Source organism: Halomonas sp. AOP5-B2-8 (assembly GCF_052376475.1).
Taxonomy (GTDB): Bacteria; Pseudomonadota; Gammaproteobacteria; order Pseudomonadales; family Halomonadaceae; genus Vreelandella; species Vreelandella casei.
Genome location: NZ_JBQSVS010000002.1, coordinates 403,701 through 460,689, shown reverse-complemented (window position 1 = coordinate 460,689; position 56,989 = coordinate 403,701). Strand labels below are relative to the sequence as shown.

Genomic DNA, 56,989 nt, shown 5'->3' with positions numbered 1-56,989 from the left:
TCGCGAAGCGGGTGATATCGACTTTTATGTAGTTCGCGAGAACACCGAAGGCGAGTACTCAAGCGTTGGCGGCAAGATGTTTGAAGGCACTGATCGTGAAGTCGTCATTCAAGAAACCATCATGACCCGCATCGGCGTCGATCGCGTGCTGAAATATGCGTTTGAGCTGGCCCAAACACGCCCACGCAAAAAGCTGACCTCGGCGACCAAGTCCAACGGTATCTCAATCACTATGCCCTATTGGGATGAGCGCGTAGTCGAAATGTCGAAAGGCTACCCAGAGATTGCCGTGGATAAATTTCATATCGATATTCTGACCGCTAACTTTGTACTTCATCCGGACTGGTTTGACGTGGTGGTGGGCAGCAACCTGTTTGGCGATATACTTTCTGACTTAGGTCCCGCCTGTACCGGCACTATCGGCATTGCACCGTCGGCCAACATTAACCCAGAAGGCAAATTCCCGAGCCTGTTCGAGCCAGTTCATGGCAGCGCACCTGATATCGCCGGCAAAGGTGTCGCCAATCCTATTGGCCAGATATGGTCAGGTGCCATGATGCTTGAACACTTAGGCTACAAGGAAGCCGCCGACGCTATAGTAACGGCGATTGAGGAAGTACTCAGCGAAGGCGATAGCCAAGTACTTACTCGCGACGTGGGCGGGCAAGGCACCACCGCAAGCCTGGGCCGGGCAATTGCCGATAAGCTTGCGGTCTAAAACTGAACGCGGCGCTCAGGCTTTAAATACTTATTTTTAAATACTTATATTGTAAATACTTTGCTTTAAATACATAGGTTTAAGATCTGAGCCTGAACGACTGAGCAATGACGCTAAGCGCGTGCGCCTAAAGGCCCACGCGCTATTTTAGGGTCGGGCCACCAAATGCTCAGGTGCAAGCTGGCCAATATCAGTCACCCCCATTAATGCCAAATCGCGGACAACCTCTTCACGCAACAAATTCAATGCATGCGTCACGCCCGCCTCACCTGCATAAGCTGCCGCGTAGTTAATCGGCCTGCCAATGAATACAAAGTGGGCACCTAACGCTAATGCTTTAATAATGTCCGTGCCGCGTCTAAAACCGCTATCGACCATCACCGGGATATGCTCCACAGCCTGGACAATATCAGGCAGCGCATCGAGTGCCGCAACACCACTATCGAGCTGCCGACCACCGTGATTGGACACAATGACAGCGTCGCCTCCCAGCGCCTCAACTCGCCGTGCGTCCTCAGGATGCAGAATCCCTTTGACGATCAACTTGCCTGGCCATAGCGCCCTCACCCGCTCAAGGTAGCTCCAGTCGAGATGAGTGCGGCCAGAGAAATCGCGAGTGACATTCTTGGAGATAACCGCAATGCCCCGCTGGGCATAGTTATTCTCAAAATGCGGTATGCCGTGATGATAGAGCGTGCGTAGAAAAGTACCGAAGAGCCAGCGTGGTCGAATAATGCCATCCCAGGCCAGCCGCAAACTCGGCCGAAGCGGCGATGAAAAACCGCTGCGGCGATTATTGTCACCATTAGGTGGCACGGCATAATCCACCGTAATCACTAAGTTGCGGTAGCCCGCCCGCTCGACGCGAGCAAGCAATGCTTCAATCTCATCAAGCGTGCCGGGCAAATAAGCCTGGAACCAGTCGGTGGGCCCATCCTTCTGAACAGTTTCAAGAGGGATAAGCGAGCTTCCGCTAAGTATCATCGGAAGCTTGGCTTTAGCCGCCGCGCGCGCCTGCACAAGATCACCGCGGTAAGCCGTTAAGGCGCTAATCCCCATGGGAGCAATGCCAAAGGGCGCGCTATAGCGCTGGCCTAAAAGCTCAGTTTCAATCGAGATTGCAGAAACATCAACTAGGGCTCTAGGCCGCAAGGCATAGCGATCAAACGCCTGCCGATTGGCTAACTGCGTTTTACCCTCTTCTGCACTGTTAGCCACATAGCCAAACAGCGGCCTAGGTAAGTGTTTATGAGCTACGCGTTCAAAGTCCTGCAGGTTGCCGATTTTTTTTAGTTGCTTCACACCATTTCCTATTGGGTCTTCGTCCACGCGTTGGGGTTTACCATATTAGGAGGGGGTTTACGCTTCAACGCAATCAACAAATTGTCGATAGCCAACTGCGCCACTTGTTCAAGAACCACGACGCCAGCGAGCGGCGTCACCTTGCACTTTACGCCATCCACCACTAGCTTTGTCATGCCAACCCCTGAAACGTTTCCAAGGAGCTAGGAATGACGATTTTTGAAGCCCTGCGCAAGGATCATGATATTCAGCGCGACCTGCTCGCCCAGTTAGTTGAGACTCACGGCGACAGTGAAGAGCGCGCTAACCTGTATCAGCAGGTGCGGGCTGAATTGCACTGCCATGCAGCGGCGGAAGAACGGGCGCTGTATATCCCCATGATGGCCATTGATCTCACCCAAGAAAAAGCGCGCCACAGCGTGGCTGAGCACCATGAAATTGACGAGCTATTAGAGCTGCTCGATGAGACTGAATATAGCGCGACTCACTGGCTGACCCATGCTAAACAGCTGCAGCATTTAGTGACCCATCACCTGGATGAAGAAGAGCAAGAAGTCTTCCAGTTGGCTGGGCGTGGGCTTGAAGACAAACAAAAAACCTCTCTCGCCAGCGAGTATCAGCAAGAGATGAAGCGCCAGCGTTCAGCCTAACCTGACATTCCTTCTGCAAAAAAAGCGCTCATGCCTAGCATGGGCGCTTTTTCATTGTTTCATGATTAAACTGGGCTTTTTCACGCGAACGACCTATGGGTTTGTCACACCCGCTCAACGTGCTAAACCTAGGCTCACGGTTATGCTGACAACCACACGGATGAAGGAACCAACAATGCTAGGCCACTGGCTCGATTGGTCGCTTGACGGGCAGCCCCCCGCCTCTCGCAGCGGCGCTTTTAGAAGCGGAACGTATTCTTTACACGCGCCTGGCATTATGGAGCTCACCCCTCATCAGCCAAGCGCTGATGCCCACGCTTGCATCTTTTCAGCAGCGATCCACGGCAACGAAACGGCGCCGGTTGAGCTGATCGGTGAGTGGCTAAGCGCTTTGGAAGCTGGCACCGCGACGCTGGGCGCGCCCGTGTTAGTCATTCTAGGCAATTTGCCTGCGCTTAAGACTCAGCAGCGCTTTCTCAGCACCAATTTAAACCGCCTGTTCAACCGCGAGCTAACAGTTGAAGGCCCAGAACCTGATCGCGCCCGTGAACTAATGGACGCGGTCGATCATTTTTATACCCGCCATACCGATCGCCCCAAGCTGCATTACGACCTTCATACCGCCATTCGAGGCAGTCGCTACCCACGCTTTGTCGTGGAGCCCTTTGCGCAATCAGCGACCGCCCCTTCGCAGTGGAGCTGGTTCGCCGCGGCTGACATGCAGGCAGTGCTGCATCAACATCAGCACAGCTGGACATTCTCTCACTACAGCAAGCATTATCACGCAGCCCAGGCGTTTACTATTGAGCTGGGGCGTGTCGCACCTTTTGGCCAAAACGACATGGCATCGCTGGCACCCATGCGTGCGCTGCTTACATCACTGAGTGAAGGTCATCAGCCAGCAGGTAAGCCAGCGTCACAGATGGTGTTTTTTCAAGTTCACCACGAACTCATGCGCCACTCTGACGATTTCCAGCTCTGTTTTGGCGACGACACGCTCAATTTCAGCCGCTTCGAACCCGGTACGCTTTTGTCGCAAGACGGCACTGCGGGTGATTTTCGAGTAGGCGATACGCCTCTTTGCGTGGTATTTCCTAACGCCAACGTTGAAGTGGGCGCTAGGGCAGCATTATTAGTAGCACCCATTTCAGCGCAATCTTAAATCAGTACAATTTTAAGAGCATCACGAAAGAACTGAGAAAAAATGGGCTTTAAAACCGTATGAAAGTAAGCGATGTTGACAATAATAATGGCGAGAAGATCACAGGCCATTAAGCAAAGCGACCAGCGTCGAATGCTTAATGTCATAATTAGGGCGCGCGCAGCGTACCCAGCCTGATAGAATCGCCCCCTTTTTCGCGCCAGCCGCACCAAACAACCTACTGTTGCTGCGGCAACTCTGTACTGGAGCCAATGTTATGGCCGCTACGCCTACGCCCCTTGAAGTGCGTAATATTAAAAAGCGCTTTGGCGATACGGAAGTCCTAAAAGGCCTTTCACTGCAAGCCCAAAAGGGCGATGTCATCACACTGATTGGCGCCTCTGGGTCAGGTAAAAGTACCTTTTTACGCTGCATGAACCTGCTTGAGCAGCCCGACGATGGCGAACTCATTGTTCACGGCGAGTCAATCCGCTTTAAGACAACTAAACACGGCCGCGAGCCGGAAGATTGGAAGCAGGTCGTGCAGATGCGGGCCAAGCTTTCGATGGTGTTCCAAAGTTTCAACCTGTGGGCACACATGACGCTGCTGGAAAATATTATAGAAGCGCCAATCCATGTGCTGAAAAAACCCAAAAAAGAAGCCCTAGAGCATGCCCACGCCTTGCTCGATCGGGTTGGCTTAACGGCACGTGCCAATGCTTACCCCGCACAAATGTCAGGTGGTCAGCAGCAACGTGGCGCGATTGCCCGTGCCCTGGCGATGGACCCAGAAGTCATGCTGTTTGACGAGCCCACCTCTGCACTTGACCCTGAGCTTGTCGGCGACGTACTCAAAGTCATGCACGGTTTGGCTGAAGAAGGCCGAACGATGGTCGTGGTGACACACGAGATGAGCTTTGCTCGCGATGTATCCAGTCAGGTTATTTATCTTCATCAGGGCTTAGTGGAAGAAGCGGGGCCACCGGATCAGGTGCTTGGCAATCCGCAGTCTGCGCGTCTGAAACAATTTTTAGCACCCAAATACTGATCTGCGAGGCTTACCATGCTTGATTTACAAGGTTATGGTCCCCGGCTGATCGAAGGGGCTGGCGTCACTATTCAGTTGGCGGTGCTATCGTTACTCCTGTCGATTATTTTGGGGCTGCTAACCGCCACCGCAAAGATGTCGCGTAATTGGTTTTTAAGGCGAACGGCTACTGTTTACACTACGTTAATTCGTGGCGTGCCTGATCTCGTGCTTATGATGCTGCTCTTTTTTGGCGGCCAAATTGGCGTGAATGCTATTAGCGACATGCTTTATTACAACTACGAGATCGATCTTTATATTAACTTCAATGCCTTCGCCGCCGGCGTGCTGACCATTGGCTTTATCTTTGGCGCCTATATGGGCGAGACCTTTCGCGGTGCCTTTATGGCGGTCGACAACGGCCAGATTGAAGCGGGTAAAGCCTACGGCATGAGTAGCAGCCTAGTATTTAGACGCATTCGTTTCCCGCAAATGATGCGCCATGCGCTGCCAGGGCTATCGAATAACTGGATGGTACTGCTGAAAACCACCGCGCTGGTGTCCGTTATTGGCCTAACCGATATGGTTCGCGTAGCCGCCGAAGCCTCCCGCGCCACTCACGAACCGTTTACCTTTTTGATTCCCGTCGCAGTGGTTTATCTGCTAATTGCCAGCGTATCCGAATGGATTTTTGCGCGCTTGCAGAAACGCTATGACATCGGCTTTGGAGGTCAGTGAGATGCTTGATATTTCTACTTGGTTTAATGACCTGCTCGCTGACAACACCATTTTTACCGCGAATACGCTGGGCTACTACTGGGAAGGCTTGGCCACCACCACACAACTGGTCTTTTTATCACTGATTGCGGGGCTGATTATTGCCGTGCCGCTGGCGATTATGCGCAGCTCAAAGCACAAATGGATTAGTTTGCCGATTTACCTATTTACCTACGTATTTCGCGGCACGCCGCTGCTGATTCAGCTTTACATCATTTATTACGGCGTGGTGTTTATCGACGGCATTCAAGAGTCTTTTTTATGGCCCATACTGCGCGGCGCTTTTTACCCTGCGTTGATTGCCTTCACACTGAACACTGCGGCATATACCACCGAGATTTTTCGCGGTGCGATCAAAGCGACGTCGCAAGGTGAAATTGAAGCCGCCCGCGCCTATGGCATGTCACAAAGCCTAATGATGCGGCGAATTATTTTGCCCAGCGCCTTTCGTCGTGCCCTACCTGCCTACGGCAACGAAGTTATCTTTATGCTGCATGCCAGTGCGATTGCCAGCGTAGTAACGCTGATGGATTTAACCGGTGCCGCTCGATTTGTGTACGCGCGTTTTTACGCGCCGTTCGATGCGTTTCTGTTTGTCGCCGCAATCTACCTGTGCTTAACGTTCGGAATTTTGTACTTTTTCCGTTTCTTAGAAAAACGCCTATTGGCGCACTTACAGCCGCAAACGCCGTAATCAATCAATGCTAGCCCCTGGGCCTGATAAGTTTGTGGCAGTAGCAAACCTAAATCTACCACCGTCAAACAAGCGTTGGTTTATAGCAGTAATTGCCTCTTTTCGTCTGCCACCAGCTGGGGTACGTTAAAGGGGATGATAATTAGTAAACCTGTTTTCTACGGAGTAGAAAAATGAAAAAACTAGTAACGGTTTCTCTTCTGGGCGTAGCCATCGCCGCAGCCTCCTCCGCCCAAGCACGTGATTACGATAACGTGCGTATTGGCGTAGACGTTCCCTATGAGCCAATGGAGTTTCGCACCGCTGAAGGCGAGCTTACCGGCTTTGATATCGACCTTGGCAACGAGCTGTGCGATCGCATGGGCGTTACCTGCGAATGGGTCGAGCAAGAGTGGGATGGCATTATTCCAGGCTTAATGTCACGCAACTATGACGCCATCATGTCGTCGATGACCATCAACGATGAGCGTCGTGAGCAGGTGCTGTTTTCTGACGCCTACATCACTATGCCGTCAGCCTGGTTCGCCGCCAGCGACCTGGACATCAGCGAAGCGAATGAAGAAACGCTGGAAGGCATGACCATCGGCGTTCAGCGCGGCACCTTGCAAGATAACTACGTCACGGACAACTTTAGCAGCGTCGCCGAAATCAGCCGCTACTCTACGGCTGACGACATGGTGCTGGACATGGAAGCCGAGCGTCTGGACATCGTTTTCCTCGACTTCCCGATTGGCAAAACAACGCTGCTTGAAAGCGACGACGCTGACTATGTGGTGATCGGTGAGCGCATTAGCGAACCCAAGGAATACTTCGGCGATGGCTTTGGTATCGCCTTCCGTCAGCGCGATGAAGCGCTAGCCGAGAAATTCAACGAAGCGCTGGCTGAAGTACAAGAAGACGGCACCTACGACGAAATCTTTACGCGCTACTTCGGCGAAGAGTAATCGCAGCACTCAGTGGGTAGTCTCCTGCTTAACGAGTAATAAGTGCTATCGTCACCCCGGCCTATGCCGGGGTGACGCGTTTTAAAGCAGTACAATGCCGGCACATTCTCGCTCAGCTACCGCCCATTCCCACTCCTTTCAAACGCAGCAAATTCAGTGAACTAGGTAGAACTGCCTGAGTCTGTGTATCATTGCAGTTGATCAACACGGAGGTTTTATGGCTCTTTCACCGGGTACTCACCCAGACACTCGCTCGCGCCCGTCATCCCATTGGACTGGCTGGGGGCAATGGTTAGCACTGTTCACAATGACCGTCGATCATCTAACGCGCTATGTATTGCCGGGTGATTGGGATTTAGGTTGGGCAGGTTCATCCATTGGCCGCATTGCTTTCCCACTCTTCGCTGCGATGGTGGCCTGGCACGGGCTGTTTAATACGCGTAACCCGCTGCGCTATTCACGCCGCATTTTAGTGATTGGCCTGGTTGCTCAGTTGCCCTATATGGTCATGCCCCGTGCATCCGACGCGTTTATCTTAAACGTCTGCTTTACCCTGGCCAGTGGCCTAGTGCTGGGTACGTTAGTCCGCCAAGGCTGGCAGCACTATCAGCAGCAAACGCTAGGGTTACCTTGGCTGTTAGCCGGTTCAGCGGTCGGTGTGACGGTTTGGTATTTACTCGGGTTTTGGGTGGAATACGGTCATAACGGGCTGCTGCTGATTCCGCTATTAATGTTTGCGATGCACGCATTACATCAGGCAGGCAACCATTTCCAAGCGCGCCTATGGGCGGGGCTAGCGGCCTTTCCAGTGCTCTGGATTGCAGGGCAAATGAATGCTTCGGATATGGCCAAATCATTCACCGTTGGCACCTGCGTCATCGTGCTGATTTTAGCCGCCGGTGCGGCCCGCTATATTCCCACCGTCATCGTGGAGATGCCGCGCCGTTTATGGCTAGCCTGGTACCCCGGTCACTTCGCATTAATTGCGCTGTGGGTGCTAATGAGTGGCCAGTTGAGCTAAATGCGTCAGTGATCAGCAGCGCTCAATCATTAGAGCTTAATCAGTAGTGCTCAATCGCCAGCACTAAAAAGCCGCCTGTTGCTAGCAGGCGGCTTTTTGCTATTACAGTTTGCTATCAGAGCTTGTCAGTAAAGCTTAGCGCTGGCGACGGCGCCTCCGGCATCAAAGCGCTACATGTGCGCACTTTTTCAAGCAGTTCGGCGTGGTTGGCCGCTAGGATATTGACGTGGGCAAGCTTACGACCGGCGCGCTCAGCTTTGTCATAGCGGTGCAGATGCGTGTTAGCAAGCGCCAGCATGGCCGCGTTATCGCCTTCGCGGCCAATGACGTTAATCATGCAGGTGGGCGCAATCGCTTGCGTATCGCCTAGCGGCAGCCCCTGTATCGCACGCAGATGGTTTTCAAACTGGCTGGTGACGGCCCCATCCATGGTCCAATGGCCTGAATTATGCACGCGTGGCGCCATTTCATTGGCTAGCAGGCTGCCGTCACGGGTTTGAAATAACTCCAGCGCCAGTACACCCACATAATCCAGCTCATCTAACAGTGCCCGAATGTAGCTATCGGCGGTTTGCTGAACGCTGGCATCCAAGTCAGGCAACGGCGCGACCGAGTAGCGCAAAATGCCGTCGACGTGCTGGTTTTCCGCCATGGGATAGAACACCACCTCGCCATCGCGACCCCGTACAGCAATCATTGACACTTCGCGCACAAAATCAACGAAGGCCTCAACGACCAGCTGCGAGTGGCCGATAGCCGCCCATGCGTCCTGCGCTTGATCAGGATGCTTCAGCACCGCTTGGCCTTTGCCGTCGTAGCCTTCAGTGACTGATTTGGCCACCACGGGGCAGCCAAGCTCGCGAGCGGCAGCTTCAAGCTGCTCGGCACTCTCAACGACCCGGTAGGCGGGCGTGGGGATGCCCAAGCGATCAAACAGCGTCTTTTCTTCGACACGGTTCTGGCACACTTCAATTGCCCGGCTGCTGGGATATACCGGCTTGTGCTGTTCAATGTCGCGCACCAATTGAACGGGCAAGTGTTCAAACTCGTAGGTCACCACATCGACGTTAGCCAGGAACTCGGCCAAGCGCTGGTTATCGGGGTCGATGATCACCTCACCGATGCCTGCACTGGGGTTGCCCGTGGTATCCAGGAAGGTGAAGCGATTGCCCAGCGGATATCCTGCCAGCGCTAACATACGGCCAAGCTGACCGGCGCCTAAAATGCCAATACGTTGGGTCATGCCTGAATGCTTGGTAATACCAGACGTCATAACCGAGCCTCCTTATTCAACGTCCGGCTCGGGGCGCGGATCTGGGTTGTCGAGTACTTTCTGGGTCTGCTCAGCGCGAAAGGCTTCTACCGCACTGCGCACCGCAGCATCTTGCAGGCCGACGATTTGTGCCGCCAGTAGCCCGGCGTTGGTCGCCCCCGCTTTACCAATTGCGAGTGTTCCTACCGCAATACCACCCGGCATCTGCGCAATCGAAAGCAGTGAATCCAGGCCCTTCAAGGCTTTGGACTCTACCGGCACGCCCAGCACGGGCAGCGGCGTTTGTGAAGCAACCATACCCGGCAAGTGGGCCGCGCCACCCGCGCCAGCCACAATCACCTGTAGGCCGCGCTCAGCCGCGCTCTTGGCATAGTCGAACAGCAGGTCAGGCGTGCGATGAGCCGATACCACGCGCGTTTCATACGCCACGCCCAACTGTTCCAGCATCGCCACTGCGTGCTCCATGACGGGCCAGTCAGACTTAGACCCCATGATCACGCCCACCTTGGGTGTGCTGTTCGACGACATGCAAAACTCCTCGGCCCAACGGCCTATAAAAGCAAAACTAAATTGAAAAAATGGCGCGCACCAAGCCTGGCGCACTGAAAAATAGGAAGGCGGATAGTTTACCAGAGCTAGCCCGTTTGCGGGCTTTGCCTGCATCGTGAAATTTTCATCAAAAAAGGCATTGAAAAGCGCACCGGTTGGCGGCATTGTGTGTTTGTCATTTCAGACTAATGGAGCCACATGAGCACGGCACGCGCAACTGCCACAGCGGAACAGGTTGATCCCCCGCGAAGCAGCCCTGACCTCGATGTCAGGGAACTAGAAAAACGTACGCGCTTAATGCGTATTATCACGCGTCTGATCGCAGTATCAGACCTAGGAAGTCGAGACATTGCCCGTCGGGCAGGACTTCCCGTTCAAAAAATTAGCGACTTGCTCGCCGGAAGGCTTGAGCATCTGTGCGTGGATGAACTCCTCGCCCTGCGTCGCACCTTAGAGCTGGAGGCGCCTTAGCAGTATTCTTCTGCTTTCTCATCGCGCTTTCTTCCACAGGCCGCCTCCCGGCGGTCTGATCAAATATTTATCCTCTCGCATTTAAAAACCCACTCAATAGCTGCACCGATTCGCATACCTGCCATGATTTTTTCTACTTTATACCCATAAAAAAGCGCAAGGCTTTGATATTCAGCCTTGCGCTTTACCGCTTCATGACAACGCGATTATTACGTCGATTTACTCTTGGTCGGTTACCGCGCCGGTGCTGGCCGAGCTAACCAAACGCGCATATTTCGCCAGCACGCCACGGGTATAGCAGGGTTCAGGCTGCTGCCACCCCGCGCGACGGCGAGCTAGCTCTTCGTCTGACAAATCAACGTCAATGGTGTCCGCCTGGGCATCAATCGTAATGGTGTCACCATTTTCGACCAGCGCCAGCGGGCCACCGTCGAACGCTTCCGGCGACACATGCCCAACCACAAAGCCGTGGCTGCCACCCGAGAAACGTCCGTCGGTAATTAGCGCAACGTCGTTACCCAGGCCGCGGCCCATAATGGCCGATGTAGGCGTGAGCATTTCGCGCATACCCGGGCCACCTCTCGGGCCTTCGTAGCGAATAACCACAACGTCGCCAGCCACGACGGTGCCGTCATTAATGCGTGCCTGAGCTTCTTCCTCAGAGCCAAATACCCGCGCGGAGCCAGAAAAGCGCGTACCTTCCTTACCAGTGATTTTCGCAACGGCCCCTTCTGGCGCCAAGTTGCCGTAAAGCATACGCAAATGGCTTTCTGCTTTAACCGGCTTATCAAGCGACGCGATGATCGGCGGCTCAGCGGGGTAAGGCGCAACATTTGCCAAGTTCTCTGCCAGAGTTTTGCCGGTGACGGTCATGCAGTTACCGTGCAGCAAGCCTGCGTCCAGCAATACTTTCATCATTGGCTGAATGCCACCAATCGCCACCAGCTCGCTCATCATGTAATGGCCGCTAGGGCGCAGATCAGCCAGTACCGGCACGCGCTTACCAATCTCGGTAAAGTCAGAAAGCGTCAGCTCAACACCAATGGTGCGCGCCATACCAATCAAGTGCAGCACCGCATTGGTAGAACCACCCAGCGCGATAGTGACCGTAATGGCGTTCTCGAACGCCTCGCGAGTCATGATATCGGAAGGCTTAATATCGGCTTCTAGCAGCGCCAGCACCGCTTCACCCGCCGCTTTACAGTCATCACGCTTCTCTTGAGAGATAGCGTTCTGCGCTGAGCTACCCGGCAGGCTCATGCCTAGTGCTTCAATCGCGGAGGCCATGGTGTTAGCGGTATACATACCGCCACAGGAGCCGGGGCCAGGAATAGCAGTTTCTTCGATATTCTTTAATTCGATCAGATCGATATCGCCGCGGGAGTGCGCACCCATAGCCTCGAACACTGAGACGATATCGGTGTGGCCTTTGCCCGGCATGATGGTGCCGCCGTAAACAAATACGCTGGGGCGATTCAAACGCGCCAAGCCCATCATGCAGCCCGGCATGTTTTTATCGCAGCCGCCAATTGCCACCAGGCCATCAAAGCCTTCACAGCCAGCCACCGTTTCGATGGAATCCGCAATGACTTCACGGGATACCAGCGAGTACTTCATACCTTCGGTGCCATTCGCAATGCCATCAGAGATAGTGATGGTATTGAAAATCACGCCTTTACCACCGCCGGCATCCGCGCCATCGCGGGCGAAATCGGCCAACTCACCAATATGGCTGTTACACGGGGTCACCATGCTCCAGGTGGAAGCAATACCTACTTGGGGTTTCTTAAAATCATCATCATTAAAGCCCACCGCCCGTAGCATGGCGCGGCTAGCAGCTTTACCTGGACCATCGACCACTAGAGAAGAGTGGCGACGGGAATGTTGGGATGACTCAGTCATTGTTGATCTCTCTTAGCTTTGCTCACGGTATCCGTATAGCTTGGCGATATATTTCGTATCCCGCAAGATGATTAACATATGGCACCATAGCGCTATGCCCATCGCCACTGCCGTCAAGGAATCATTCATTAAGGACTATCGTGCATGCCTGTAAACCCTCTGCTCTCACAAACGCCGTTAGCGCCAGGCTTTATGGTGGTGCATGCCAATCGTCTTGAAGACCTGCGTGGCTTGGCGGTGGAGTGGATGCGCAGGCACCCGTTAGCGCCGTTGGAAAATGAAACCATCTTGGTACAGAGCAACGGTATCGGGCAATGGCTGAAACTGGCGCTCGCTGAAGACCCCGCGCAAGGTGGCGCAGGTATTGCCGCCGCGCTTAATGTCACCCTGCCCGCGCGTTTTTTATGGCAAGCCTACCGCACGGTGCTGACGCATCTAACCGAAGACGAACAGGCCGTTCCCGAAACATCGCCGTTTGATAAGTCGCGCTTGATTTGGCGCTTACTGCGCCTGCTGCCCAGCCTTGCTAAGCAAGAAATTTTTGCGCCGCTGGCACGTTTTTTAGAGATCGATCGCGACCAGCGCAAGCACTACCAGCTGGCCGAGCGGCTGGCCGATCTATTTGATCAGTATCAGGTCTATCGCGCAGATTGGCTGGACGCCTGGGCGAAGGGCAACGATGTATTGATTACCGCCCGCGGTGAGGCGCGCCCGCTGGAAGCGCATCAGCAGTGGCAGCCTGCACTATGGCGAGCGCTACGCGACGATGTGGCCAACACACAAGGTGCTGCGGGCCTTAACAGCAGCCGCGCCCAGGTGCACAGCCGGTTTTTAATCGCCGCTGAGCAGCTAGAAGGCCAGCCATGCCCGCCCGGCCTACCCCGGCGGCTAATCATTTTTGGCATCTCATCGCTGCCGCAACAGACCCTGGAAGCCTTGGCGGCACTGTCACGCTGCTGCCAAATTGTGCTCTGCGTGCACAACCCCTGCCAGTACTACTGGGCGGATATCATCGAACACAAAGACCTGCTGCGCGCCAGCCGCTATCGCCAGCAGCGTAAGGCGGGCATGCCCGACGCGCTGGACGTACTGGGTACCGGTGATGGCATTGATGCCCTGCATCTGCACGCCCAACCGCTGCTGGCCGCCTGGGGCAAACAGGGCCGCGACTACTTACGCCTACTTGATGAGCACGACGATTCAGGCAACTACCAAACGCTGTTTGAGCAGCAGGCACTGCGAATCGATATGTTTGAGCCGTTTAGCGGCGAAGAACGCAACTGCCTGCTCAGCCAACTCCAGGACGACATCCGCGAGCTGCGCCCCGTCGCCGAAACCCAAACCCACTGGCCCGCATTAGATGCGGCCGGCGACGACTCCATCGTGTTTCATATCGCCCACGGCCCCCAGCGTGAAGTAGAGATTCTTCACGACCAGCTGCTTGCCGCGTTCAGCGCCGATCCGGATCTGCGCCCGCGCGACATCATCGTGATGGTGCCGGATATCGACCGCTACGCGCCGCACATTGCAGCCGTGTTTGGCCAGCTGCAAAGTGACGACCCGCGCTACATTCCCTACACGCTGTCGGATCAGGCTAGCCGCCATCGGCTGCCATTGATGATCGCGCTGGAAAAACTGCTGCGCCTGCCCGAGCTGCGCCTCTCGGTAAGCGATCTTTTAGATCTTTTAGAAGTCCCTGCGCTGCGCGCCCGTTTTGGTATCGATGAGCACGACCTGCCTACGCTTAGCCGCTGGATTGAAGGCGCGGGCATTCGCTGGGGGCTCAATGCCGAGCAGCGCACTCGGCTAGATTTACCCGAAGGGCTGACCCAGAACACCTGGGCATTTGGCCTGCGCCGCCTGCTGCTGGGCTACGCCATTGGTGACGCCGACGCCTGGCAAGGCATTGAGCCGTTTGACGACATTGGCGGGCTAGAAGCGTCGCTAGCGGGCCCGCTGGCCACGCTGCTAGAGCGCCTGGAAAACACCTGGGAAACGTTCTGCCAACCCACCGACACCGCCACCTGGGTGGCGCGGCTGCGCGAGCTGTTGGAAACTTACTTTGTGACCGACGACGCTCAAGAAAGCGTGATGCTCACCAAGCTGGAAACCGCGCTGCAGCAGCTGTTAGACAGTACCGACGAGGCCCAGCTTTTTGACCCCCTGCCGCTTTCCATGGTGCGCGAACACTGGCTGGGGCAAATCGACGAACATAGCCTGTCTCAGCGCTTTTTAGCCGGGGCGGTCAACTTCGCAACGCTAATGCCGATGCGCGCGATACCGTTCAAGCACGTCTGCTTACTGGGCATGAACGACGGCGAATACCCGCGTTCGCAGCCACCGCTGGATTTTGACCTGATGGGCAGCGACTACCGCCCCGGCGACCGCTCACGCCGGGAAGACGATCGCTACCTGTTTTTGGAAGCGCTGCTCTCTGCCCGCCAGCAGCTCTACATTAGCTGGGTAGGCCGCAGCCTGATCGATAACAACCCGATGCCACCCTCGGTGCTGGTCGGCCAACTGCGCGACCACCTTGCAGCAGGCTGGCACACGCAAAAAGGCACACCGCTGCTCGATGCCTTAACCACCGAGCACCCGCTTCAGCCATTTAGCCGTCGCTATTTCACCGCACAAACTGACGACTCCCCTGCCCAGGCGCGGCTATTTACCTATGTACATGAATGGCGCGAAGTACATGAAGGGCGCGCTCCGCATACGCAGACTAGCGACAGCGACTCTCGCCCGCAAAACCCAGCGCCGCTATCTGAGTGGGGCCTTGAACAGCAAAGCACGCTAACCCTTGGCCAACTAGGCAGCTTTCTACGTGAACCGGCGAAAGCTTTTTTCAATACCCGCCTAGGTGTTTACTTCGAACAGGAAGAGCTCGCCCAGCTCGATGTGGAACCCTTCACCCTAGACGGGCTACAAAACTGGCAGCTACAGGACCAGCTAATCGCCGCCCAGCGCCATGCCATCGATAACGGCCTGCCGCGCATCGAAGCACTGCACGCAACGCTTGAACGCTTTAAAGGCCAAGGCGTGCTGGCGGTGGGTGCGTTTGGGGAGCGCATGCGCGAAGCGCTGGCAGAGCCGATGGAGGCACTGTTTGGCGCCTACGAAGAAGCCCTACAAGAGTGGCCCCACATAGTGACGGCGCCCCAGGCCGTGCAGGTTGTTGAAGAACGAGTTGTTGAAGAACAAGCAGTTGAAGAACAAGTTATTGAAAGCGTTGAAGGCAAGGTAACGCTGGAAGACTGGCTAGGCGAGTTACGAGAAGATAGCGAAGGCAACCGCTGCCGCCTGTTACTGCTCAGCAGCAGCCTGGTCAGCCAAGGGCGCGGGCGTGCTCAGTACCGCTGGCAGCACCTGCTACGGCCCTGGGTCGCCCACCTAGCGGGTAATGCCGAGCGCCCGATGACCACACAGCTACTCTCAAAAGCCGGCCATGTGCGGCTGGAGCCTTTAGAGGCCGAGAATGCCCGCTACCAACTACACAACATGCTCAACGCCTGGCGCGATGGCATGCAGGCTCCGCTACCGCTCGCCCCGCAGGCCGCGTTTGCCTGGCTAGCCAAACAGGGCACGCCAGAATCTGACCCCGCAAGCGACGCCTACGCCGCCGCTGAAACGGCCTATGAAGGCGGACGTTTTCAGGCCGGCGAAGTTGCCCAAAGCGCCTACCTCGCCCACCAATGGCCAAGCTTCGAAAGACTGTTTAACGAGAACAATAGCGGCCACTGCTTCGCGACACTGACTGAGATGCTTTATGCGCCACTGCATCGATCCATTAAAGGAGGTGCCGCATGAGCCAACTGCCGTCAACCAACAGCGTTACACCGCTTAACCCGCTTACGCTCCCGCTTCACGGCAGCCGGCTGATAGAAGCCAGCGCAGGCACCGGCAAAACGTTCACCATCGCGCTGCTTTACGTGCGGCTGGTGCTCGGCGGCCACAGCGTTGACGACGACACCGCCTTTATCCGCCCGCTCACCCCGCCGGAAATCCTGGTAGTCACCTTCACCAACGCTGCCACCCAAGAGCTACGCGAACGTATCCGCAACCGGCTGGTAGAAGCTGCTGAAGTGTTTCGCGATGATGGGCAGGCAAGCGATGAGCTTCTGCTAGAACTCCGTGACCAATACGCCCCCGCCACCTGGCCCGCCTGTTCGCGGCGCCTGGCGCTGGCCGCCGAATGGATGGACGAAGCCGCGGTTTCCACCATCCACAGCTGGTGCTACCGCATGCTGCGCGAACACGCCTTCGACAGCGGCAGCCTGTTCTCGCTCAATTTAGAGAACGACCAGCGCGAGCTGGAACAAGAAGTGGTGCGCGACTACTGGCGCAGCTTCTACTACCCGCTGGACAGCGACGCACTGGGCATTGTCACCCGCTACTGGAAATCACCGGACGACCTTCACGCCCCGCTGCAACGGCTGCTGCCAGAAAGCGAAGCACTGGGCGACGAAAAGCCCGAACCCAGCAAGACCCTGGCCGCCACCCAGGCCGAACGCGCCGCCCAGCTCAACGAACTCAAAGCCCCCTGGCCTGCCTGGCTGGATGAACTGGTGCCCGCTCTGGAAGACGCCGCCACGCGCAAAGCGTTCAAGGGCCAAAGCTTCAACGCCAAAAGCCGCACCAGCTGGCTAGGCGCACTGCGCGAGTGGAGCGAAAGCGACCTGGACCGCCCTGCGCTTACCGACGCCGCCTGGAAACGCATGACGCCCGAAGGCATGGCCGATATCTGGAAAGAGGGCGCGCCGCCCTGCCCGCAGGTATGGCAAGCCCTGGCACAACTACCGGCAGCGTTAGACGCCCTGCCCGAGCCACGCAACGACCTGCTGATTCACGCCGTGCAGTGGTGCCGCGCCCGGCTGGAGCGCGAGCAAGAGCGCCGCGCCGAAATGGGCCCCAATGATCTGCTTACCCATTTAGACCGCGCCCTGCAAGGCCCCAACAAAGAAGCGTTAGCCGCACAGATCAAGCGCCAGTTCCCCGTCGCGTTGATCGACGAGTTCCAAGACACCGACCCAATTCAGTACCGCATCTTCAACGCCGTATATGACGTCGCAACGCCCCGCCGTGACAGCGCCATTCTGCTGATTGGGGACCCCAAGCAGGCCATCTACGCCTTTCGCGGCGCGGATATCTTCACCTACCTGCAGGCCCGCCACGACACCGATGGCCGCCACGTCACGCTGGGCACCAACTTTCGCTCCAGCCTGACCATGGTCGCTGCGGTCAATCACTGCTTTAGTTACGCTGATCAACATCACGCCGGGGCCTTTTTATTCCGCGCTGATGGTGGCAACAACCCGCTGCCGTTTAACCCCGTCAACGCCAAAGGCACCAAGGACACGCTGGTGCTCAACGGCCAGCCGCTACCCGCGATGACCCTGTGGCCCCTTGAAAGCGACGAGCCGCTCTCCAAAACCGCCTACCAAACCGAGATGGCCGAGCGCTGCGCCTCGCACATGGCCGCGCTACTGGAAGCAGGCCGCCAACAGCAGGCGGGCTTTGCGAAAGCGATCGACAACAGTGCGACCGGCGATAGCAGTGTGAGAAGCGGAGAGCAATCACTCACTCCGCTGGCCCCCTCGGACATGGCCGTGCTGGTCAACGGGCTGCAGGAAGCCCGGGCGATTCGCCTGGCACTGGCTAGCCGGGGCATCAAGAGTGTTTACCTTTCCGATCACGACAAGGTGTTTAGCTCCCCCATCGCCCCGCAGCTAGCCATTTGGCTACGCGCCTGCGCCGAGCCCCAGGCCAACTCCCGCCAAGCGGAGGCCAAACTGCGCGCCGCCCTGGCAACGCCGGTAATTGGGCTAAGCCTTGAAGCACTCGACCATCTCAACCAGAGCGAACTGGCCTGGGAAGCAAAGGTTGAGCAGTTCAGCGGCTACCACCGCCTGTGGCAGCGCCAGGGCGTGCTGCCGCTGGTACGCCGCTTGATGGTGGATTTTGATATCGCTGCACGGCTGTTGAGCGAGTTTACCGAGGGTGAGCGTTTGCTAACCGACCTGCTCCACCTGGGCGAAATGCTTCAGCACGCCAGCCAGGAACTGGACGGCGTGCACGCGCTGATTCGCTTTCTGGCGGAAGCCATTGCCGACCCGGATAGCCACGGCGACAGCCACAAGCTGCGCCTGGAGAGCGACGCCGATCTGGTCAAGGTCGTGACCATTCACAAATCCAAGGGGCTGGAGTACCCGCTGGTGTTCCTGCCGTTTATCGCCAACCACCGCCCGGTGAGCGACAGCGACCTACCGCTGCGCTGGCACGACAGCGAAGGCAGCCTGCAACTCAGCCTAAGCGCCGATGAAGAGACGCTTGCCACCGCCGACCGCGAACGGCTGGGCGAAGACCTGCGCAAGCTCTACGTCGCGCTCACCCGCGCCCGCCACGCAACCTGGCTGGGGCTGGCGCCGCTTAAAGGCAGTGAGAACAGCGCCATCGGCCATCTCATCAACGGCGGCAAAGCCATCGCTCCCAGCGCGTTTACTCAAGCGCTAGGTGAACTGGTGGAAGGCAGCGATATCGCGCTAAGCACAGCCCCGGAACCCACCGCGCTGCGCTTTACCCCCGCGCCGGAACAGCAAGCATTGGGCCACGCCCGCACGCCGCTGCGCCCCGCTCGGGAACAGTGGTGGATCGCCAGCTACTCGGCGCTGCGTACCTCGGGGGCCATAACACCATTGATGCCGACGCCCGAACCCACCACGCCCCAGGAAGCCACCACCCTGGAAGTGCTGGACGAGCCCCACGACAATGCCATCAATACCGAAGCGTTTCACTTACACCGCTTTCCCCGAGGCCCCGGCCCCGGCACCTTTCTGCACGGGCTTTTAGAGTGGGCGGGTCAGCTAGGCTTTCAACACGCCTTGGCAGACCCCGCCGCACGGGAAGACATGCTGCGCCGCCGCGTGCAGCTACGCGGCTGGCAGGCATGGCACGACACCCTGGCGGGCTGGTTTGAAGAACTGCTCAATGTCCCTCTTCCCCTGCCTTCATCAAAGCAAGGCGAAGGCGGCCAGGTTGCGCTAAGCGAACTAGGCAGCTATCAGGTAGAGCTGGAGTTCTGGTTTGCCGCCCATCAGGTGGGAACGCGCAAATTGGATGAACTGGTAAGCAATCATTTACTGCCCGGAGTATCACGCCCCGCGCTGGACGCCGACACGCTCAACGGCATGCTCAAAGGCTTCATCGATCTCACGTTTGAACATGAAGGTCGCTTCTATGTGCTCGACTGGAAGTCCAACTACCTGGGCAGCGACGACAGCGCCTACACCTTTGATGCCTTGCGCAGCGCCATGCTCGAAAAGCGCTACGACCTACAAGCGGCACTCTACCTGCTCGCGCTGCACCGGCTGCTCAAAGCGCGCCTGCCCAACTACGACCCGCACCAACATTTGGGCGGGTCAATGACCGTATTTCTACGCGGCAGCCGTACCGCCGCCCGCGGGGTACACGCCGTGTCCGCCCCGGTCGCGATGATTGAAGCGCTGGACCACTTATTTGCAGGCACAGCGGCAGATACCGCAGCCACCCATCAGGAGGCGGTCGTATGAGTAAGCGCGAGACGGGCTCTATGAATTTTGACCTGTTTGCCGATGACGCACCGCCCGTTCCGGCTGACTCAACGGCGCCGGCAGCAGCATCGAAAGAATCAGTCACCAGTGCCGAGTTGCCACATCCCGCGCTAAGCGATACCGCCGCGCTGCTACAGCTGTGTGAGCGCTGGGTTTCCCGTGGCTGGTTGCGGGATTTAGACCTGGCGCTGGTACGCTTTTTTGAGCGCGAAAGCCAGAACGCCCCGCCGTTATTGCTGCTAGGGGCGGCGCTAGCAAGCCATCAGCTTGGCCGCGGCCATGTGTGCCTGGATTTAACCGCCACGCTGGATGCGCCCGATTTTGCCCTTTCGCTACCGCCAGAAGGCGACGACCTCAACGACCCGCCGCCGCTGCCTAGCCATGTGCTCGCTACGCTAACGCTGAGTGAGTGGCAAGCTGCGCTTCACCACCCCACGCTGATCAGCGACGGCCCCGGCAATACGCCGCTGGTGGTGAGCCACAGCGGCAACACCAGCAAACTCTACCTACGCCGCTACTGGCAGTTTGAGCAAACCCTGCACCAGGAAATTGCCAACCGGGTTAGCGCCGGTAATGAAGCGGATAGCCCACTACTCAAAAGCGCACTAAATACGCTATTTCCGGCCACCGACAATCTGGATTGGCAAAAAAACGCCTGCGCCCTAGCCGCCCGCAGCCCGTTTGCGATCATCACCGGCGGCCCCGGCACCGGCAAAACCACCACCGTGGTACGCCTGCTAGCCCTGCTGCAAACGCTGCAACTGGCAGAACCCAACGCCCATCCGCTGCGCATCCGCCTAGCCGCACCCACCGGCAAAGCCGCCGCACGGCTAAATGATTCCATCGCCGGGCAGGTGAAAGACCTACCCCTTAGCGGGTTGGAATCTCTATTAGGTGAGCAGTCAGCCACCTTCTCATCGAACGCAATAGAAATTCCGACGGAAGTGACCACGATCCACAGGCTACTTGGCGCCCGCGCCGACACCCGCCACTTCCGCCACAACGCCGCCAACCCGCTGGCGCTGGATGTGCTGGTGGTAGATGAAGCCTCAATGGTGGATATCGAAATGATGACGGCGCTGCTCAGCGCCCTGCCCGCCAGCGCCAAGCTGGTGCTGCTGGGGGATAAAGACCAGCTGGCATCGGTAGAAGCAGGCGCCGTACTGGGCGACCTGTGCCGCCGCGCCGACGCTGCCCACTACATCCCCGCCACGGCGCAGTGGCTGGCCGAACTTACCGGCCACCCGCTTCCGGATGAATTAATCGACCCCGACGGCCAACCGCTGGACCAAGCCATTACCATGCTGCGGGTAAGCCACCGTTTTACTGAAACAAGTGGCATCGGCCAACTCGCCCAGGCGATTAACCAATCGCTAAGCGATGTAGTGAGTGAAAAGGAGAAGCACCAAGCGGTGCATGGCGTACTGAATAACGGCTATGCCGACCTGCACCACTTAGTGTTAAAGCCAGACGCACAAAACGAAGACAGCGCCCTGGAGCGCCTGGTGATCACCGGCAGCCCAGAACGTTTTCCCAGCGCAGGCGAAGGCCGTACCAATTTCAAGGGCGAGCCAATGGCACCGCCCACCGGCTACCAGCACTACCTGAATACGCTGGCGAGTGAACGGCCTGATACATCGCTAGCGTTTGAAGAGAACGGTGAAGCTTACGATGCCTGGGCGAAGCAAGTGCTAACCGCCTACAGCTGCTTTCAACTGCTGTGCGCGCTGCGCAAAGGCCCGTGGGGAGTAGAAGGCTTAAACCTACGCATCGCCAAAACCCTGCGCAGCGAAAAGCTGCTGTTCGGCAACGACCACACGCTGGAAAAAGGCTGGTTTGAAGGCCGCCCGATGCTGGTCACCCAAAACGACTACGGCCTGAAACTGATGAACGGCGATATAGGCATCACAATGGCGGTGCCAGATCCCCGATCTTCATCAGGAGCGCCAGGAAGATCGTTGCTAAGAGTTGCGTTCCCAACCAGTGACGCAGAAAACCCGATTCACTGGGTGCTGCCTTCCCGCCTGCACGCGGTAGAAACCGTATTCGCGATGACAGTACACAAATCACAAGGCTCAGAGTTTCAGCACACTGCCCTGCTGCTACCGCAAACGCCCAACCCAATTCTCACCCGCGAGCTGGTCTACACCGGCATTACCCGCGCACGCGATTGGCTTACGTTGATCGAAGCTAAGCGCGGAATATTGAATGATGCGGTGACTAGGGAGATTATGAGGGTTAGTGGGGGTAGGTGAGCATGTAAGCAACACCTATATTTAAAGTTTTAATGGTGTCGGTTTTCGGCCATGAGCGGTCTTTTAGGAGCCACTGATCTAGCGCTTTAACGCCCGCATTTGCTGCTGGCTGGGAGCGCAGCGAAAAACCAGTCCGACAACATGCGATTGTTATACGATATCTTGATAAACCTGAATTGCCCAAATAAAACCCGAAGAAGCCCTTTCAATCCGTCTGAGTTTAAGAACAATCGTAACTCTCTTCCGGTTGGGTTCGTCATTCGCTAGCGTCCATGACACTTCTTGTACTTCACACCACTTCCACACGGGCAGGGTTCATTACGACCAATTTTCCTTGAGTTAATGGGTTTCGACAAAGCCGCCCGCCGTGAATTCACCATGTTTGCTTTCTGGCTCATACGGTTAGCGTCGTCAAAGATATGCGCATTTTCATCAGACTGCTTGGAAGGAGCTTCAACCTTAAAGTATTGAGCATTTAAATAGCACCCGCCCTTACCAACCTCAACAAACACGCCCACAACTTCAGGGCAAACAATACACAGCGCGGCCGCTTTTGCTTTGTCATTTATTTTTTGCCAATCAAGAGGATGCCCTGTGCTTTGCATCCAGACAAATAGCGGCTGACCATTGTCAGAAAATGCGAAGTAGCGTTCGGGGTGCTGTCCTACCGTGCTTCCCAAATTCGACAACAACTTAGCAAGGTCCTTACGTGCTTGCCCTCCATAGTTACGAATAAGACTCTCGGCTGAAAGCCATCCCTTTTCGCGAGTAATGTCGAGTGCTTCAAAAAGCTTCATTAATTCATTCGGGAAATCCTGAATCGGAATTGGGTTGTCTTCCCAACTCTCCCCCTCGAAGCTTCTGTCGATAGCATTGCTCATACCATTCCACACCACCAAGCTCGCTTCATCGTCCCTCAGCTGGTCAGCCATGTCCTCATCAAAACGGTTTTTGGTTATATACGCGCCAAGATGATCAAACTCATCAAATAGATGAGCGCGTCTCATTCCCGCAACTGCCTGGCGCACTTCCATGTAGTGAGCAAATATCCCAGGTGTCGGTAGGATACGCTTTAGGACAAACAGATCGTCAATCGACATTGAGATAAATGCATGCTTCCCGAGAAGCGGTTTTACCTGAGGCAGTTCCTTGCAAAAAGACGAAAATGGAGAGAATGACTCAACTGTCAATCCAATGGGAAGCATCACACGAAAGTCAGAGTGCCGGATTCGACCACACTCTATATATTTGCCATCTGCACGGGTATAGAGCGGCACCTCATCCGCAGAGTTAAGATAATTAAAGAAGCGCTCACATTGACTGTAAGCTTTAAGAATCAAGTCCTGTACTGACTGGGCGTGCCGTTTAAAATCGAGCGCTGGCGAAGCAATAGTTGCTGCTGCACCCGCTTTAGCTTCAACGAGGTAAAGCACATCATCGACCAGGATCAAAGTGTCGTTTTCCGACCACTGCTTAGTCACTGGGTCTTTATAATAGACCTCATGGTAGACTGTCGCTCCCGGCAGCTGATCGGTGAGAATGTTTTGAAATGCTCCTTCGCTCATTATCTTCTGGCGGTCTTTGAAAGATTTCTTATAGTCCGGCTTTTTCTGCAATAGATTAAAAAGGAGTGCGCGATACCCTGAGTCTCGGGTAAAACAGGGGTCAACAGCGTAGTAGTCCGACCCAAGTTGGATTAGGGGCTTTTTACGGGCAGGTAGTGTCCTGTATGGGGTTCCAGACAGATCGCCTTCAGCAAAAAACTCAGTCTCTTCACCGCGTTGATACGCCAGATCCGCCAACAGTTCTGGTGGTAAATTAGTGTGACGACTGACATTGGAAATTCCGCCTTGGAACATGTCATCCATGGCCCGTCCAGCTGCTTCGGATTGATCTGCATTTGCCGCAACCCACTCTTCCATAACTTCTTCAAGAGGCTTTTCCTGCTCCAAAGCAAAATTCTGCGCAGCTTGGAACTGCCTCATCATTTCTTCAATGGCGTTCGCATGGCCCGCACGAGTAGCATTTGCCATATCTTGGAAGCCTTCCGCAACCTCAGTGGCTCCGACCCCATAGATCTCTTTCAAGACATCATCGTGTGGCGCCAGCACATAGCTATAAAATTCTCCTTCTAGAACCTGATAACGGTTCCCTCTGAGCAAAACCCATGTCGACTTTATGTGGAATTCTATATCCGCCGTGCCAGGCCCAAAATCCTCATTCTCTGTAACAGCAGACGAACCCATGGCGAAGAACATGGCTTGCTCTTTCAACTTGGAGCTTAGTGCGAACAACTCTGTGCATTTTGCCTCATCGAATTCGACTTTATCGGGAACCGTATCCGATGCTAATACGGCATGAACGTACTCAAGCAGAAACTGTACTTCATTAATCGTGTCATCTGGACCTTCGTTGTCGTTTTCTGTTGAAGCTTCAACGCTGCCAGCCATCATTTTCATCAAGCGTTGAGCGTAGATGTATCCAAGAAGATCTTCTGGGGGCATGCTGACTATTAAGGCACGCATATCGGCAGCAGTTGCTTCCATTTCTTTCATTAGCGCGGCAACCGCTTCTTTTCGTTTTTGTTCAATAGTTAGTGACGTCATGGGCAACCGTGATTCAATAATATCTCCGAGGAGTCTTTGCTCGCTTGAGCCCTATTTATGTGAAATAGGTACATTGTGCACCGTGCCGCTTCCGAGGCATATAACGCCCGCATTTGCGGCTGGTTTGGAGCGCAGCGGAAAACCAGTCCGACAACATGCGCTTGTTAAATTCATCTTCGCTTGTGCTCTGTTCTAGATGCAATGTCCGGGATCGAGTCGGCAGGACTGACAACGGTTTGTACGTTTGCGCGCTCTTTCAACCGCTTCTGCGCTACAAAAGCGAATGATTTACCTGTTCGCTCAGCTTCTTGCTGTATTTCGTATATTTCTTCACCAGAAATCGGATTGTCCCTTGCATCAATCATCGTCGAAAAATGATAAGTAGCCTCATCATTATTATCAGAACGACTGGTATGCTCAAGTATATCGTCTAGCTCGACACTTACAGCTTCCTGCATACCTGAGCCAATTGCCCCAAAATTTTGTTTGAACCAGTCACCTTGTTCCATACTGTTTTTCAATATGAAAAGGTCGTGATCAGTGAATGGGACATGAAAATCATTGAAGTTGATAAATTGTCTACCATCAATTCTCATTTGAAAGTGGTAATGAGGGTAGTCAATTGACGTTCCTTGATGCCCTTGAAAATCATTCTTGGAGCAATCAAACGTCCACTCAATATTTTTCCACTTGACGGTATATGACAAAACTTTTCTATCTGATTTCTCATCTTCAAGGTCATTTATATTCGAAAGCAAACGCTCTTGGTTCGCGCACCATCTGATAAACGCAGCTATATTCCCATAGCCGTATTTTTCGTAAACTTTGGGAAAATCCTTTTTCTTAAATTTACATTGCCGCAATAGCCAGTGTAAGCATGGACTGCCTTTGCTAATGGTCTTAAAAGGTTTATTACAGAGGTAGCAAACTTCCTTTTCATAGCCGGCCTTGAACGCATCGGCTTGTTTTTGATGTTCCTCATCGTTTAGCCGATTCATCTCCTCAATTTCTTCGGGAGACATCCCTTCAAAAATCCTTCTATATTTCTCAGTATCGTGCTGCACCTGACTTCCTTTTGAAATTTAACAGCGTATTAGACGGCGCGCTCTATGATTGAATGAACCTGCTGGCACTTTTCCGGCAAATGCAGCCTGCCAGATTCTCCCAAGCCTATGAATCTTTTAGATATTAATTCCCATTAGGCTATATATCCGAAACTCGCGCTCCTACTGCATTTCCCGGCATGACCGCTTTGGGTCGAAAAGAGTCATTCGCAGGCTTCTTCATAAAATGCCACCCTGCCCGCGATAGCCTCCATCCCCTCAATCGGCTCCTCATAACTCCAAGCTATATCCCGGCTCTCACCCAACGAAAAATACACCGCATACCCTTTAAACGGGCAATAAGTGGTGGTTTCTGAAACGGTGAGTAAGTCCATCCGCACGTCTTCACGTGGAAAGTAATGGCGTGGCGGGTAGCCGTATTCGCGGAGTTCCAATGTATTACTGGAGTCGGCTAGCAGAATGCCTTTAACCTGCACTTGCAGGCGCTGTTGGGTTGGGTGAAGCGTTATGCGGGCATTCTGCATCGTATTGTCCCTGCGGCGTTTTTCGCTCTAATACTTCGAGCGTAGCAGTTCACTTAGATTAAGCCTACTTTGAATACTTAGTTTTTAGTCGATAGTGGACACTTCGTGACTTGGGTCAGTCATCGCTTCCACGCGACCACTTATGGCACCTGGGTGAATGCGGCATAGCGCCAGCTCGTAGCCTGCGAGTCAAAAGTGTCCGCCCGCCTACTCCTCCGGTGGGGAAAGGTGGGCATCGGTCAAGGTACGTGGCCGGTACTCACACGTTGTATCGGCCCAGCGCTTCCAAACACTCTCATCGACTGAAATATTCACCGCACACTGCCCTGGCATTCCTTCCGCATATTGTCGGTAAAAACGGCCGTCAGTGGTGTTTCCAAGGCGTTTGTATCTGGCGTAAAGCCCCTTCAGAAAATCAGAAAACGAATCTTTGGGTGCTGTCTTCCAGGCATCCTCAACAACTTGGTAGGGTGCAACTTTCAGGCCTGCTTTTTGCGCCTTGGCTAACATCCAGCTCAGCGATATGTCGGCCAGTGTGTCGTCAGCGCCATAGCCGCCGCCTACATTGGCGTGGGCACCGATAAACCAGCACTGCTCTACGTCGCGATTGCCCGTTTTCTGCTTGCCATCCTTGCTCGTCCAAAGCGATACGTTGTAGGTCGACCGGTGTTCGTCCAGCGCGACCGCTTGATAGGCATGATCGACAATGCTGGAAAGCTCGGTATCGTGCCAATCGTATTTGCTTTTGAACAGGTTGGTTCCGGGCACGCCCAGCGCGCCAACGGTATCCCACACGCCAATGAAATGAATCCTGGGCTGGCGGCTGAAGCGCTCCTTGAAACCTGTGCACACCTCAGAATCGGGGTGCAAATCGCGGTTTCGATAAATACTTTCGGCCTTATCGAGCAGCCCTGGCGTAACGACATGCACTAGCCCGCATTTACGAATCATCCCCACCAGGCTTCTGGCGGTGTAGGCACCGCGGCTGAACCCGAATATCCAGATTTCATCGCCTTCACTGTAACGCCTTGCCAGCCAGTCATAGCCTTCACGTAGGTTCGTGCTCAGCCCGTGACCGAAGGCTCCGCCGGTAAAGCGCTGAAATTTGGATGTCCCTACGCCGGGGTCGTAATAGAACCGCTGCCTGATACCGTCATCGTCATCATGGATCAGCCGGGTAATACGATACACATTGGTTTGGTCTTCAGGGTCGTTCCACGTTCCATCAAATAGCAGGATCAGTTTTTGTTTTGTCATTGTGTTCCCCAGGTTGTTGCACATCCGCTAACAATGCCCATTACCGCTGACTAGGAGGCAGCGGTATGCGCCATGTCTACCTGGGCATAGCATCACCTGCGGCCTCTATATGCTTTAACTAAGGTTAGTTGTAAACTCGGACCAACGCTCATTACGCTTACCGCTCAGAAAGTGCTAACAGAATGCCGTGTGCTGAAAGTTCTTCGTTGCGAGCATGCCAGCAAGCCAAACCTGGAGTTGCGGGGACTCTGCTTTCCAGTTCACCTCTGGCAGCCTGAAGGCTAGATAATCCAGCGCCACGGCGGTGGCGATTTCACCGAGGTTGATGGGTGAAGCTGGCGGCTTGTCGCCAAGCTCCCTGTCGAGCTGTTGCAGTAGCCGTTGGATGGCCGATGAACGTCGCTGGCCTAGCTCGCTATCATCAATCTCATTGCCATAATGCTTTCTGGCAATCACGGTCGTGAACGCGGCATCCATCAGGTTTTGGCCCAGGCCCGCCAGGTGCAGCACATCAACTAAATTGGATGCTGGCAGCATTGGCGGGTTGGGGCTTACGCTATCCAGGTAAACGGCAATCAGCATGGATTCATTAAGCGTGGTGCCCTCCTCCGTTACCAGCGCGGGCATGCGCCCGGCGGGGTTGGCCTTTAACAGATCGGCATCGTCTGCCCAGGGGTCGCACCACTTCAGCGTCACGGCGTCCGCCAAGCCTTTTTCCATTAAAACGATGCGCACTAGGCGCGCATAGGGATGTGGCGTTTAGGTAGAGTTCCATTGTTGCCTCCCTGGGTGTGAAAATCAGTGTGTCGATTGCTGAGGCGACAAGCGCTAGGTCGCATGCAACCATTCCAGCAGGTTTGGCTCAAGCTTGCCGGTCGGGGGTAGATGGCCGAGTGCATGCGAAGTCAGCCCATAGGGCGCGCAGCCGCTGGCCGTGCTCAAGCAGGATGGCCTCGTCTACGTCTTTTACGATATCTGCGTGATGCCAGCTGGCGGGTTCGCCCAGTAGCAGCGGCAGGTCAAGGGTGTGCGCGGCGCCAAACGGGTAGCGGCCTTTGCCCAATCCAGCCTATACACATAAGTTCGCCCACTTTGTCCACCTCCAAGCGGTACGCTGCCGGTTGTTGCTACAGCGCTGAGCCTACTCGGGTTCATAACCGTCAGCGGTCGCGTTTGCTAATCGTACTGTTATAAATGCCAAGGGCTCTGGCGACCTGTTTCTGGCTCAAGCTTACGCCAATATAAGGTGAATCTGGTATCGTCGGGTCTGAGTCAGCTATCAATATCCCATGCTCTGCTTCACTTTGGTCGGTAAAGCAGGGAGGATCCCGACGCAGGCCCTCCGGCTTCTACCCAGTGATTCAAAGTGCTGCGGTTATTCTATGAATCCAGGCTTAGTGACTTAATCACAGCTAACAATGCGAATTTTGAACGCTCTCGTTAACCAGCTTTTCTAGCGCTAGCACAATAGGTGTTTCAGAAGCACTGACAAGAGTTAGAGGGCGTGATGATCCAACGTCTGCCAACGGAATAGAAACTAAGCCATGTGGAATACTAGCCACGCTTTTAGGTAACACAGCTATACCTAAACCTGCCGTAACAAAGCAAAGCATGCTCGAAATATCAGGTACTTCTAGCGTATTTACTAATAATAGTCCTGCACGCTCTGACAAGTATTCGACTTGGTGCCGAAGAAATGTACGCTTTCCTGTGGGTTGTAATAGCAAGCGTTCGTCACTGAGATCACTCAAGAAAAGCCGCTCTGCTTTAGCTAATGCATGGCTAGGATTAATCAGCACGTATAGGGGCTCCTCGCCTAAAAAATGTAAACGCAATCCTCTAGCAGATTCTTTCGCTATATCAGCTCTTAAAATAGCTGCATCTAGTTGTCCTGAGCGCAATGACGAAAGGTGGTCAAGTGAATTCCCATCGTGTAATTGAAGTTCGAGAAGGGGTCGCCTCTCAAGCAATACCGCTAGTGCCGAGGTAAGTACCGAAGAGAAAATGGCACTAGCTGAGTAACCAATATTGAGAGCCCCAACTTCACCAGCATTGGCTTGGCGAACAAGACTCAAACTTTGATGCGCTGCAGCTAGCAGATTAAGAGCCTCCTGAAAAAAGACTTCGCCAGCTCGAGTTAGCTGAACACCATGTGTGTTTCGTATAAAAAGTTTAACGTTTAACTCTTCCTCCAAATTTTTAATTGCTTGGCTCAGTGGTGGCTGGGTTATGTGTAAGCGTTCAGCTGCACGACGGAAATTAAGCTCTTCAGCTACAGCGACGAAATAACGCAGCTGTTTAATTTCAAACATAACAAAAAAGTCTCACCGTGATAGAAAAAAAGACATTCCAATAAAATTATAGCCCATATATATTATAAAAAGAAGCAATATGAGAGTAAATCTATGCGCCTTTTAATACTTTTAGTATCTACAAGCACATTCTTTAATTTATACCAGTTGCAAGCAATCTACCCCTGGCTGTCTATTAGATACGGCGCAGATCTAACTGAGGCTGGATGGCTAAACATGTCCACTCTTTTAGGCATGATGATAACGGCGCCCTTTGCTAGCAAAATAACAAGAAAAGTACTTCCCCAGCATGCAATCATAGCCGGAGTCTTAACCCTAGCATTTCTCAATATTATTATAGCCATAAGCAAGGGGTTAGAATTTTTGTTTATTGTACGATTCTTACAAGGTGTAACCTTGCCATGCATTTTAACGTCAGGAATACAAATACTAAGTAACATTGAAGACATACCCAGCCGAAAAAAATGTGTCGGATACTATGTTGCAGGAACTATACTTGGTAGCACTTTAAGTCGATTTTACCCTGCTATTTCTATCGACTTACTAGGCTGGCAGATTGGATTTATATCTTGTGCCGGATTGCTTGTACTAGCATGTTACTTCATAGCACAGAGAGCACAAATCTCTAACATAAAGTCAATTAAAAAAGAACATAAAAAGGCATCCTATATTAGTTACTTTAAGGTAGCATTTTTAGAAAAACGCTTATTAATAGCATATTTTTTAGGCTTTGGCCTACTTCTTACTCAAAGCTCAATCTTCACTGTCTTAGGCCTTTCGCTTGCTGAATTTCCATACAACAAGTCATCAAGCCAAATTGGTTTAATATATTTAGCATCTTTACCTGCAATCATTGTGACATTATTATTACCAAAGTTATTTAGATTAAATAGCGAAAGGTTCTTCTATCTGACTTTTATATCTCTTTTATGGGCTTCACTATCATTAATGGAAAATAACTTCAACCTCATAATTCTTGGCGTAATAGGATTTTCCATAAGCACATATAGCATGCAAATCATGACGACCGAAATGGTGAGTAGGGCACAGAAAATTCCAGCTGATTTTGCCAGCGGCATATATCTTTTCTTTTATTACGGAGGAGGAACTATAGGAGCATTTTTTTCAGCTTTCTCTTACAACTATTGGGGTTGGTTAGGAGCACTAATTTTAGTAGCCATTGTTCAAATAGTAATTTTGGTGATCATTGTTTTTTTAATTATAGATAGCCGTAAGGAGGCTAGGCAAAATGTTAAGTATATCGAATGATAAATATCAGAAACCACTCAACACGAATCAGGAAAAAGGGCTAAACATTGTTAACGTTGATGATCTTAGCTTTATAGAATGGGAAGACATCATAAGTAGCTTCAGAAAGCTATTTACTGAGTACAACAATGGCAACTGCTCTCAGCAGCTAATTATCACTGAACAGCTTTTGACCGAACAGTTTAGACAAGCGCTATTAAATGACAATCCGGCTCTTAGGCTGATAGAAGCCATTTTTTGTCAGGCTACACATTCTAAGTATCATCTTATGCATATCAAGAAAATGGGATTAAAGCAATTTTCATATACTGATCAATGCATAGGGTTTGCAGCAATATCACTCGCATTGGGCCTTCCTTTAGCAGCTGACAAATTAACAGGTAAAGTTGTTTGGGATATAATGGATCGTAAAGAAAAAAAAGCGTCCTACCAAACCTTTTCAGAAGGCAAAGGAGAAGCAGACTATCACACAGATACTGCATTCTATGAAAAGCCAGTAAGAAATTTTGCTCTTCACTGTATTAAACCTGCTGAATGCGGTGGGGGCGTAAATCGCTTTTGCAATGCAGCAGCCTTACGTCAAAAACTTATTTGTGACCCAGAGTACTCTTGGATTGTTAAAACCCTGACTGATATACCCGCAACGTTTAGAGTCCCAAGCTCATTTACTCATCGCAATGAAAATGAGTGCATTGAAGCCTTTATTTTTGGTAGTGATGTCCCAGTAAGGTTCAGGCTTGACTCTATTCATAAAGGTCATGAGCTTAAGTACGGCCGCCAAAATGAAGAGCTCTTACAGGCCATAAATGCTCTTATGCATCTTGTAGATAGTCCAGAGAATATGCTTAAGATGCGATTGGAAGCAGATGCTGCAGTTTTTATCAACAATTATGAGGTTTTACATTATCGCGATGATTTTTTAGACCCATCACGACACTTATTGAGAATCTGGATTAATTAAATTTTAGCTAACATGGCTTGTAAAGTAAATTTTACTTCTACAAGCCATTTAAGGAGAATCTATGTCAACCAATAAATCTGAGCTAAAAATGCTTCAATTAGAAAATTTAAAAAGTTCCGGTGTAATAGCTTTTGAGGGAGCATTAAACAACAATCTTGCCAAAAATTTTTTAGGGAATTCAAATGGGAAACATTTAACTAACAAGGATTTTAATTCATTACATAAAAAAATTCTAATGAGCGAAGAAATAAAAAAAATATTAACTTTCAGCCGACTAAAAGAATCAATTAACTCAACTTACAAGAAAAACTTAATATTTGTAGGGACAAAATTAATAACGCTAGAAGCTAACAAGAAATCAGGTTGGAGCTTCCATTCAGACTTGTATTTAAAGCAAAGAGCTTTTGATGAAGGCTGCACTCTTTGGATACCATTAACAAAGAAATTAAATGATAACGAAGGCATGTTATCGGTCTCAATTTTACCTAAGTATTATGGTTTTTGCGATCCTCTCTATAAGCACCTTCATTTTTTAGAAATGCTAGAAATGCCATTTTCAAACATCACTTCTAACTATAAAAAACATACAGATTTAAAATTACAAAACTTATGGTCTGAAGTTTTATCGGCACACCCCATGTCCATAATATTTAATGAACATTGTTACAAATTTCATTGCGGCCTATCCAGCATTTTTTTATGTGACAAGCAAGCCCTGATTAATTTTGAGTATGTTTCAAAAAAGAACAATACAGACTGTATTCTCATGGGACTTACGTTCTATTCTGAGCATAGTGTATTTAAATACAGAGGTCTTGAGGAGGAAGGTAGCAATAGCTGTATTTTGAGAAATATAAACTACTTTATTAACGACGGGCTTCCGATTATTGATTTACCTGCTTTCAAAAGCGAGCCCTTCATGAGAATAAAATCTGACACTATTGATCTAAATATGATAAAAGAAAAATTTGATCCACGCATCTGTTTCGACTAAAAATTTCAGGCATAGTGAAGTTCAATTTCCTCTAATCAAGTTCTAAAAAGTCTGAGTTTGTCAATAACACAATGCCTGCTAATAATAAACGAGAAATAGCCTCAGTTCGACCCAGCTCGAACAAGCGTAACAGTTCTGCAGGTTATCCGACTTTGTGCCAATGCAGGCTTTGTACCCAGGGTGGCTCAAGAAACACATGGGATGCATGCCGTATTGTCTTTAGTAGCAGTCGGAGGCGGCGTCTCTATTGTCCCCAAAAGCATGTGTGGCTTTCAGGCAGACCGAACTAGCTATCGGGTTCTGAGGCTCACTTCGATTTCGTGTTGGGGTGCCGCCATCTGCCTCCCTCCGTGGTGTCCTTCATTCGTTCGACTGAGTAAAGCCACTCAACGGCATGCAACGTTAAAGTGAGCAGGATAGGCGAAGAAAGCGCCGGGTTAGACCATAGCTATTGACCCGATGGGGCTTGATTAGCATCAGTTAGCGTCCGTGGCCGATACTCACACACTTTATCCTCCCAGCGTTTCCAAACACTTTCATCCATTGAAATATTCACGGCCAGCTTGCCCTTTATGACGCGCGAATAGTGTCTGTAAAATCGACCTTCTCCCCGCTACCTAATGAGTTTTTATTTGGCGTAAATACCCCCACAGAAACTCGGTGTAAGAATCTTTTGACGCTGTCTTCCAGGCATCCTCAACTTTGCCTAACACCCAGTTCCGCGGTATATCGGCCAACAAGTCTTCAGAGCCATGCCCGCTACCGACATTTTCATGAGCCCGATAACCAGCACTGCTCTATTTCTCGGTTATCCGGTTTTTTCTTACCGTCAGGACTGGTCTGGAGAGATACGTTGTAAGCAGCTCTGTGCTCGTCAGATTTGATTGTAGCTATTTGATGTGTCCAACAGATAAGTTGTGATACCTGATTGCTGAACTTATCTTCGCATTTTAGTTACTGGCTAAATGCAAGAGCGCCTTGCTATTAGTAGAGAATAGTACAAATCAAAATCCATCGAACGATAGTGACTTGCGATTGCCTACCTTCCCCCTTGTACTGGCCTTTTTCTGATCACGCCCTCGCAGCGCTTGGCGCGTTTGTGCGATACGCATAAGGCGTTGAAAGGTAGGACATTCCAAATGACTTGGCGCCTTGCAGGTCACTACATGACGCAAACCATCACGTAGTGCTGTCAGTTCTTTGATGCGGCGATCCAGAAGATCCGCCTTGGCACCCACCATCTCACGGTCGATTTCCGGCCGTCGTTCAGAATCCAGCATTTCACGTATCTCGGCCAGCGAAAACCCTGCGACCTGCCCCAGCGCAATTAGCGACAAGCGCGTCAATACGTTCGTTTCGAAAACCCGGCGCAACCCATTGCGCCCAACTGATCGGATCAGCCCGACTTCTTCGTAGTAGCGCAGCTTCGAGGCGGGAATGCCGCTTTTACGGGAGAGTTCAGAAATATCGAGCACGGCACTTGACTTCAAGTTGACTTGAAGTAATAGGCTACTTCTCTTCATCCTAACCTTCAAGGAAATTGAGTAAGATGCCTCTTTTCAATAATCAGGCTCGTTTCACTCACAGAGTTGGCCCTGCATTTACGCTACTAGCCGTCGTCCAGGCCACACTAATTTTCACCATCACCTTGGTTGCAGTGCCACTTCCTTTAATTGCTTCAGAATTTGGCCTGACAACGGCTGATCTGGTCGTACTTCAAATCGCCTATGGCCTACCCTATAGCGGCCTCTTACTACTAGGCGGCAACCTAACTGACCGCTTTGGTGGGACAATCCTTTTAAAAATAGGGCTTTGTGTCTTCGGCATTGCGTCGTTTGGGGCAGCACTGGCATCGGGGTTTGAGTTACTCGTCGCCATGCGTGGGTTACAAGGAATTGGAGCAGCCATGACCGCACCCGCTGCATTGGCACTGGTCTCAGTGCTATTTCCTCACACAGGAGACTTCGACCGAGCCATGGCGCGCTGGGGTGGCATTTCGGTATTGGGAGCCGCAATAGGAACTGTCCTATCGGGGATCGTGACTACCTGGGTTTCGTGGCGATGGATGTTCTTGGTTCCTTGCGCAGTTTCGGCGATAGCGCTGATGGTTGGTGGGAGGCTATTGCCCGTGATACTACGGAGCAAGCATCAAAAGCAATCGCTGGATCTGCTCGGCGCAGGACTTGGCCTTTTGGGCTTCTCGGCCGGAGGATACGGTTTGGCAACAGGCAGCGAAATAGGCTGGGCCTCGCCTTCAGCTATGACCGCATTGATGTTGGGTTTAGCTTCTTTGGTTGGCTTTGCTTGGCATGAGCGCCGGACAGGTGCGCCACTACTACCGCCAGACTTTCTGCGACATAAAAACCGAATTGGTGGAGCTGTTGGCATCTTTTTGGCAGCAGCCAGCATGGGGCTGGTGACCTTTATTCTAGCGATCTATCTACAAGGAAGCCCCGGATGGAGCCCGCTGGCGACGGCTGGTGCGATGGCACCCTTCCTTGCGGTTCTTATTCTGGGCGGTGCGCCTTCAGGACAAATTGTTCTTCGTATGGGCGCATGGAATACCCTGCTTTTAGGACTGGTGCTGTCTGCCATAGGGCTTTGGCTATTGGCAGGTTTTGGTTCAAATTATGTGTTCGATATACTGCCAGGTTTGGTCGTTTTACCCGCGGGCACTTCTCTGATCTTTGCTGCTTCAGCGGTCTTGATGACCCAAGGAGTTGCCCCTACACAAATGGGACTTGCAGGCGGTGTAATGAATACGTCTATGGAACTCGGCCCAACCGCCGGGCTAGCAGGCTTCATGACTCTAACCGCACTATGCACGGAGATTGAGGCAGGCTGGTCGCTCGCTTTCATGGCGGCAGGCGTCACCGCATTCCTGTTGGCGATATGGGTGTGTTTTGTGATTACAGCAGAAAGGATAAAAGGAACGCAGCGATGAACGGATTGCTGATCGATGCCCTATTTCTCGGCGTTGGGGCGACCGCTTTCATGGATATCCTAGCGCTGTTGCAAAAACACCTGTTAGGTATTCCTTCACTGAATTACGCAATGGTCGGGCGCTGGCTAGGTCACTTGCCGAGCGGCAGGTTCATCCATCGACCTATCGGTAAAAGCACACAGATCCAAGCCGAGTCGGCTCTAGGGTGGGTTGCGCATTATCTTATAGGGATCGCTTTCGCTATAACATTCCTGGTACTTGTCGGGTCGGACTGGCTTGCCCGTCCTACGCTCATGCCTGCGCTAGGTTTCGGTGTGATGACGGTGCTTACGCCTTTTCTTGTCCTGCAACCTTGCTTGGGCGCTGGGGTCGCTGCCAGTAAGACACCTCAGCCAAATGTTGCCAGGCTTCGCAGCTTGTTAGCACATTCAAGCTTCGGCCTTGGTCTATGGATTGCGGGCTTAGGATGGTTGATTTGACCTCGTCAACCTTGCCATGTTGACAGGCACTCGCACGAGTTTCCAGTTGACGAAGTGGAAGAATTGTTGGCAGAAACCGATTAATAACTCCACCCTCTTTTGCCTCTCCTAACAGAATGCCGTGCGCTGAAAGCTCTTCGTTGCGAGCATGCCAGCGTGCCAAACCTGGAGCTGCGGATACTCTTCTTTCCAATTCACCTCTGGCAGCCTGAAAGCTAGGTAATCCAGCGCGACCGCAATGGAGATTTCGCCCAGGTTAATCGGTGAGGCCCGCTGTTTTTCGCCAAGCTCACTGTTCAGCTGTTTCAACAGACGCTGAATGGCTCGCGAGCGCCGCTGGCCTAGCTCGCTCTCGTCAATCTCGTTGCCATAATGCTTTCTGGCAATCACGGTCGTGAACGCGGCATCCATCAGGTTTTGGCCCAGCCCCGCCAGGTGCAGCACATCCCCCAGGCTGGCTGCTGGCAGCATTGGCGGGTTGGGGCTTACGCTATCCAGGTAAACGGCAATAAGCATGGACTCGCTGAGCGTGGTGCCCTCCTCCGTTACCAGCGCGGGAATACGCCCGGCGGGGTTGGCTTTTAACAGATCGGCATCGTCTGCCCAGGGGTCGCACCACTTCAGCGTCACGGCGTCCGCCAAACCTTTTTCCAGTAATACGATGCGCACCAGGCGCGCATAGGGCGAGGTTGCGTTTAGATAGAGTTCCATTATTGCCTCCCTTGGTGTGTAAAGTGCTTTGTAGAATGCTGTGTAGCGTGCTTTGAAGCTTGTTGGGCAGTAAGTTGCGCTTGGCGCTGCTGTACACCGCGGCTAAGCAGCACCAGCAAAAAGCCAACAACGAGAATGATGCCGCTGATGGCAAACAGTGGTGCGTAGCTGCCCCAGCTGCCATAAAGCGCCGACATGGCATAGCCTGCTACTGCCTGGGCGGCGGCAAAAGCGGCGGTGGCTTGCCCCCAGAGCTTCTTGTGGGCGGTTGGCCCTACCAGCTCAGCAAGGCGGCCAGAGGTAAGTGCGACAATGCCGGGGATCATCGCCCCCACCATGAAGGAGGAAACGGATTGGCTGAGCAGTGCGAGCGAGAATACCGGCAGCGAGACGGCGGCAGCCTTGACCACAAAGGCAGTCACCAAGCCACGATGCCAGCCCACTCGCTGCGCTAAGGCCCCGACCATTAGCGGACCACAGACGGCGCCCAAGCCGAAAATACCCCACTGCAAGGAAGCGGCGTGATTCCCCAGGGCGTTTTCCCTGGCGAGATAATCCACCCAAAACACGGTATGGGGCACAAACCCAATCGCATCCAGGGCATAAGCGCCAATAACCAGCAACACCACTAGTTTTATTCCCGCATAGCCCTTCTGGCTATTAGCCGTTGGGCTTGCTGCCAAAGGTGGTGCTAAGGGCGTCACGCCTTGTCGTAAAAAAGCGTCGCTTACCAGGCCCGCTGCGATACACAGTAGCCCCAGCGTTGCCCAAGTCGCCGTTAGGCTTAACTCAAGAAGTACGGGTACGACGGAGGCCGAAAGCAGTGCACCCAGGCCAATGCCGGTAAACACCATTGCCCCCACACTGGCTCGCCTCTCAGGCGGTGTCGCCGCCAGCGCCAGCGAAGGGCCAACTACCATCAAGATGGCCCCGGCAATACCGGAGACTAATCGCCATAAGAAGAACCAGAAGAAACTACCCGCCCCAGTGCAGAGCATAAAGCTGAGCGCGATTGCTGCGAAGCTTGCGCCGATGACTAAGCGGGAAGAAAAACGCTCGCTCAGGGCGTGGGCGCAGAGCGCGCCGATAAAGTAACCCAGCAGGTTGGCGGCCCCGAGGTAGGCACCTTGGCTGGCGGTGAACCAGCCTTCCTGAATAATCGCCGGCAATAAAGGTGTGTAGGCAAAACGCGCAATGCCAATTCCCGCCAAGGTTGCCATTACCCCTATCATCAGGGCGGGCCAGTCTTTTCTGTTGATCATGTCGTGTCCTTCGCGTGCCGCCATTCGGGCAAAGTCGTCAGCCTGTTTGTGTAGGTACAGACTACCCGCGCAGACGCGTTTTCTAAAAACGATTATAATTGATCACTGCTATCTTATTTTGAGATAGTCATAGCTTGACGATTATCGACGGGGAGGTAGGCCATGCAACTTAAATCGCTGCGGCTGTTTATGGCAGTGGCCGAAACAGGCAGCTTCGTGGCGGCGGCTAATCAGCTGCACACGGTGCAATCTAACGTGACAGCCCACATCAAAAAACTTGAGGAGGAGTTAGGCGTACAGCTTATTCAGCGTGCGGGGCGAGTGCGGCCTACGAACGCGGGCTTGGCGCTGGTGGAGTACGCCGAGCGCATACTGACGGCCCACGATGACGCGGTTTCGCTGTTTAAGGGCCCGGAAAAAGCCTGTGGCCGATTGCGCATAGGCGCCATGGAGACCACGACCGCCCTGCGCCTGCCGCCGATACTGGCGGCGTACCACGCAGCGCAGCCTGACGTTGATATCCAGCTAAAGACCGGGCCAACGGCAGAATTGGTAGAGTTGTTGCTAAACGGGCAGGTGGACTGTGTGTTCGTGGCCGGGCGGCTTGAGCATAGTCGCTATCACTTACTCAAAGCGTTCAGCGAGCAGCTTGTGCTGGTCGGCTCAACGCCGATGTCGACGATGCCCTCTTCACAAGCGCTGCTGACCTCTGCCTTTATGGCATTTCGTCAGGGGTGTAGCTACCGCCAGCGTATCGAGCTATTGCTGGCCTCCCATGGCGTTAATGCGGGGCGGATATTTGAGTTCGGGTCATTGGACGCGATGCTTGGCTGTGTCGCGGCGGGAATGGGTTACACGGTGCTGCCCCGTGGGACGGTTGAAGCCCACCAACACCGGTTCGCAATTCACACCCTGAAACTGCCCGCGTCCATCTCCAATATCGATACCTATTTTGTCGCCCCCGACCCGGAGACCTGGACACCCGCCCTGGCAAGCTTCGCTGAAACGGTGCGTGACGCGGTGGTAGATGAGCCTCAGCTTAGTGCGTCTTGAGATGGGTGCTGACACTACGCTATAGCGTTGTCCTATTCGCTTTATAGTCGGTTCATAGATGCGTGTAGGACGGCGAGAACGTCAATTTGATTTGGTTGATGTCGTAAATAAAAAAGCTAACTCAATAACCCATAGACAAAACCTCGCAGCAGCTTCTTTGTTTTTGAAGCTTGTTAGCGCAACATTAGAATTTGATCAGTACTTTGCCGATGTGTTTGGCGGCAGCTTGGAAGCGGTAGGCTTCTGGGGCGTCGTCAAAGTCGAAGGTTTTGCTGATGAAGGCGGTGCTGTCGTTTGCTGCCAGTGCGTTGATGTAGCTGACGAACATGGCGCGGCTGCCGTTGGCGATGCCTTTGATGGTGATGTTTTTGGTGATAAAGGTGATGTAGTTAGGGATCGGTGAGTTCTGTCCTGGGGTAACGCCGATGATAACGATTCGACCATTAACGGCCGCCGCGGCAACGGAATGGCCTAGGGTGTCTTGCCCGCCGGTTTCGACAATGATGTCGGCGCCTTGGTTGTTAGTTTGCTTCATTAGCTCGACAGGCCAATCTGGGTATTGTTTGTAGTTGATGGTGATGTCGGCCCCCAGTTCTCGGGCAACGCTGAGTTTCTCGTCGCTTGATGAGGTGATCGCCACGCGCGCACCGTGCATTTTCGCCACTTTTAGCGCCGCTAAAGACACGCCGCCAGTGCCAAGGCAAAGGACAAGGTCGCCCGCGTTTATGTTGGAGGTTTCTACCAGTGCGTTCCAAGCGGTTAGCCCTGCGGATGCGAGAACCGCTGCGTCTTGATCTGGGATGCTGTCAGGTAAGCGAATGAGTGACGCTGCAGGCAGCAGGATTTTTTCAGCTAGCCAGCCGTCGTGGGTGATGCCAATGTCGTGGGAGAAAATATTGGCACTGAAAGGGCCTTCGCGCCAGTTAGCAAAGTGACCACACACCACGCGGTCGCCCACGCTGATCTCTGTTACGCCTTCGCCAACGGCAACCACATCGCCCACGCCTTCTGTGCCAGGCACGCGTTTAGGGTCTTGTAATGGGCCGTATGTGCCGGTGAGTATTTGTATGTCTCGGCTGATTAGGCTGACTAATCGTGGCGCAATGATGGCTTCTCCAGGACCTGCGATAGGTTCTGGTCGTGTGGTGGCACTTAAGGTGTTGGTGCTGTGTTGTTCGCCAATTTGAAATGCTTTCATCGAGTAGGTAATCCTTTTTTTAGCCTGTATAAGAACAATGCTATCGCGTTGGGCTAACAGTTCAGGCCTTTTTCACAAAATGGGCGGTCACCATCATGTCACCCACACCATCGACCTTGCAGTCCAACTGGTGATCCTTGCCCTCTTTGAGCCGCTTGATAACGGCTTTGGTACCTACCTTGAGTACCAGCGAGCTGCCTTTAACTTTGAGGTCTTTGATCATCGTTACCTTATCGCCTTCCGCTAACAGCGTTCCGTTGGCATCTTTTACCGTTACGGCATCTTCCGCTTCAGCTTCAGAGGGGTTCCATTCGTGGGCACACTCTGGGCAGATGAACAGGCTTTGATCTTGATAGACAAATTGAGATTGGCAGTTTGGGCAAGGTGGGCATGACATTAATAAAGGCTGCTGTGGCTTGGTTGGCTGCTTATGATACCGAGCCTGTGTGACCTTGGCGAATGCTCCGGGACAGGGTCAGGGAACTAATGCCAGCCCTTTGAGGAAGCTGAACGGGAGAACATTCTGGCTTCGCATCTTCTCTTAAGAAAGCGAGGGCCAGCGCTCTCACGGCCGCATGCGGCGAAGCCAGCCCATAGGGCGTTCAGGCGTTGGCCGTACTTCAAAATTTAATGTATTGCTCCGAGTCGTGCCGGTAATGCCTAGACCCAAACCGGAGCAAACCTAGCCTAAAAAGTCATTCAAACATTTATTCCAGCGCCTGCGGTCGCACCATGCTGCGGCATCTCGACGCGAACGCGCAGAAAGATCACGAGTGCAGCGAGTAGCATCACCGCGCCTGCCGTCATGAAAACGCCTGTGATCCCATTAAAACCGAACACGATCCCCCCCAATGCGGCACCGGTAGCGATTGAAGATTGCACCGCAGCGACCACCATGCCTCCTGCTGTCTCCGCTTGATCAGGGACGGCACGGGCTACCCAGTTTGACCAGGCAACTGGCACGCCGCCGAAGGCCAAGCCCCACAGGGCCACTAACAGCATCAGCCCTGTTCCATTGATGGGTAGCCAGATCATACCGAAGGCCGCCAAGCCGACTAACGCAGGCATGAGCACCAAAGTAGCACGCAGGCTACGCTCCATCATCCAGCCAGCCAGCAGCGTACCGATGAAGTTGGCGACACCGAAACCCAAGAGCAGCAGAGACAGACCGTCAACATCAATATCGGCGACGCTTTCCAGCGCAGGGCGAATATAGGTGAACAATGCAAATTGGCCTGTATGGGCGAGTACGCAGCCCATCATCCCGACCCCTATCCCTGGGCGACGAAGCAATTCCAGAACCGACGCCGTGTGCGTCATGGTGAGTGGTGCCATACGGGGCAGCGTGAACCACTGGAAGACAAGTGTTAGCCCTCCAACCGCCGCTGCGGCTAAAAATGCACTGCGCCAGCCATATAGCCCACCCAAGTAGCTGCCCAACGGCACCGAAACCACCGTCCCGATAGCGATGCCACTGAATATTATAGAGAGTGCTCGCGGCACCAAATTTGCTGGCACCAGCCGCATAGCCACGGCTGCCGCCATGCTCCAAAAGCCGCCTAATGCGACGCCCAGCAGAATGCGCATCGCCAGCAATACGGTCAGGCTGGAGGACAACGCCACCAGCAGGTTGGAAGCGATCATCAGTAGGGTAAACGCCAGCAAGACAACGCGCCGATCAAATCTCCGCGTTAACCTGGGTACCAGCAGCCCGGCGAACAAGGCCGCCACTGCCGTCACCGTCACGGCCTGACCCGCCAGTCCCTCCGATATACCAAGATCGGCGGCCATCGGCGTCAACAGGCTAGCGGGCAGGTACTCCGCCGTCAGTAACCCGAATACCCCCATTGCCAGTGAAAACACGGCCATCCACGCGGGTGCTGCAGGCTCTAAAACAGACGCATTGCTAGCATTGGGCGTTTGCCCGGCATCACAAACCTCATTGGTCATCTCGAAAAATCCCTGAAAAAAACGGTAGCGGGAAGTCTAGAGCTCAAACCCTGGATGATCTATGATCATAAACCTCAACTTTTTGATCGAAACGCCTAACATGACAGAGAAAGACCAATTTGCCCTATCGTCTGATCTGATCAGCGAACTGCTGACAGGTATGCGCCTGCGTGGCGTTCAATACCGTCGCATTCAGACAGGCCCCGTTTTCGGCCTAGGCTTCGAAGCAAAGCCAGGATACGCCTACTTCCACTTCCAGGCTGTTGGTACAGCCTTCTTGCGTACGGGTGATGGTGAGTTGCATGAGCTGCCCGCGGGAAGCGCTGTGTTTATACCTCAAGGTGGGAGACATCAGCTTCTATCGGATGCGGAGGCGTCATTTCAGAGCATCGATAAGTTCGATGCCGCGCCCCTTGGCGAAGCCGTTAGCGGGGTCAATACCTGCCCCAGTACGCACTCTACGCCCAGCGCCGTTATCTTTTACGGTTGCATGGAGTTCGATCTGGGCGGAATGCAGGGGCTGGGTAAATTGATGCCAACCTTCATGGTGGCTGACACGCAGACAGATCGCTACCCCGGCTTACTGCCTATTCTCGATTCAATGAAACGCGAAATCTGCGCCGGTCGAATCGGCTTTGCAGGCATTCTGGCGCGGCTCGCGGAGGTGGCGGCCGCGATGATCGTGCGCGGGTGGATTGAGTCCGGCTGTGAAAACGCCTCTGGTCTGGTTGCCGCATTGCGTGATCCGCGTCTTGCGCGCGCCATACTGGCGCTGCACCGCCAGCCTGGCCGTGAATGGACTGTTGCAGAGTTGGCGGCGGAATCTCATGTCTCTCGCTCCGTCTTCGCACAACGCTTTCAAACCACCATCGGCATGCCGCCCCTGCGCTATGCCACGGAGCTGCGGATGCGTCTTGCCAGTCAATGGTTAACCCACGAAAGAGTGCCCATCGATGTTGTCGCCCAGCGACTCGGCTATACCTCTCAAGCGGCATTCAGTCGTGCTTTTAAGCGCGTCACCGGCCAGCCGCCGGGTGCCAGTCGGCAAATGCGTTCTTGAACGCAGGCACTTTTCAGACAGAGCCTAGGTCACCTCCCACCACTCAAGCACCTGCGGTTCAATGTGGCCGGTAGCCGGAAGTTCGCCGTTACGGGCGAAGGCGGCCCATAGCGCACGCATGCGCTGGCCGTGTTCAAGCAGGGTGGCCTCGTCCACGCCTTTTACCAAATCGGCATGTTGCCAGCTGGATGGCTCGCCCAGTAGCAGCGGCAGGTCGATCGTGTGGGCGGCGCCAAACGGGTAGCGGCCCTTGCACCAATCCAGCCGATACAGGTAAGCGCGCCCACCCGCCTGCACATGGCGGCGGGCAAACGTGTGCGCATCGCGTATGTAGACCTTGCGTGTGGTGACGGCCACCATCGCCTTGCTGAGCGCCTCCCCCACCAAGGGCGTGTTGCGAAGCCGCATTAGGCTGGGCGATATCACCACAAACAGCGCGTTCTCTTCCGCGGTGTAGCCCATAAACAGGTCAATCTTTGCGGCCGCGCGACGCCAGGCCGCACCGGCCTCGGCTTCAGTAGGCAGCGGGTAGTGGCCGTACTGGGTACCAAACGGCATGGCCGCTTTCAGGCCAAAACCACGGACGGATTCCATTATTTGCGTCTGTAGGCGCAAAATCTCATCAAGCGGTACATCGTCGTTTACCGTGGCCGCCTGTTGGCTCATCTTGGCGTACATGTTTGCCCGGCCACGGCTAATGCCCAGCGGCGCGCTTTGAATAATGGCGCGCTGGAACAATCCCTTGGTGCCTTCGGCAATCATCAGATGCGCCGCCGCGTCGCCCCCGGCGGACTGTCCGAACAGGGTGATATTGGCGGGGTCACCGCCCATGGCCGCGATGTTGGTGTTTATCCAGCGTAGGGCTGAGATCATATCGAGCAAGCCCAGGTTCGCGGGCCGGTTAGCGTAGCCGCCCAGAAAACCTAACAGGCCAAGCCGGTAGGTTACAGATACCACAATCACGTCCTGCTCAAGTGCAAGCGGGCGTACGTCAAACACCGCTAGATCCCCGGCACCAAACACGTAAGAACCACCGTGTATCCAGACCATCACGGGGCGCGGCGTAGCCGAGGGGCTTTCCGGCAAAGTAACCGACAAATGTAGCGCGCCTTCGCAGGCGGAGAACTCTTGGGCGCTAATCCCCAGCACAGCGTTTAGTTCGGGAATGATGTTTTGCGGCGAGCAAGGCGACCACTCGGTGGCCTGGATGGGCGCGGTTGATGGCAGCTCATCTTTTGGGGCGCAAAAGCGCTGGGTACGGGCATAGCGAATGCCCGTGGCACGGATAACGCCGCGGTCCCGCCAACCGATGATCTCACCGGCGGGAGTGGTAAAGCGTGGCACATCGTGGTCGTTTGACGTGCCGTGATCGTTTAGCTCAGCGTGGCGCATACCGCTCCTTGGAATTCTTTATTAAATAAGCGTAGCACTGTTGTACGGGCTGACGATGCCCAATCTGGCTGTGCATAAATTGACTGATGCGCAGCCTGCACGAGTGTTAAGCATTGGGGCCGCCGCTGAGGATAAACGAGTAGAGTTCAATATCGGTTCTAAACTCCCAGCCCAGGTTCTTCCAAAAGCGTTTACCAGCGTCGTTCCCCACCAATAGCATCAGGTGCGACTTCTGGATGCCCTCGGCTCGTAACGCATCCAGGCAGCGGTTAACTAGTTCAGACCCAATGCCCTGCTGACGGCAGCCTGCCGCCACTGCCAGGTGCTGAATAAAGCCGCGGTGGCCATCGTGGCCCGCCATGATAGTACCCACCACATCGCCCCCCTGCTCAGCCACAAGACTCAGGCCGGGGTTACGCCGCAGGTATTTATCGATGCCCTCACGGGAATCCGCATCGCGCAAGCGCACGCCTTCAGTGTTGCGCCATAAGGTTACGGCAGCATCGTAGTCTTCAATGGTCATGGTGCGGTAGTGCATGCTAGCTCTCTTAATCGGGCGTCAAAACGTGCTCAGCGGTTAGCTGTTGATGAGTGACAGGATAGCCTGCGAATTATGTATTAATGAAAACTGAATAACAGCGTAAACGACACGCTCATCATCGACGATTTCATACACTCGCCGAGACTACTTAACTACTGGTTAGCTTCCCTTGCAGAAGATGGCACAGCACTATGCCGTGCTCACAGCCGTTAGCGACGACAACGCGCTCGCCCTGTGCGTTCCAACCGCCACTGTTACCGCAGGTTTGCCAGCCGCCCGTGATGGATATGTGGTTGGAAAGTAGTACGGGAAATTGGTGGCGTTGGGCGATACCTGAAAGCAGCTCAGCATCTGCTTTATAACCCGCCTCTGAAATCAGCGCGCTGGCGATATAGAGATCCACATGCTGGGCGGCGGCCGCGTCACTATGCGCGGGGTGGGCGAAGTCGGCGCACACTGCCAGAGCAATGCGCGCATCGTTGACGCTGAATAGATAGCTTTCATTGCCCGCCGAGCAGTAAGCATCTTCGCCGTCGTGCAGGTGCTGCTTGGCGTAAAACTCACACTCTCCGCTGGGGAAACCGATCACGGCGCCGATGTAGGGTTTGTGGCCTGGGTTTACCAGCGGGCAGCCCACAATAACCACGATGTTATGACGGGCGGCCGCCTTGCCTAATGTGCTGAATACCCCTGACGTTTTGGGTAACGCAAGCCGCTCCAGCAGTTCAAGCTCGTAGCCAGTCAGCGAAAGCTCAGGGAAGACCACCACATCGGCGCCTTGTTTGGCCGCGCGGTCTATATAGGCAAGGTGAGTTTCAAGGTTCTCAGCCACTGCGCCTTTTGCTACCGGCAGTTGCGCCAAGCCAATAGTGATAGTGCTATTGCTCATTTCGCCCTCACAGCGGTCATAAGAAAAGCCACGCCTTACGCTGACTCATACGGTGATTGAGCGCGCGCGCCGCCACTGCGCCAGCGCTTGAATATCCTTGGGCGCTGTTCGGCAGCATCCGCCAATGCCTGATGCCCCGGCGGCTAGCCAGCGCTCAACCCCTTGCGCCAAGCCAGAAGGGCTGCTTGAGGCATGCTCGCAAGCGGCGGCGTGCCAGGTTTTAGTCACCGCGTCGTACGCTTCCCCCGAGTTGGGATACACCAATATCGGCAGATCACATTCACGGCGGATTTCTTGAATCAATGACTCGATATGAGCCAACGCGGTGCAGTTGACTCCGATGGCCGCCACGCCTGGGCAGTTGGCGAGAGCAGCCGCACACTCTGCTATTGGCGTACCGTCACTGATGTGGTGGCCATCCTTCGCTGAGAACGTGATCCAGGCCTGGGCGCCGGGGTGCTCGGCCAGCAAATCGGTAATGGCCAACGCTTCTTCCAGGGAAGGCAAGGTCTCAGCGGCCAATAGATCCGCGCCCGCGTCTAACAGCAGCGTAAAACGCTCGCGATGAAACTCAACCAGCTCGGCGCGATTGAGGTCATAGCCGCCTCGATATTCACTGCCGTCGGCTAGATAGGCGCCATACGGTCCGACGGAGGCCGCCACCAATGGCTTGGGCCGGTCAGTTTGACCGGGTTGCCAGACCGCATCTCGCGCTTCTTGCGCCAGCGTGACCGATAGCTGAATCAACGCTCGCGCCTTTTCTTCCGTCATCCCCGCCTGCATAAAACCCGGCACTGTGGCCTGATAGCTGGCGGTGATGGCACAGTCGGCCCCGGCTTCAAAATACGCCTGATGCACCTGACGGATTTTCTCCGGAGCCTGGTCCAGCAAGCGCGCTGACCAGAGCGTGTCATTTAAATCACAGCCTAGCGCTTCCAGCTCAGTGGCCAAGGCTCCGTCGATGACTATAAAGGGCACTTCTGCCAACAGGGCGTTGATCGGATTCAATTCACTCATAGGGACGTTTCCTTAAGGGCGTGACTTCACAGCGCTGTTTGACGTCGCGGAACGATCAGCAGCTCCACGGTGGCGCACAAAATGCACCAGATAGCACAGGGCAATAAAGGGCACACCGAAATAGAGCGCCACGCGCTGCTGTGGGTCAAAGGCGATGCCAATGCACGCTGCCAAACAGGCCGCAAATGCGATTAACGGCACCCAGGGGTAGAACGGCGTGCGATACAACAAATCTTCCAGCCGCCCGCCTTCACGCAGGTAATGGCGGCGGAAATTAAACTGGCTAAGGGCAATGGCCATCCACACTACCACCACGGCCAAACCGGAAATCGAAACTAACACCAGATAAACGCTCTCAGCGGCATAAATGCTGGAAAACAGCGCCCCCAGGCCACCGACCATGCTGAGTAATACGGCATTCATCGGAATGCCGCGCTTATTGAGTCGGCTTAGCGATTTTGGCAAGGTGCCTTGATCCGAGAGCGTCCATAGCATGCGTGAGGAGGCATAAAGCCCAGAGTTGGCCGCTGACAGCAGCGCGGTAATGATCACAAAATTCATAATATCGGCTGCGCCCGGCACACCGAGCCGCTGAAAGACGGCCACAAAAGGGCTTTGACTGAGCCCAGCCTGATCCTGAGGTAATAGCGCTGCAATCACGACGATGGTGCCCACGAAAAACAGGATCAATCGCCATAGGGTCGCGCGAATGGCTTTGGGCACATTGCGAGCCGGGTCGACGGTTTCCCCGGCGGCAATCCCAATTAGCTCGGTGCCGGAAAAGGCAAACATCACCGCTAGCAAAGTGGTGCCAATGGCCATCAGGCTGGGCGGCATGGCGCCTTCTCCCCATAGTGCCGAGAGGCCCGGTGAGGCGACCTCAACACCCGCTTCATTATGCAACGGCACCCAGCCAATAATCGCTATCGCGCCCACCAATACAAATACCACTACTGCAATCACTTTGATCAATGAGAGCCAGAATTCAGACTCGGCAAAGAAGCGAGTGGTAAACGCATTGACGCCAAAGACGATCGCCGCAAATAGGCCACTCCAGTACCAACCGGGGATATCGGGAAACCAGCGCCCCATAAAAACCGCCGCGGCGGTAAACTCTGACCCCAACGCCACCGTCCAGGTAAGCCAGTACATCCAAGCCACCATATAGCCGGTGCCGGGGCCGATATAACGGCTGGCATGGGCGCTGAAAGCCCCCGACTCCGGCATATGCACGGCCAGTTCGCCGAGACACATCATCACCAGCCACGCAATAATACCGCCCACCAAGTAGGCCAATACCGCACCGATAGGCCCTGCCTGCTGCACGGTATAACCGGAACTTAAAAATAGCCCGGTGCCAATCACACCCCCCAAAGAGAGCATCACCAAATGGCGCGTCTGCATACTGCGTTTGAAGTGCACGCCCTCCTGATCACTTGCTTGCTCACTCATGGTGACATTCCTATTGGTAGCCTAACGAGGCAGCAGGCACCCAGCGGCCCGGCTCAGAAAGAGCACCATTTTAGTGCAACATGGAGTTTCAAAAAAGAATAAAAAAAATATTTAATATTCTTATTTTGAATATATGGGATTAATATCGCTGCGTAAGTATTGTCGCGAGGTTCCAAACAGCTATAAAAAAAGCGCCCTGGCTGGGGCGCTTCTCGCTGTTATCTTTTGATTAGCGCCATGGGATGTGTGGACGCTTCTCACCCCTATCACTTCTATCACTTTTACGGCGACCTAACTTGGCTGGTTGCTATCGAGTTCACCATGTTCAATATCCATTGGCCCGTAACAATCAACTTTTAGCTATGCGCTAGTTGCGTGCCTCTGACCAAACCGCAAACTCGTTGCCACTGGGTTCCTGAAAGTGAAAACGACAGCCGCCGGGAAACTCGAAAACAGGCCGCGTGATCTCACCGCCGCTCTTCTCAACGTTGTTGAGCGTTGCGTCAATATCCGTGCTATAGAAAACCAGCAGTGCACCGCCGCTTGAGGTTTGGTTACAGGCCTGCGCTTGATAGAAACCGCCATCGAGCCCTTGGTTGGAAAACGCGGTGTATTCAGGGCCGTAATCGACAAACGCCCAACCAAATGCCGCTGAGAAAAAAGCTTTTGTCGCGGCCAAGTCTTGCGCAGCAAACTCGACGTAATTGAGCTTCTCGTGTTGATTCATTGCCTGCTCCTTTGTTTTTTCATTCTTCAGGGTGCAATGATATTAATGGCACCTCGGGGCTTCATGTCGACATGCCTCACATGCAAGCATGTGATCAATTCATCAACAAAGCATTCAGTTATCACCGACAAGGCGACTCGCTGTAAATCAGAAATCACTCTTCACATGGCTGGACTTATAACCCTTGCTGCGCTCTTGCAATGGCGGCGGCAATAGCTGACTTTGCTTGTGGGCTATTTTTCCAGCAAGTTGTTTGCAGCATGGATGCAACCATTTCGGCTATCTCGTCGGCACGGTGGACGGCAAGATCACTGAATGAATCGATACCAATCTCTTCAAAACGTTTAATGACGGTGGGGCCAACACCCTTCACGCTCAAAAGAGCATCTCTTTCTAAATCTGAAAAAGCCACTTGTTTGTACCTCGCTACTAGAAAACCAGACTCTTAAGCCGCTGGAGATAAATCGGCTATTTAAACCCTGGCTAATCTTATTCGAATGCCCGAATCCTTTTCATGGGCGTACTATTATTAATCTATCAGCAAGCAATGACGACTAATTTAGCATGACCGCATGCCATACCAAGCTTTCTGTACTTATCCGCGCGTCATCCACGAGGCACTAATTTTTACTTAAATAAAGATGGAGAAAAATAATGGCTGACCCAAAAGTAGCGCTGGTAACAGGTGGCTCTCGTGGCATTGGTGCCGCCATTTCAACACGCCTGGCTCAAGATGGCTTCGCGGTCATCGTTAACTATGCCGGTAATACCGCTGCCGCAGAAAGTGTGGTGAATGATATCGAGTCCACGGGAGGCAAAGCACTAGCGCTACAAGCAGACATTGCAGATTCCGAAGCGGTACGCCAGATGTTTGAACGCATAGAGGCTGATTTCGGCCATATCGACGTACTGGTGAACAATGCCGGTATCATGAAGCTTGCGCCGTTGGCACAGACGGACGATAGCTGGATTGATAAGCAGATCGATACCAACCTGAAAGGCTCGATCAACACCATGCGAGAAGCAGCTAACCGCCTGAGAGACAGTGGGCGAATCATCAACCTTTCGACCAGCGTGGTGGGCTTAAAGCTTGAAACTTACGGTATTTACGCTGCGACCAAAGCGGCTGTCGAAACATTGACCGCGATTCTCGCCAAAGAGCTGCGTGGCCGTTCAATTACCGTTAATGCGGTTGCCCCCGGCCCCACCGCCACCTCTTTATTCCTGGATGGAAAATCTGACGAATTGATTGAGCGTATGTCCAAGATGCCACCACTTGAGCGCCTCGCCACGCCTGACGATATCGCCCATGTGGTGGCGTTCCTTGCCTCTCCTGAGGGTGGCTGGGTCAACGGTCAAACGCTGCGCGCTAATGGCGGCATCGTTTAATCACTCAGCAGCTCATTGACCATCCGGCACGCCCTGGTGCTTGCGGCCAGTTCACTCACTAGGTCGTGTACCCGCTGAACAGCTTCGTCGGGCGTATTAGCGTGTTCGATACAGTCGACCAGCGCGGAGCCCACCACCACCGCATCGCTGTAGCGGCCAATGGCGGCGGCCTGCGCTGGCGTGCGAATGCCAAAGCCAACGGCAATAGGAAGCTCAGTGTGTTCGCGCAGGTCGGCAACGGCGCGCTCTAAACGCTCCGGCGTGGGGGCACTGCCGCCGGTCACGCCCGCCACTGAGACGTAGTAGATAAATCCTGACGCGTTAGCCAGCACGCTGGGCAGCCGCTTGGCATCGGTGGTCGGCGTGGCCAAGCGGATAAAATCAATGCCGTGCTTTGCCGCTGGCTGGCAGAGTTCGTCGTCATGCTCTGGGGGCAGATCAACCACAATCAGGCCATCCACCCCGGCGCGTACGGCATCGGCAAGAAAGCGCTCAACGCCGTAGCAATAAATAGGGTTGTAGTAGCCCATCAATACAATCGGTGTGGTGCTGTTTTCTTCCCGAAAGCGGCGCACCATTTCCAGTGTTTTGACTTGGGTTTGGCCGTTATTCAGGGCACGCAGCGCGGCTTTTTGAATCGCGGGGCCATCGGCCATGGGGTCGCTGAACGGCATCCCCAGTTCGATTACATCCACCCCAGCGGCTGGCAAACCGTGTAGCAGGCGGCGCGAGGTGTCGGCGTCCGGGTCACCGGCCGTAAGATAGCTCACCAGCGCGGGGCGGTTGGCTTGCTTGAGCTTAGCGAAGCAGCCTTCAAGACGTGAAACCTTGTGCGTGGCATCGCTCATCGCGTTGTCCTGTGCTGCGCTCATTTGAACTTATCTCCTAAATAATGGGCCACGCTCATCATGTCTTTGTCGCCACGGCCGCTTAAATTCACCACCATTAAGTGATCACGGGGCAGCGTGGGTGCGCGCTTGGCCACTTCTGCTAAGGCGTGGGCGGTTTCCAGGGCGGGAATGATGCCCTCTTGGCGGCAGCAAACCTGAAAGGCTTCCAGCGCTTCATCATCGGTGGCAGAAACGTACTCTACGCGCCCCTGCTCGTGCAGCCAGGCGTGCTCTGGCCCGATGCCGGGGTAATCCAGACCCGCGGAAATCGAGTGGGCATCGCTAATCTGGCCATCTTCGTTTTGCAGCAGATAGGTACGGTTGCCGTGAAGCACGCCGGGAGTGCCACCGTTGAGGCTAGCCGCATGCAGGCCGCTCTTAACGCCCTTGCCACCGGCTTCTACACCAATCATCTTTACGCCAGGGTCATCAAGGAACGGGTGAAACAGGCCCATCGCGTTTGAACCACCGCCGATACAGGCCACCAGCGAATCGGGTAGACGACCCTGCTTCTCGAGCATTTGCGTGCGGGTTTCGTGCCCAATCACGGCTTGGAAGTCGCGCACCATGGCAGGGTACGGATGGGGCCCAGCAACGGTGCCAATAATGTAGAAGGTATCGTCAACGTTGGTGACCCAGTCACGCAGTGCCTCGTTCATGGCGTCTTTTAACGTGCCAGTGCCAGAAGTCACCGGTATTACCTCGGCCCCCAATAGCTTCATGCGAAAAACGTTAGGCTGCTGGCGTTCGATGTCGGTGGTGCCCATGTAAATCACGCATGAAAGGCCAAAACGCGCCGCCACCGTGGCCGTGGCCACGCCATGCATGCCAGCGCCGGTTTCGGCAATAATGCGCTTTTTACCCATCTGCTTGGCAAGCAGCACCTGGCCGATGCAGTTGTTGATCTTGTGCGCGCCGGTATGGTTAAGCTCTTCACGCTTAAGATAAATGCTGGCGCCGCCGAAGTGCTCGGTCAGCCGCTCAGCGAAGTAGAGCGGGCTTGGCCGCCCCACATAATCGCTCTGAAAATAGGCCAGCTGGCGCTGGAATTCAGGATCATTTTTAGCGGTGGAATATTCATCTTGCAGCTCTAAAATCAGCGGCATTAGTGTTTCGGCGACAAAACGGCCGCCGAAGCTGCCAAACAGGCCGTTGGCATCGGGCAGGCTCTTGGATACGTCTACAGGTTGATTCATCACGACCTCTGAATGCGTTATCAAACAGTTCAGTAAAAACAGTTCAGTGAAAACCGTTAAGTAAAAACAGTGCAGTGAAAGTAACGCAGGCAGGGGGAGATAAAAATCGATAAGATATCAGCAATACGTGATCTCAGGTCAACTGTCAGCAGGACATACCATGCAACATAGCATGCCACCGCTTAGCGCCCTGCGCGCCTTTGAAGCCACGGCCCGGCTGGGTAGTGTGACGGCCGCTGCTGAGGAACTAAGCGTTACCCACGGCGCCGTTAGTCGCCAGTTAAAAAGCTTAGATGAACATTTTGGCGTCTCGCTTTTCGTCAAAGCAGGCCGTGGCATTGTGCTTACTCAGCATGGCGAGCGGCTACAAAGCGGCGTTGGTGAAGCATTTTCTCGCCTTCGCGATAGTTGTGCGGCGCTCAAGAATGAAGTGGAACAACAGCCCTTCACACTCGCCTGCCCAGGCAGCTTACTGGCGCGGTGGCTCATACCCCGCTTGGATCGGCTTCACGAAGCACTCCCTCACTTGAAGCTGCAAGTGGTTGTGAGTGAAACCGAGCAGCCTGGCAAGCAGGCAAACGCCAGTGCCACGCTGGCATTTTCCACACCGCCTTGGCCCGCAGATATTCAGATTATCGAACTCATGGCGGAACATATCTGCGCCGTGGCAAGCCCAGAGTTAGCAGCCCAGCTTGATGCAAAACGGCCCGAGACGCTCTTCTCAACCAAGCTGCTGTACACCGCTTCTCGCCCCCAAGCCTGGCCACAATGGGCCAACGCTCATGGGCTTGAGCTGGCGCAGCTTGAGCAGGCGCTAAGCAAAGGCCAAGGATTTGATCATCTGTACTACTTAATGGAAGCAGCAGTGGCCGGACTGGGTATCGCTATTGCGCCGCGGCTATTAGTGGAAGATGACTTGAGAAGTGGCAGGCTTGTGGCGCCCTGGGGAGGTATCGAAACTCCCGCCAGGCTCTGCCTATGGCTACCTGTGCCAACCAATGCTCACAACATCCACCATCGCCACAGCGAATCACTTGCGACATGGCTTAAGCGAGAGCTTGAGATGGTAACGCCATAATGATCAAGCACCTGGAGACAACGATGATTAAGGCAAAACGCCATACCAATGTTGCAGCTATTAACGATGCTCATACCCGAGCATGTTATATAGCCGATATTCAGCGTGTTTCCTCAGCCGCTAAAGTGGACCTTTCAGTAGGTCGAATCAACTCGCTTGAAGCAGCGGAGCACTGCTATGCAATGCGCAACCAGCTTATGGCTAAGTATAGAAACTTAACAAGCGTGACGGGATTGGCGACGGCTAAGCAAATTAAAAGCACACCGCCGAGCATTGCCGACCTTTTTGAGCAGTACGCACGGCGACTATTTAGCTGTTCATACCAGAACCTCTCAACCGAACAACAGCAAGGCGTACATTATGCGGTGATCGATGCCTCTGGACGCAGTAATTCAACGTTATAAGAGACACGTGATAGCGCTTAAAAATTGACGGCTGGCCGGCCTTCTACTCCACTGGCGTGACGCGTAACAACCGGCCTTCCGGACTGTCGGTCAGTAGATAAATTGCGCCTTCTGGGCCAACGCGCACATCTCTAATGCGTTCTTCCCGTTCGCCAAAAAGACCTTCTATATCCTCCGCGTTTGAACCGTTATCAGATAGGCGCACCCGGCGCACTTCTTGATTAACAAGAGCACCGACTAACAGATCACCTTGCCACTCGGGAAACAGCTCGCCGGTGTAAAACGCCATACCGGACGGGGCGATAGAGGGCGTCCACGCCAGCACCGGTGACAAGGTGACACGTGCCTGGGTACGCCTTGAACGGCGTCATCAGTACCGCTGCGGCGCCAGCGCTAAGTAACGCCTGGAACCTGCCGCCTAACCAGCGTGAGAGCCGCACTGCTGCTGTTTGAGAAAATATAAAGCCTACGGAGAACAACAGCGCGTAGAGGGGTGCAAAGGTGAGTAAATCATTAACGGTGGTGTCAAGCATTGCAGGTATCTGTACTCCCATGCCCTGAAGCGCGGCAAGGTTGATCTGGGTTTGGACTACGCTGCCCAGTAATACGCCTACCAGCAGTGCTATTAGAAAACTGATGCTCGTCGATAACCATCGTGGTGTTGTGATCATTACTGCGTCTCGGCTCTAGGGTTTAAATACGCGTAGCGACTATAAAGCCTAGCGGTTCTTTGTGCGTAAACGGGCTTTAATCATTGAACCCAAAGAGCCTTTTATTCAACTTTCAACACAAGGCTCAGCACGGCCCTCTCTTGGCTTGATTCGCTGCACCCGTGTAAGGTTACTGAACAAACATTCAACTTAGGAGCTTCTATGCAACACCATCCATTAACTGCCTCGCTCCCCCTGGGCCTCTTAGCAGTCACGCTTGCCTCAGGTAGCGCCCTAGCCGATACCGCGCCATTGGAGCAGCAGCTAAAGGATCTTGAGGCATTTCAAGTGATTGCTCACCGTGGCGCCAGCGGACATGCGCCGGAGAGCAGCATGGCGGCGCTGGAACTCGCCCACGAATGGGGTGCTGATTATTTAGAATTCGATGTCCAAATCACATCCGATGGCGAATTGGTGGCCTTTCACGATGACGATATCAGCCGCGCCAGCAACGGCGAAGGCGGTATTAACGAGCACACCCTGGCAGAACTTAAGGCATTGGACACCGGCTCATGGTTTAACGAAGCCTATCCAGATCAAGCCGATGAAGCGTTTGAAGGCACTCAAATACTCACGCTTGATGAGGTGTTTGAACGCTTTGGCCACGATGCCCGCTACTACCTGGAAACCAAGTCGCCTCAGTTGAATCCGGGCTTAGAAGAAGCCTTGGTCGCCACGCTCGAAGAGCACGACATGATTGAAAGTGGTCGCGTGTTGATACAGTCTTTCGAGCAAGATAGCTTGCTGAAAGTACACGCATTAAACGAGAACGTGCCGCTCATTCAACTGGTGTGGTACTACCCCAGCGACGACGATAATTCGCGCCTTGTGGAATGGACCGGCGTAACGCCGGGGCCACAAGAAATCACTGATGAAGATTTCCAGAATATCGCGGATTACGCAGCGGGTATTGGCACTAACTTCATTTACGAAGGTGAGCAAGTCATTGACGCTGACTTTATTCGTCAAGCCAATGAAAACGATCTACAGGTGCACGTCTATACCATCAATGAAACCGATGAGATGGAGCGCTTAATGGAAATGGGCGTGAACGGTCTGTTCACTAACTATCCTGATCGCCTGCTTGAGCTTGTGGACTAAGCGTTCCATTCGTTGTCATGACGCCCGGTATTGACCGGGCGTTTTTGTTACGCAGGTTTATGCTAAGCCAAGCTGCTCCAACACGTGCTCCACTCTTTTCCGATCGTCGCCTTGCAGCGTTTTAAGTGGCTGCGGCAAACAGGGCTGGCTCGCTTTGCCGGTTATCTCAGCAATGGTCGCCGCCACTCGCAAACTGCCTCCATAGTCGCGATAAAGTGCCCATAGCAGTTCAAGAGCTTCCGAAAGCGT

The 56,989-nt window shown here is 53.9% G+C and carries 54 protein-coding genes (2 of these 54 only partly in view); 24 read left to right on the top strand and 30 right to left on the bottom strand.

The window, feature by feature from the left end:
- A protein-coding gene (locus tag ACT3RP_RS06735) for a tartrate dehydrogenase (RefSeq protein ID WP_483393508.1) crosses the window boundary here: on the top strand, positions 1-718 show its 3' portion. The gene continues 356 nt to the left of window position 1, outside the view; only the last 718 of its 1,074 coding nucleotides appear in the window; its start codon lies off the left edge, out of view; the stop codon is at positions 716-718.
- Between the two features lie 147 nt (positions 719-865).
- Here the strand turns inward: ACT3RP_RS06735 and ACT3RP_RS06730 are convergent, their stop codons facing one another.
- Positions 866-2,020: an alpha-hydroxy acid oxidase gene (locus tag ACT3RP_RS06730; RefSeq protein ID WP_483393507.1), complete on the bottom strand. Its 1,155-nt coding sequence runs from the start codon at positions 2,018-2,020 to the stop codon at positions 866-868.
- 8 nt (positions 2,021-2,028) lie between these two features.
- A complete protein-coding gene (locus ACT3RP_RS06725) occupies positions 2,029-2,196 on the bottom strand; it encodes a hypothetical protein (protein WP_441684722.1) in 168 nt (55 codons plus the stop codon).
- Positions 2,197-2,229: 33 nt separating this feature from the next.
- On the opposite strand from ACT3RP_RS06725, the gene ACT3RP_RS06720 reads away from it, so the two are divergent.
- The 7 genes from ACT3RP_RS06720 (at position 2,230) to ACT3RP_RS06690 (ending at position 8,274) form a co-directional block, all read left to right on the top strand.
- Complete coding sequence (locus tag ACT3RP_RS06720) at positions 2,230-2,670, top strand: hemerythrin domain-containing protein (RefSeq protein WP_483393506.1); 441 nt, start codon at positions 2,230-2,232, stop codon at positions 2,668-2,670.
- 175 nt (positions 2,671-2,845) lie between these two features.
- Positions 2,846-3,832: a succinylglutamate desuccinylase gene (locus tag ACT3RP_RS06715; protein WP_483393505.1), complete on the top strand. Its 987-nt coding sequence runs from the start codon at positions 2,846-2,848 to the stop codon at positions 3,830-3,832.
- Between the two features lie 256 nt (positions 3,833-4,088).
- Positions 4,089-4,859 carry an ABC transporter ATP-binding protein gene (locus ACT3RP_RS06710; protein WP_441684717.1) on the top strand — a complete coding sequence of 257 codons (771 nt, stop codon included), beginning with the start codon at positions 4,089-4,091 and terminating at the stop codon, positions 4,857-4,859.
- Positions 4,860-4,874: 15 nt separating this feature from the next.
- Complete coding sequence (locus ACT3RP_RS06705) at positions 4,875-5,576, top strand: ABC transporter permease (RefSeq protein ID WP_441684715.1); 702 nt, start codon at positions 4,875-4,877, stop codon at positions 5,574-5,576.
- A 1-nt stretch (position 5,577) separates the two neighbouring features.
- Entirely contained in the window at positions 5,578-6,309 is a 732-nt protein-coding gene (locus ACT3RP_RS06700) for an ABC transporter permease (protein ID WP_483393504.1), read from the top strand.
- A gap of 173 nt (positions 6,310-6,482) precedes the next feature.
- Complete coding sequence (locus ACT3RP_RS06695; protein WP_441684711.1) at positions 6,483-7,253, top strand: transporter substrate-binding domain-containing protein; 771 nt, start codon at positions 6,483-6,485, stop codon at positions 7,251-7,253.
- A 217-nt stretch (positions 7,254-7,470) separates the two neighbouring features.
- The gene (locus ACT3RP_RS06690; protein WP_483393503.1) at positions 7,471-8,274 is read left to right on the top strand and encodes a TraX family protein; all 804 of its coding nucleotides are present in this window, start codon (positions 7,471-7,473) and stop codon (positions 8,272-8,274) included.
- Between the two features lie 115 nt (positions 8,275-8,389).
- Here the strand turns inward: ACT3RP_RS06690 and ACT3RP_RS06685 are convergent, their stop codons facing one another.
- Positions 8,390-9,547, bottom strand: coding sequence for a 5-(carboxyamino)imidazole ribonucleotide synthase (locus ACT3RP_RS06685; RefSeq protein WP_444625311.1), 1,158 nt, complete (start codon positions 9,545-9,547; stop codon positions 8,390-8,392).
- 12 nt (positions 9,548-9,559) lie between these two features.
- Positions 9,560-10,075: a 5-(carboxyamino)imidazole ribonucleotide mutase gene (gene purE / locus ACT3RP_RS06680; RefSeq protein WP_096278903.1), complete on the bottom strand. Its 516-nt coding sequence runs from the start codon at positions 10,073-10,075 to the stop codon at positions 9,560-9,562.
- A gap of 219 nt (positions 10,076-10,294) precedes the next feature.
- Here purE and ACT3RP_RS06675 point away from each other — a divergent pair, with 219 nt between their 5' ends.
- A complete protein-coding gene (locus ACT3RP_RS06675; protein ID WP_096278901.1) occupies positions 10,295-10,567 on the top strand; it encodes an XRE family transcriptional regulator in 273 nt (90 codons plus the stop codon).
- Between the two features lie 219 nt (positions 10,568-10,786).
- Here the strand turns inward: ACT3RP_RS06675 and ilvD are convergent, their stop codons facing one another.
- Entirely contained in the window at positions 10,787-12,469 is a 1,683-nt protein-coding gene (ilvD, locus tag ACT3RP_RS06670; RefSeq protein ID WP_483393502.1) for a dihydroxy-acid dehydratase, read from the bottom strand.
- A 144-nt stretch (positions 12,470-12,613) separates the two neighbouring features.
- On the opposite strand from ilvD, the gene recC reads away from it, so the two are divergent.
- The 3 genes from recC to recD are packed head-to-tail and all read left to right on the top strand — an operon-like array spanning position 12,614 to position 22,310.
- Positions 12,614-16,276 (top strand): exodeoxyribonuclease V subunit gamma, encoded by a 3,663-nt coding sequence (gene recC, locus ACT3RP_RS06665; RefSeq protein WP_483393501.1) that lies wholly within the window; start codon positions 12,614-12,616, stop codon positions 16,274-16,276.
- Positions 16,273-20,034 carry an exodeoxyribonuclease V subunit beta gene (gene recB / locus ACT3RP_RS06660; RefSeq protein WP_483393500.1) on the top strand — a complete coding sequence of 1,254 codons (3,762 nt, stop codon included), beginning with the start codon at positions 16,273-16,275 and terminating at the stop codon, positions 20,032-20,034. The genes recC and recB overlap by 4 nt, the downstream gene beginning before the upstream one ends.
- Positions 20,035-20,054: 20 nt before the next feature.
- Positions 20,055-22,310, top strand: a complete 2,256-nt coding sequence (gene recD, locus ACT3RP_RS06655; RefSeq protein WP_483393561.1) for an exodeoxyribonuclease V subunit alpha — start codon at positions 20,055-20,057, stop codon at positions 22,308-22,310.
- A 263-nt stretch (positions 22,311-22,573) separates the two neighbouring features.
- Here the strand turns inward: recD and ACT3RP_RS06650 are convergent, their stop codons facing one another.
- The 7 genes from ACT3RP_RS06650 to ACT3RP_RS06620 all read right to left on the bottom strand — a co-directional run bounded on the left by ACT3RP_RS06650 (position 22,574) and on the right by ACT3RP_RS06620 (position 30,073).
- Positions 22,574-24,916 carry a YecA family protein gene (locus tag ACT3RP_RS06650; RefSeq protein ID WP_483393499.1) on the bottom strand — a complete coding sequence of 781 codons (2,343 nt, stop codon included), beginning with the start codon at positions 24,914-24,916 and terminating at the stop codon, positions 22,574-22,576.
- 170 nt (positions 24,917-25,086) lie between these two features.
- Positions 25,087-25,980, bottom strand: a complete 894-nt coding sequence (locus ACT3RP_RS06645; RefSeq protein ID WP_483393498.1) for a hypothetical protein — start codon at positions 25,978-25,980, stop codon at positions 25,087-25,089.
- A gap of 203 nt (positions 25,981-26,183) precedes the next feature.
- On the bottom strand, positions 26,184-26,504 hold the full coding sequence (locus ACT3RP_RS06640; protein WP_483393497.1) for a DUF427 domain-containing protein: 321 nt from the start codon (positions 26,502-26,504) through the stop codon (positions 26,184-26,186).
- A 207-nt stretch (positions 26,505-26,711) separates the two neighbouring features.
- Positions 26,712-27,761, bottom strand: coding sequence for a T6SS phospholipase effector Tle1-like catalytic domain-containing protein (locus ACT3RP_RS06635; RefSeq protein WP_483393496.1), 1,050 nt, complete (start codon positions 27,759-27,761; stop codon positions 26,712-26,714).
- A 174-nt stretch (positions 27,762-27,935) separates the two neighbouring features.
- Positions 27,936-28,496, bottom strand: a complete 561-nt coding sequence (locus ACT3RP_RS06630; RefSeq protein ID WP_483393495.1) for a glutathione S-transferase N-terminal domain-containing protein — start codon at positions 28,494-28,496, stop codon at positions 27,936-27,938.
- A 127-nt stretch (positions 28,497-28,623) separates the two neighbouring features.
- Positions 28,624-28,824, bottom strand: coding sequence for a hypothetical protein (locus tag ACT3RP_RS06625; protein WP_483393494.1), 201 nt, complete (start codon positions 28,822-28,824; stop codon positions 28,624-28,626).
- Positions 28,825-29,173: 349 nt separating this feature from the next.
- Positions 29,174-30,073 (bottom strand): LysR family transcriptional regulator, encoded by a 900-nt coding sequence (locus ACT3RP_RS06620; RefSeq protein WP_483393493.1) that lies wholly within the window; start codon positions 30,071-30,073, stop codon positions 29,174-29,176.
- A gap of 93 nt (positions 30,074-30,166) precedes the next feature.
- On the opposite strand from ACT3RP_RS06620, the gene ACT3RP_RS06615 reads away from it, so the two are divergent.
- The 4 genes from ACT3RP_RS06615 to ACT3RP_RS06600 all read left to right on the top strand — a co-directional run bounded on the left by ACT3RP_RS06615 (position 30,167) and on the right by ACT3RP_RS06600 (position 33,708).
- Positions 30,167-31,342 carry an MFS transporter gene (locus tag ACT3RP_RS06615; protein ID WP_483393492.1) on the top strand — a complete coding sequence of 392 codons (1,176 nt, stop codon included), beginning with the start codon at positions 30,167-30,169 and terminating at the stop codon, positions 31,340-31,342.
- Entirely contained in the window at positions 31,323-32,303 is a 981-nt protein-coding gene (locus ACT3RP_RS06610) for a TauD/TfdA family dioxygenase (RefSeq protein WP_483393491.1), read from the top strand. Before ACT3RP_RS06615 ends, ACT3RP_RS06610 begins: the two co-directional genes overlap by 20 nt.
- 61 nt (positions 32,304-32,364) lie before the next feature.
- Positions 32,365-33,297 (top strand): hypothetical protein, encoded by a 933-nt coding sequence (locus ACT3RP_RS06605; RefSeq protein WP_483393490.1) that lies wholly within the window; start codon positions 32,365-32,367, stop codon positions 33,295-33,297.
- Between the two features lie 135 nt (positions 33,298-33,432).
- The gene (locus tag ACT3RP_RS06600; protein ID WP_483393560.1) at positions 33,433-33,708 is read left to right on the top strand and encodes a LysR substrate-binding domain-containing protein; all 276 of its coding nucleotides are present in this window, start codon (positions 33,433-33,435) and stop codon (positions 33,706-33,708) included.
- Positions 33,709-34,301: 593 nt separating this feature from the next.
- Here ACT3RP_RS06600 and ACT3RP_RS06595 read toward each other — a convergent pair.
- On the bottom strand, positions 34,302-34,820 hold the full coding sequence (locus tag ACT3RP_RS06595) for a helix-turn-helix domain-containing protein (protein WP_483393489.1): 519 nt from the start codon (positions 34,818-34,820) through the stop codon (positions 34,302-34,304).
- A 26-nt stretch (positions 34,821-34,846) separates the two neighbouring features.
- On the opposite strand from ACT3RP_RS06595, the gene ACT3RP_RS06590 reads away from it, so the two are divergent.
- Both ACT3RP_RS06590 and ACT3RP_RS06585 read left to right on the top strand, forming a co-directional pair.
- Entirely contained in the window at positions 34,847-36,241 is a 1,395-nt protein-coding gene (locus tag ACT3RP_RS06590; protein ID WP_441685232.1) for an MFS transporter, read from the top strand.
- Positions 36,238-36,720, top strand: a complete 483-nt coding sequence (locus ACT3RP_RS06585) for a DUF2938 domain-containing protein (RefSeq protein ID WP_441685223.1) — start codon at positions 36,238-36,240, stop codon at positions 36,718-36,720. Before ACT3RP_RS06590 ends, ACT3RP_RS06585 begins: the two co-directional genes overlap by 4 nt.
- Positions 36,721-36,828: 108 nt before the next feature.
- Here the strand turns inward: ACT3RP_RS06585 and ACT3RP_RS06580 are convergent, their stop codons facing one another.
- Positions 36,829-37,431 carry a glutathione S-transferase N-terminal domain-containing protein gene (locus tag ACT3RP_RS06580; protein ID WP_483393488.1) on the bottom strand — a complete coding sequence of 201 codons (603 nt, stop codon included), beginning with the start codon at positions 37,429-37,431 and terminating at the stop codon, positions 36,829-36,831.
- On the bottom strand, positions 37,431-38,693 hold the full coding sequence (locus ACT3RP_RS06575; protein WP_483393487.1) for a YbfB/YjiJ family MFS transporter: 1,263 nt from the start codon (positions 38,691-38,693) through the stop codon (positions 37,431-37,433). Before ACT3RP_RS06575 ends, ACT3RP_RS06580 begins: the two co-directional genes overlap by 1 nt.
- 162 nt (positions 38,694-38,855) lie before the next feature.
- On the opposite strand from ACT3RP_RS06575, the gene ACT3RP_RS06570 reads away from it, so the two are divergent.
- Complete coding sequence (locus ACT3RP_RS06570) at positions 38,856-39,746, top strand: LysR family transcriptional regulator (RefSeq protein WP_483393486.1); 891 nt, start codon at positions 38,856-38,858, stop codon at positions 39,744-39,746.
- A 184-nt stretch (positions 39,747-39,930) separates the two neighbouring features.
- Here the strand turns inward: ACT3RP_RS06570 and ACT3RP_RS06565 are convergent, their stop codons facing one another.
- The 3 genes from ACT3RP_RS06565 to ACT3RP_RS06555 form a co-directional block, all read right to left on the bottom strand.
- Complete coding sequence (locus ACT3RP_RS06565) at positions 39,931-40,944, bottom strand: zinc-dependent alcohol dehydrogenase family protein (protein WP_483393485.1); 1,014 nt, start codon at positions 40,942-40,944, stop codon at positions 39,931-39,933.
- 61 nt (positions 40,945-41,005) lie between these two features.
- On the bottom strand, positions 41,006-41,341 hold the full coding sequence (locus tag ACT3RP_RS06560) for a zinc ribbon domain-containing protein YjdM (RefSeq protein ID WP_096278877.1): 336 nt from the start codon (positions 41,339-41,341) through the stop codon (positions 41,006-41,008).
- 302 nt (positions 41,342-41,643) lie between these two features.
- The gene (locus ACT3RP_RS06555) at positions 41,644-42,894 is read right to left on the bottom strand and encodes an MFS transporter (protein ID WP_483393484.1); all 1,251 of its coding nucleotides are present in this window, start codon (positions 42,892-42,894) and stop codon (positions 41,644-41,646) included.
- 61 nt (positions 42,895-42,955) lie between these two features.
- Here ACT3RP_RS06555 and ACT3RP_RS06550 point away from each other — a divergent pair, with 61 nt between their 5' ends.
- Positions 42,956-43,954 (top strand): cupin domain-containing protein, encoded by a 999-nt coding sequence (locus ACT3RP_RS06550; protein WP_444625286.1) that lies wholly within the window; start codon positions 42,956-42,958, stop codon positions 43,952-43,954.
- A 24-nt stretch (positions 43,955-43,978) separates the two neighbouring features.
- Here the strand turns inward: ACT3RP_RS06550 and ACT3RP_RS06545 are convergent, their stop codons facing one another.
- The 7 genes from ACT3RP_RS06545 to ACT3RP_RS06515 form a co-directional block, all read right to left on the bottom strand.
- Positions 43,979-45,346, bottom strand: a complete 1,368-nt coding sequence (locus ACT3RP_RS06545; protein WP_444625285.1) for a carboxylesterase family protein — start codon at positions 45,344-45,346, stop codon at positions 43,979-43,981.
- 106 nt (positions 45,347-45,452) lie between these two features.
- Entirely contained in the window at positions 45,453-45,884 is a 432-nt protein-coding gene (locus ACT3RP_RS06540) for a GNAT family N-acetyltransferase (protein ID WP_444625284.1), read from the bottom strand.
- 151 nt (positions 45,885-46,035) lie between these two features.
- A complete protein-coding gene (locus ACT3RP_RS06535; RefSeq protein WP_444625283.1) occupies positions 46,036-46,776 on the bottom strand; it encodes a carbon-nitrogen hydrolase family protein in 741 nt (246 codons plus the stop codon).
- A 45-nt stretch (positions 46,777-46,821) separates the two neighbouring features.
- The gene (gene mmuM / locus ACT3RP_RS06530) at positions 46,822-47,793 is read right to left on the bottom strand and encodes a homocysteine S-methyltransferase (RefSeq protein ID WP_483393483.1); all 972 of its coding nucleotides are present in this window, start codon (positions 47,791-47,793) and stop codon (positions 46,822-46,824) included.
- 12 nt (positions 47,794-47,805) lie between these two features.
- Entirely contained in the window at positions 47,806-49,245 is a 1,440-nt protein-coding gene (locus ACT3RP_RS06525; protein ID WP_444625281.1) for an amino acid permease, read from the bottom strand.
- A 367-nt stretch (positions 49,246-49,612) separates the two neighbouring features.
- Complete coding sequence (locus ACT3RP_RS06520; protein WP_444671490.1) at positions 49,613-49,972, bottom strand: VOC family protein; 360 nt, start codon at positions 49,970-49,972, stop codon at positions 49,613-49,615.
- Positions 49,973-50,147: 175 nt separating this feature from the next.
- Entirely contained in the window at positions 50,148-50,384 is a 237-nt protein-coding gene (locus ACT3RP_RS06515) for a helix-hairpin-helix domain-containing protein (protein ID WP_444625280.1), read from the bottom strand.
- Between the two features lie 242 nt (positions 50,385-50,626).
- Between ACT3RP_RS06515 and ACT3RP_RS06510 the strand changes: the two genes are divergently transcribed.
- Positions 50,627-51,361 (top strand): SDR family oxidoreductase, encoded by a 735-nt coding sequence (locus ACT3RP_RS06510; RefSeq protein ID WP_096278864.1) that lies wholly within the window; start codon positions 50,627-50,629, stop codon positions 51,359-51,361.
- Here ACT3RP_RS06510 and trpA read toward each other — a convergent pair.
- Both trpA and trpB read right to left on the bottom strand, forming a co-directional pair.
- Positions 51,358-52,233 carry a tryptophan synthase subunit alpha gene (gene trpA, locus ACT3RP_RS06505; protein WP_483393482.1) on the bottom strand — a complete coding sequence of 292 codons (876 nt, stop codon included), beginning with the start codon at positions 52,231-52,233 and terminating at the stop codon, positions 51,358-51,360. The genes ACT3RP_RS06510 and trpA overlap by 4 nt on opposite strands.
- Positions 52,230-53,447, bottom strand: a complete 1,218-nt coding sequence (gene trpB / locus ACT3RP_RS06500) for a tryptophan synthase subunit beta (protein WP_483393481.1) — start codon at positions 53,445-53,447, stop codon at positions 52,230-52,232. The genes trpA and trpB overlap by 4 nt, the downstream gene beginning before the upstream one ends.
- A gap of 160 nt (positions 53,448-53,607) precedes the next feature.
- Here trpB and ACT3RP_RS06495 point away from each other — a divergent pair, with 160 nt between their 5' ends.
- Positions 53,608-54,525: a LysR family transcriptional regulator gene (locus ACT3RP_RS06495; RefSeq protein ID WP_483393480.1), complete on the top strand. Its 918-nt coding sequence runs from the start codon at positions 53,608-53,610 to the stop codon at positions 54,523-54,525.
- 23 nt (positions 54,526-54,548) lie between these two features.
- Positions 54,549-54,929, top strand: coding sequence for a hypothetical protein (locus ACT3RP_RS06490; protein WP_444625276.1), 381 nt, complete (start codon positions 54,549-54,551; stop codon positions 54,927-54,929).
- A gap of 43 nt (positions 54,930-54,972) precedes the next feature.
- Here the strand turns inward: ACT3RP_RS06490 and ACT3RP_RS06485 are convergent, their stop codons facing one another.
- Complete coding sequence (locus tag ACT3RP_RS06485) at positions 54,973-55,218, bottom strand: PQQ-dependent sugar dehydrogenase (RefSeq protein ID WP_483393479.1); 246 nt, start codon at positions 55,216-55,218, stop codon at positions 54,973-54,975.
- On the bottom strand, positions 55,175-55,600 hold the full coding sequence (locus ACT3RP_RS06480; RefSeq protein WP_483393478.1) for a hypothetical protein: 426 nt from the start codon (positions 55,598-55,600) through the stop codon (positions 55,175-55,177). Before ACT3RP_RS06480 ends, ACT3RP_RS06485 begins: the two co-directional genes overlap by 44 nt.
- 201 nt (positions 55,601-55,801) lie before the next feature.
- Here ACT3RP_RS06480 and ACT3RP_RS06475 point away from each other — a divergent pair, with 201 nt between their 5' ends.
- Positions 55,802-56,740: a glycerophosphodiester phosphodiesterase gene (locus tag ACT3RP_RS06475; protein WP_483393477.1), complete on the top strand. Its 939-nt coding sequence runs from the start codon at positions 55,802-55,804 to the stop codon at positions 56,738-56,740.
- Positions 56,741-56,797: 57 nt separating this feature from the next.
- Here ACT3RP_RS06475 and ACT3RP_RS06470 read toward each other — a convergent pair whose 3' ends face one another.
- A protein-coding gene (locus ACT3RP_RS06470) for a dihydrodipicolinate synthase family protein (RefSeq protein WP_441685195.1) crosses the window boundary here: on the bottom strand, positions 56,798-56,989 show its end. 702 nt of this gene lie beyond the right edge of the window; only the last 192 of its 894 coding nucleotides appear in the window; its start codon lies beyond the right edge, outside the window — the gene reads right to left on this strand; its stop codon occupies positions 56,798-56,800.

What these genes read in the sequence shown, in the direction of transcription:
- ACT3RP_RS06725 (WP_441684722.1), bottom strand. Translation starts at nt 2,196, where the DNA reads ATGACAAAGCTAGTGGTGGATGGCGTAAAGTGCAAGGTGACGCCGCTC.
- ACT3RP_RS06720 (WP_483393506.1), top strand. Translation starts at nt 2,230, where the DNA reads ATGACGATTTTTGAAGCCCTGCGCAAGGATCATGATATTCAGCGCGAC.
- ACT3RP_RS06715 (WP_483393505.1), top strand. Translation starts at nt 2,846, where the DNA reads ATGCTAGGCCACTGGCTCGATTGGTCGCTTGACGGGCAGCCCCCCGCC.
- ACT3RP_RS06710 (WP_441684717.1), top strand. Translation starts at nt 4,089, where the DNA reads ATGGCCGCTACGCCTACGCCCCTTGAAGTGCGTAATATTAAAAAGCGC.
- ACT3RP_RS06705 (WP_441684715.1), top strand. Translation starts at nt 4,875, where the DNA reads ATGCTTGATTTACAAGGTTATGGTCCCCGGCTGATCGAAGGGGCTGGC.
- ACT3RP_RS06700 (WP_483393504.1), top strand. Translation starts at nt 5,578, where the DNA reads ATGCTTGATATTTCTACTTGGTTTAATGACCTGCTCGCTGACAACACC.
- ACT3RP_RS06695 (WP_441684711.1), top strand. Translation starts at nt 6,483, where the DNA reads ATGAAAAAACTAGTAACGGTTTCTCTTCTGGGCGTAGCCATCGCCGCA.
- ACT3RP_RS06690 (WP_483393503.1), top strand. Translation starts at nt 7,471, where the DNA reads ATGGCTCTTTCACCGGGTACTCACCCAGACACTCGCTCGCGCCCGTCA.
- ACT3RP_RS06685 (WP_444625311.1), bottom strand. Translation starts at nt 9,547, where the DNA reads ATGACGTCTGGTATTACCAAGCATTCAGGCATGACCCAACGTATTGGC.
- purE (WP_096278903.1), bottom strand. Translation starts at nt 10,075, where the DNA reads ATGTCGTCGAACAGCACACCCAAGGTGGGCGTGATCATGGGGTCTAAG.
- ACT3RP_RS06675 (WP_096278901.1), top strand. Translation starts at nt 10,295, where the DNA reads ATGAGCACGGCACGCGCAACTGCCACAGCGGAACAGGTTGATCCCCCG.
- ilvD (WP_483393502.1), bottom strand. Translation starts at nt 12,469, where the DNA reads ATGACTGAGTCATCCCAACATTCCCGTCGCCACTCTTCTCTAGTGGTC.
- recC (WP_483393501.1), top strand. Translation starts at nt 12,614, where the DNA reads ATGCCTGTAAACCCTCTGCTCTCACAAACGCCGTTAGCGCCAGGCTTT.
- recB (WP_483393500.1), top strand. Translation starts at nt 16,273, where the DNA reads ATGAGCCAACTGCCGTCAACCAACAGCGTTACACCGCTTAACCCGCTT.
- recD (WP_483393561.1), top strand. Translation starts at nt 20,055, where the DNA reads ATGAATTTTGACCTGTTTGCCGATGACGCACCGCCCGTTCCGGCTGAC.
- ACT3RP_RS06650 (WP_483393499.1), bottom strand. Translation starts at nt 24,916, where the DNA reads ATGACGTCACTAACTATTGAACAAAAACGAAAAGAAGCGGTTGCCGCG.
- ACT3RP_RS06640 (WP_483393497.1), bottom strand. Translation starts at nt 26,504, where the DNA reads ATGCAGAATGCCCGCATAACGCTTCACCCAACCCAACAGCGCCTGCAA.
- ACT3RP_RS06635 (WP_483393496.1), bottom strand. Translation starts at nt 27,761, where the DNA reads ATGACAAAACAAAAACTGATCCTGCTATTTGATGGAACGTGGAACGAC.
- ACT3RP_RS06620 (WP_483393493.1), bottom strand. Translation starts at nt 30,073, where the DNA reads ATGTTTGAAATTAAACAGCTGCGTTATTTCGTCGCTGTAGCTGAAGAG.
- ACT3RP_RS06615 (WP_483393492.1), top strand. Translation starts at nt 30,167, where the DNA reads ATGCGCCTTTTAATACTTTTAGTATCTACAAGCACATTCTTTAATTTA.
- ACT3RP_RS06610 (WP_483393491.1), top strand. Translation starts at nt 31,323, where the DNA reads ATGTTAAGTATATCGAATGATAAATATCAGAAACCACTCAACACGAAT.
- ACT3RP_RS06605 (WP_483393490.1), top strand. Translation starts at nt 32,365, where the DNA reads ATGTCAACCAATAAATCTGAGCTAAAAATGCTTCAATTAGAAAATTTA.
- ACT3RP_RS06595 (WP_483393489.1), bottom strand. Translation starts at nt 34,820, where the DNA reads ATGAAGAGAAGTAGCCTATTACTTCAAGTCAACTTGAAGTCAAGTGCC.
- ACT3RP_RS06590 (WP_441685232.1), top strand. Translation starts at nt 34,847, where the DNA reads ATGCCTCTTTTCAATAATCAGGCTCGTTTCACTCACAGAGTTGGCCCT.
- ACT3RP_RS06585 (WP_441685223.1), top strand. Translation starts at nt 36,238, where the DNA reads ATGAACGGATTGCTGATCGATGCCCTATTTCTCGGCGTTGGGGCGACC.
- ACT3RP_RS06580 (WP_483393488.1), bottom strand. Translation starts at nt 37,431, where the DNA reads ATGGAACTCTATCTAAACGCAACCTCGCCCTATGCGCGCCTGGTGCGC.
- ACT3RP_RS06575 (WP_483393487.1), bottom strand. Translation starts at nt 38,693, where the DNA reads ATGATCAACAGAAAAGACTGGCCCGCCCTGATGATAGGGGTAATGGCA.
- ACT3RP_RS06570 (WP_483393486.1), top strand. Translation starts at nt 38,856, where the DNA reads ATGCAACTTAAATCGCTGCGGCTGTTTATGGCAGTGGCCGAAACAGGC.
- ACT3RP_RS06565 (WP_483393485.1), bottom strand. Translation starts at nt 40,944, where the DNA reads ATGAAAGCATTTCAAATTGGCGAACAACACAGCACCAACACCTTAAGT.
- ACT3RP_RS06560 (WP_096278877.1), bottom strand. Translation starts at nt 41,341, where the DNA reads ATGTCATGCCCACCTTGCCCAAACTGCCAATCTCAATTTGTCTATCAA.
- ACT3RP_RS06555 (WP_483393484.1), bottom strand. Translation starts at nt 42,894, where the DNA reads ATGACCAATGAGGTTTGTGATGCCGGGCAAACGCCCAATGCTAGCAAT.
- ACT3RP_RS06550 (WP_444625286.1), top strand. Translation starts at nt 42,956, where the DNA reads ATGATCATAAACCTCAACTTTTTGATCGAAACGCCTAACATGACAGAG.
- ACT3RP_RS06545 (WP_444625285.1), bottom strand. Translation starts at nt 45,346, where the DNA reads ATGCGCCACGCTGAGCTAAACGATCACGGCACGTCAAACGACCACGAT.
- ACT3RP_RS06540 (WP_444625284.1), bottom strand. Translation starts at nt 45,884, where the DNA reads ATGCACTACCGCACCATGACCATTGAAGACTACGATGCTGCCGTAACC.
- ACT3RP_RS06535 (WP_444625283.1), bottom strand. Translation starts at nt 46,776, where the DNA reads ATGAGCAATAGCACTATCACTATTGGCTTGGCGCAACTGCCGGTAGCA.
- mmuM (WP_483393483.1), bottom strand. Translation starts at nt 47,793, where the DNA reads ATGAGTGAATTGAATCCGATCAACGCCCTGTTGGCAGAAGTGCCCTTT.
- ACT3RP_RS06525 (WP_444625281.1), bottom strand. Translation starts at nt 49,245, where the DNA reads ATGAGTGAGCAAGCAAGTGATCAGGAGGGCGTGCACTTCAAACGCAGT.
- ACT3RP_RS06520 (WP_444671490.1), bottom strand. Translation starts at nt 49,972, where the DNA reads ATGAATCAACACGAGAAGCTCAATTACGTCGAGTTTGCTGCGCAAGAC.
- ACT3RP_RS06510 (WP_096278864.1), top strand. Translation starts at nt 50,627, where the DNA reads ATGGCTGACCCAAAAGTAGCGCTGGTAACAGGTGGCTCTCGTGGCATT.
- trpA (WP_483393482.1), bottom strand. Translation starts at nt 52,233, where the DNA reads ATGAGCGCAGCACAGGACAACGCGATGAGCGATGCCACGCACAAGGTT.
- trpB (WP_483393481.1), bottom strand. Translation starts at nt 53,447, where the DNA reads ATGAATCAACCTGTAGACGTATCCAAGAGCCTGCCCGATGCCAACGGC.
- ACT3RP_RS06495 (WP_483393480.1), top strand. Translation starts at nt 53,608, where the DNA reads ATGCAACATAGCATGCCACCGCTTAGCGCCCTGCGCGCCTTTGAAGCC.
- ACT3RP_RS06490 (WP_444625276.1), top strand. Translation starts at nt 54,549, where the DNA reads ATGATTAAGGCAAAACGCCATACCAATGTTGCAGCTATTAACGATGCT.
- ACT3RP_RS06485 (WP_483393479.1), bottom strand. Translation starts at nt 55,218, where the DNA reads ATGGCGTTTTACACCGGCGAGCTGTTTCCCGAGTGGCAAGGTGATCTG.
- ACT3RP_RS06480 (WP_483393478.1), bottom strand. Translation starts at nt 55,600, where the DNA reads ATGATCACAACACCACGATGGTTATCGACGAGCATCAGTTTTCTAATA.
- ACT3RP_RS06475 (WP_483393477.1), top strand. Translation starts at nt 55,802, where the DNA reads ATGCAACACCATCCATTAACTGCCTCGCTCCCCCTGGGCCTCTTAGCA.